Annotated in this window: 47 protein-coding genes and 3 pseudogenes (1 of these 50 running past the window's edge); 30 read left to right on the top strand and 20 right to left on the bottom strand. The window is 44.7% G+C overall.

Translation table 11 applies throughout. The features are described 5' to 3' along the window. Positions 1 to 582, top strand: partial view of a chorismate synthase gene (gene aroC / locus ACED46_RS11750; RefSeq protein WP_004734182.1) — the 3' portion only. Its footprint begins 504 nt before the window's first position; only the last 582 of its 1,086 coding nucleotides appear in the window; its start codon lies beyond the left edge, outside the window; its stop codon occupies positions 580 to 582. Between the two features lie 150 nt (positions 583 to 732). Here the strand turns inward: aroC and ACED46_RS11745 are convergent, their stop codons facing one another. Beyond that, positions 733 to 1,356, bottom strand: a complete 624-nt coding sequence (locus tag ACED46_RS11745; protein ID WP_371721496.1) for a trimeric intracellular cation channel family protein — start codon at positions 1,354 to 1,356, stop codon at positions 733 to 735. A 298-nt stretch (positions 1,357 to 1,654) separates the two neighbouring features. Between ACED46_RS11745 and ACED46_RS11740 the strand changes: the two genes are divergently transcribed. From ACED46_RS11740 to ACED46_RS11730, 3 genes are all read left to right on the top strand, one after another. Beyond that, positions 1,655 to 2,185, top strand: a complete 531-nt coding sequence (locus ACED46_RS11740; RefSeq protein ID WP_371721497.1) for an elongation factor P hydroxylase — start codon at positions 1,655 to 1,657, stop codon at positions 2,183 to 2,185. A 9-nt stretch (positions 2,186 to 2,194) separates the two neighbouring features. Then, positions 2,195 to 2,458, top strand: coding sequence for a YfcL family protein (locus tag ACED46_RS11735; RefSeq protein WP_017063425.1), 264 nt, complete (start codon positions 2,195 to 2,197; stop codon positions 2,456 to 2,458). Between the two features lie 176 nt (positions 2,459 to 2,634). Next, positions 2,635 to 3,156, top strand: a complete 522-nt coding sequence (locus tag ACED46_RS11730; protein WP_017062355.1) for an NADPH-dependent FMN reductase — start codon at positions 2,635 to 2,637, stop codon at positions 3,154 to 3,156. A 145-nt stretch (positions 3,157 to 3,301) separates the two neighbouring features. Here ACED46_RS11730 and mnmC read toward each other — a convergent pair whose 3' ends face one another. Beyond that, a complete protein-coding gene (mnmC, locus tag ACED46_RS11725; protein ID WP_371721495.1) occupies positions 3,302 to 5,380 on the bottom strand; it encodes a bifunctional tRNA (5-methylaminomethyl-2-thiouridine)(34)-methyltransferase MnmD/FAD-dependent 5-carboxymethylaminomethyl-2-thiouridine(34) oxidoreductase MnmC in 2,079 nt (692 codons plus the stop codon). Between the two features lie 128 nt (positions 5,381 to 5,508). On the opposite strand from mnmC, the gene fabB reads away from it, so the two are divergent. From fabB to purF, 10 genes are all read left to right on the top strand, one after another. Beyond that, the gene (gene fabB / locus ACED46_RS11720) at positions 5,509 to 6,720 is read left to right on the top strand and encodes a beta-ketoacyl-ACP synthase I (RefSeq protein WP_017062353.1); all 1,212 of its coding nucleotides are present in this window, start codon (positions 5,509 to 5,511) and stop codon (positions 6,718 to 6,720) included. Between the two features lie 483 nt (positions 6,721 to 7,203). Then, positions 7,204 to 8,337, top strand: a complete 1,134-nt coding sequence (locus tag ACED46_RS11715) for a 4-phosphoerythronate dehydrogenase (RefSeq protein WP_017062351.1) — start codon at positions 7,204 to 7,206, stop codon at positions 8,335 to 8,337. Positions 8,338 to 8,349: 12 nt separating this feature from the next. Continuing rightward, positions 8,350 to 9,363 (top strand): aspartate-semialdehyde dehydrogenase, encoded by a 1,014-nt coding sequence (locus tag ACED46_RS11710; RefSeq protein WP_017062350.1) that lies wholly within the window; start codon positions 8,350 to 8,352, stop codon positions 9,361 to 9,363. A 207-nt stretch (positions 9,364 to 9,570) separates the two neighbouring features. Next, positions 9,571 to 14,424, top strand: coding sequence for a FimV/HubP family polar landmark protein (locus tag ACED46_RS11705; protein ID WP_371721494.1), 4,854 nt, complete (start codon positions 9,571 to 9,573; stop codon positions 14,422 to 14,424). Between the two features lie 194 nt (positions 14,425 to 14,618). Further along, the gene (gene truA, locus ACED46_RS11700; protein WP_004734161.1) at positions 14,619 to 15,413 is read left to right on the top strand and encodes a tRNA pseudouridine(38-40) synthase TruA; all 795 of its coding nucleotides are present in this window, start codon (positions 14,619 to 14,621) and stop codon (positions 15,411 to 15,413) included. 176 nt (positions 15,414 to 15,589) lie between these two features. Further along, positions 15,590 to 16,516: an acetyl-CoA carboxylase, carboxyltransferase subunit beta gene (accD, locus tag ACED46_RS11695; RefSeq protein WP_004734162.1), complete on the top strand. Its 927-nt coding sequence runs from the start codon at positions 15,590 to 15,592 to the stop codon at positions 16,514 to 16,516. A 42-nt stretch (positions 16,517 to 16,558) separates the two neighbouring features. Then, positions 16,559 to 17,821, top strand: a complete 1,263-nt coding sequence (gene folC, locus ACED46_RS11690; RefSeq protein WP_371721493.1) for a bifunctional tetrahydrofolate synthase/dihydrofolate synthase — start codon at positions 16,559 to 16,561, stop codon at positions 17,819 to 17,821. After that, positions 17,822 to 18,394: an SPOR domain-containing protein gene (locus ACED46_RS11685; protein WP_017084069.1), complete on the top strand. Its 573-nt coding sequence runs from the start codon at positions 17,822 to 17,824 to the stop codon at positions 18,392 to 18,394. Positions 18,395 to 18,455: 61 nt separating this feature from the next. Beyond that, positions 18,456 to 18,947 carry a CvpA family protein gene (locus ACED46_RS11680; RefSeq protein WP_004734165.1) on the top strand — a complete coding sequence of 164 codons (492 nt, stop codon included), beginning with the start codon at positions 18,456 to 18,458 and terminating at the stop codon, positions 18,945 to 18,947. A gap of 33 nt (positions 18,948 to 18,980) precedes the next feature. Next, entirely contained in the window at positions 18,981 to 20,495 is a 1,515-nt protein-coding gene (gene purF, locus ACED46_RS11675; RefSeq protein ID WP_371721492.1) for an amidophosphoribosyltransferase, read from the top strand. Between the two features lie 100 nt (positions 20,496 to 20,595). On the opposite strand, the gene ACED46_RS11670 is transcribed toward purF, so the two are convergent. Then, on the bottom strand, positions 20,596 to 21,471 hold the full coding sequence (locus tag ACED46_RS11670; protein ID WP_017062344.1) for a LysR family transcriptional regulator: 876 nt from the start codon (positions 21,469 to 21,471) through the stop codon (positions 20,596 to 20,598). Between the two features lie 228 nt (positions 21,472 to 21,699). On the opposite strand from ACED46_RS11670, the gene ACED46_RS11665 reads away from it, so the two are divergent. The 7 genes from ACED46_RS11665 (at position 21,700) to recR (ending at position 27,649) form a co-directional block, all read left to right on the top strand. Next, complete coding sequence (locus tag ACED46_RS11665) at positions 21,700 to 22,803, top strand: response regulator (RefSeq protein ID WP_102332530.1); 1,104 nt, start codon at positions 21,700 to 21,702, stop codon at positions 22,801 to 22,803. Positions 22,804 to 22,951: 148 nt separating this feature from the next. Further along, complete coding sequence (locus tag ACED46_RS11660; protein WP_017067606.1) at positions 22,952 to 23,089, top strand: hypothetical protein; 138 nt, start codon at positions 22,952 to 22,954, stop codon at positions 23,087 to 23,089. Positions 23,090 to 23,163: 74 nt separating this feature from the next. Beyond that, complete coding sequence (locus tag ACED46_RS11655) at positions 23,164 to 23,535, top strand: YbaN family protein (protein WP_029225617.1); 372 nt, start codon at positions 23,164 to 23,166, stop codon at positions 23,533 to 23,535. A 161-nt stretch (positions 23,536 to 23,696) separates the two neighbouring features. After that, complete coding sequence (gene apt, locus ACED46_RS11650; protein WP_017062340.1) at positions 23,697 to 24,242, top strand: adenine phosphoribosyltransferase; 546 nt, start codon at positions 23,697 to 23,699, stop codon at positions 24,240 to 24,242. Positions 24,243 to 24,260: 18 nt separating this feature from the next. Beyond that, complete coding sequence (gene dnaX, locus ACED46_RS11645; RefSeq protein WP_371721491.1) at positions 24,261 to 26,489, top strand: DNA polymerase III subunit gamma/tau; 2,229 nt, start codon at positions 24,261 to 24,263, stop codon at positions 26,487 to 26,489. Between the two features lie 152 nt (positions 26,490 to 26,641). Next, the gene (locus ACED46_RS11640; RefSeq protein ID WP_017062338.1) at positions 26,642 to 26,971 is read left to right on the top strand and encodes a YbaB/EbfC family nucleoid-associated protein; all 330 of its coding nucleotides are present in this window, start codon (positions 26,642 to 26,644) and stop codon (positions 26,969 to 26,971) included. 78 nt (positions 26,972 to 27,049) lie between these two features. Continuing rightward, on the top strand, positions 27,050 to 27,649 hold the full coding sequence (gene recR, locus ACED46_RS11635) for a recombination mediator RecR (RefSeq protein ID WP_019823189.1): 600 nt from the start codon (positions 27,050 to 27,052) through the stop codon (positions 27,647 to 27,649). Positions 27,650 to 27,715: 66 nt separating this feature from the next. On the opposite strand, the gene aqpZ is transcribed toward recR, so the two are convergent. From aqpZ to ACED46_RS11610, 5 genes are all read right to left on the bottom strand, one after another. Next, positions 27,716 to 28,405, bottom strand: coding sequence for an aquaporin Z (gene aqpZ / locus ACED46_RS11630; protein WP_017070744.1), 690 nt, complete (start codon positions 28,403 to 28,405; stop codon positions 27,716 to 27,718). Positions 28,406 to 28,647: 242 nt separating this feature from the next. Then, positions 28,648 to 29,454, bottom strand: a complete 807-nt coding sequence (locus ACED46_RS11625) for an endonuclease/exonuclease/phosphatase family protein (protein WP_371721490.1) — start codon at positions 29,452 to 29,454, stop codon at positions 28,648 to 28,650. Positions 29,455 to 29,533: 79 nt separating this feature from the next. Further along, positions 29,534 to 31,162, bottom strand: a complete 1,629-nt coding sequence (locus ACED46_RS11620) for a PTS transporter subunit IIBC (RefSeq protein WP_102393277.1) — start codon at positions 31,160 to 31,162, stop codon at positions 29,534 to 29,536. Between the two features lie 59 nt (positions 31,163 to 31,221). Next, on the bottom strand, positions 31,222 to 32,955 hold the full coding sequence (locus ACED46_RS11615; protein ID WP_371721489.1) for an alpha-glucosidase: 1,734 nt from the start codon (positions 32,953 to 32,955) through the stop codon (positions 31,222 to 31,224). 68 nt (positions 32,956 to 33,023) lie between these two features. Beyond that, a complete protein-coding gene (locus ACED46_RS11610) occupies positions 33,024 to 33,989 on the bottom strand; it encodes a LacI family DNA-binding transcriptional regulator (protein WP_017070321.1) in 966 nt (321 codons plus the stop codon). A gap of 140 nt (positions 33,990 to 34,129) precedes the next feature. Between ACED46_RS11610 and ACED46_RS11605 the strand changes: the two are divergent. Then, positions 34,130 to 34,471: pseudogene (locus tag ACED46_RS11605) on the top strand (DDE-type integrase/transposase/recombinase); the annotation flags it as partial. Positions 34,472 to 34,491: 20 nt separating this feature from the next. Here the strand turns inward: ACED46_RS11605 and ACED46_RS11600 are convergent. Then, positions 34,492 to 34,740, bottom strand: a complete 249-nt coding sequence (locus ACED46_RS11600) for a YkgJ family cysteine cluster protein (RefSeq protein ID WP_017059389.1) — start codon at positions 34,738 to 34,740, stop codon at positions 34,492 to 34,494. 159 nt (positions 34,741 to 34,899) lie between these two features. Between ACED46_RS11600 and ACED46_RS11595 the strand changes: the two genes are divergently transcribed. Beyond that, positions 34,900 to 35,337 carry a YcgN family cysteine cluster protein gene (locus ACED46_RS11595; RefSeq protein WP_371721488.1) on the top strand — a complete coding sequence of 146 codons (438 nt, stop codon included), beginning with the start codon at positions 34,900 to 34,902 and terminating at the stop codon, positions 35,335 to 35,337. A 105-nt stretch (positions 35,338 to 35,442) separates the two neighbouring features. Here ACED46_RS11595 and ACED46_RS11590 read toward each other — a convergent pair whose 3' ends face one another. The 6 genes from ACED46_RS11590 to gap all read right to left on the bottom strand — a co-directional run bounded on the left by ACED46_RS11590 (position 35,443) and on the right by gap (position 42,160). Beyond that, complete coding sequence (locus ACED46_RS11590) at positions 35,443 to 37,329, bottom strand: BCCT family transporter (RefSeq protein WP_017063436.1); 1,887 nt, start codon at positions 37,327 to 37,329, stop codon at positions 35,443 to 35,445. 122 nt (positions 37,330 to 37,451) lie between these two features. Next, positions 37,452 to 37,805, bottom strand: a complete 354-nt coding sequence (locus ACED46_RS11585) for a hypothetical protein (protein WP_017059386.1) — start codon at positions 37,803 to 37,805, stop codon at positions 37,452 to 37,454. A gap of 276 nt (positions 37,806 to 38,081) precedes the next feature. Further along, on the bottom strand, positions 38,082 to 39,035 hold the full coding sequence (locus ACED46_RS11580) for a ChaN family lipoprotein (RefSeq protein ID WP_371721487.1): 954 nt from the start codon (positions 39,033 to 39,035) through the stop codon (positions 38,082 to 38,084). Positions 39,036 to 39,110: 75 nt separating this feature from the next. Further along, positions 39,111 to 39,926: a 23S rRNA (guanine(745)-N(1))-methyltransferase gene (gene rlmA / locus ACED46_RS11575; protein ID WP_017059384.1), complete on the bottom strand. Its 816-nt coding sequence runs from the start codon at positions 39,924 to 39,926 to the stop codon at positions 39,111 to 39,113. 111 nt (positions 39,927 to 40,037) lie between these two features. Then, entirely contained in the window at positions 40,038 to 40,922 is an 885-nt protein-coding gene (locus ACED46_RS11570; RefSeq protein ID WP_371721486.1) for a D-hexose-6-phosphate mutarotase, read from the bottom strand. Between the two features lie 242 nt (positions 40,923 to 41,164). After that, positions 41,165 to 42,160, bottom strand: a complete 996-nt coding sequence (gene gap, locus ACED46_RS11565; RefSeq protein ID WP_017059382.1) for a type I glyceraldehyde-3-phosphate dehydrogenase — start codon at positions 42,158 to 42,160, stop codon at positions 41,165 to 41,167. 319 nt (positions 42,161 to 42,479) lie between these two features. On the opposite strand from gap, the gene msrB reads away from it, so the two are divergent. After that, positions 42,480 to 42,917, top strand: a complete 438-nt coding sequence (msrB, locus tag ACED46_RS11560; RefSeq protein WP_080582205.1) for a peptide-methionine (R)-S-oxide reductase MsrB — start codon at positions 42,480 to 42,482, stop codon at positions 42,915 to 42,917. A gap of 175 nt (positions 42,918 to 43,092) precedes the next feature. On the opposite strand, the gene ACED46_RS11555 is transcribed toward msrB, so the two are convergent. After that, positions 43,093 to 43,899, bottom strand: a complete 807-nt coding sequence (locus ACED46_RS11555) for a DUF2989 domain-containing protein (RefSeq protein WP_017059380.1) — start codon at positions 43,897 to 43,899, stop codon at positions 43,093 to 43,095. Between the two features lie 113 nt (positions 43,900 to 44,012). Between ACED46_RS11555 and ACED46_RS11550 the strand changes: the two genes are divergently transcribed. Continuing rightward, positions 44,013 to 44,294 (top strand): YeaC family protein, encoded by a 282-nt coding sequence (locus ACED46_RS11550; RefSeq protein WP_010437067.1) that lies wholly within the window; start codon positions 44,013 to 44,015, stop codon positions 44,292 to 44,294. 143 nt (positions 44,295 to 44,437) lie between these two features. Here the strand turns inward: ACED46_RS11550 and ansA are convergent, their stop codons facing one another. Both ansA and sppA read right to left on the bottom strand, forming a co-directional pair. Continuing rightward, entirely contained in the window at positions 44,438 to 45,454 is a 1,017-nt protein-coding gene (gene ansA, locus ACED46_RS11545) for an asparaginase (protein ID WP_017063439.1), read from the bottom strand. 118 nt (positions 45,455 to 45,572) lie between these two features. Further along, positions 45,573 to 47,423 carry a signal peptide peptidase SppA gene (gene sppA / locus ACED46_RS11540; protein WP_371721485.1) on the bottom strand — a complete coding sequence of 617 codons (1,851 nt, stop codon included), beginning with the start codon at positions 47,421 to 47,423 and terminating at the stop codon, positions 45,573 to 45,575. 288 nt (positions 47,424 to 47,711) lie between these two features. Here sppA and ACED46_RS11535 point away from each other — a divergent pair, with 288 nt between their 5' ends. The 3 genes from ACED46_RS11535 (at position 47,712) to ACED46_RS11525 (ending at position 52,578) form a co-directional block, all read left to right on the top strand. Then, positions 47,712 to 49,712 (top strand): NADPH-dependent 2,4-dienoyl-CoA reductase, encoded by a 2,001-nt coding sequence (locus tag ACED46_RS11535; protein ID WP_102332553.1) that lies wholly within the window; start codon positions 47,712 to 47,714, stop codon positions 49,710 to 49,712. Positions 49,713 to 49,919: 207 nt separating this feature from the next. Next, positions 49,920 to 50,468 carry an NAD(P)H nitroreductase gene (locus ACED46_RS11530; RefSeq protein WP_017059376.1) on the top strand — a complete coding sequence of 183 codons (549 nt, stop codon included), beginning with the start codon at positions 49,920 to 49,922 and terminating at the stop codon, positions 50,466 to 50,468. A 115-nt stretch (positions 50,469 to 50,583) separates the two neighbouring features. After that, entirely contained in the window at positions 50,584 to 52,578 is a 1,995-nt protein-coding gene (locus tag ACED46_RS11525; RefSeq protein WP_371721484.1) for a DNA topoisomerase III, read from the top strand. An 18-nt stretch (positions 52,579 to 52,596) separates the two neighbouring features. On the opposite strand, the gene ACED46_RS11520 is transcribed toward ACED46_RS11525, so the two are convergent. Beyond that, on the bottom strand, positions 52,597 to 53,628 hold the full coding sequence (locus tag ACED46_RS11520) for a DUF3080 domain-containing protein (protein ID WP_017063445.1): 1,032 nt from the start codon (positions 53,626 to 53,628) through the stop codon (positions 52,597 to 52,599). Next, positions 53,606 to 54,113 (bottom strand): annotated as a pseudogene (locus tag ACED46_RS11515) (SDR family NAD(P)-dependent oxidoreductase). Before ACED46_RS11515 ends, ACED46_RS11520 begins: the two are co-directional and overlap by 23 nt. A gap of 262 nt (positions 54,114 to 54,375) precedes the next feature. On the opposite strand from ACED46_RS11515, the gene ACED46_RS11510 reads away from it, so the two are divergent. Further along, on the top strand, positions 54,376 to 55,296 hold the full coding sequence (locus ACED46_RS11510) for a histone deacetylase (protein WP_371721483.1): 921 nt from the start codon (positions 54,376 to 54,378) through the stop codon (positions 55,294 to 55,296). A gap of 193 nt (positions 55,297 to 55,489) precedes the next feature. Then, positions 55,490 to 57,605 (top strand): annotated as a pseudogene (locus ACED46_RS11505) (methyl-accepting chemotaxis protein). Positions 57,606 to 57,671: the final 66 nt, after the last annotated feature.

Below are 57,671 nucleotides of genomic sequence, written 5' to 3'. Positions count from 1 at the left end.
GATTGGAACGAGATTGAAAACAACGCTTTCTTCTGTCCAGATGCCGACAAAGTACCAGAATTTGATCAACTGATTCGTGACTTGCTAAAAGAAGGCAACTCGATCGGTGCGAAGATTCAAGTGGTTGCGACTAAAGTGCCAGTAGGCCTTGGTGAGCCAATCTTTGATCGTCTAGATGCTGACATCGCGCACGCTCTAATGAGCATTAACGCTGTGAAAGGTGTTGAGATTGGTGATGGCTTCGATGTTGTTAATCAACGCGGTAGTGAACACCGTGACCCATTAACTCCAGAAGGTTTCAGCAGCAATCATGCTGGCGGTATCTTAGGTGGTATCTCTACTGGTCAAGATATTGTGGCAAGCATTGCGCTTAAACCAACATCAAGCATCACTGTACCTGGTGACACAATCACGAAAGATGGTGAAGCAACGCAGCTAATCACGAAAGGTCGTCACGATCCATGTGTTGGCATCCGTGCGGTACCTATTGCAGAAGCAATGCTGGCTATCGTGCTGCTTGACCACTTGCTACGTCATCGTGGTCAAAACTTTGGTGTGACAACTGAAACGCCAAAAATCTAATTCTGCTTCTTTTTATTTAGAATAGAATTGATAGAAACAAAAAAGGGTTGCTTCGTAATGAAGCAACCCTTTTTCACATTAGCAGGATTATTCGTCCGGTTAGCGACTATCGTCATTAAAGACAGCTAGCAGCTAAAGGCTCTTAATCTATTAATGCACTGAGCTTTCAGGATCAAGCTGGAACGAAGGCAAACGCCATTTGAATCTTACAGCCGCCATGCGCAGCAAGTAACCAACTACAAGCGTCACAATTGTCGCCGTTACGTCGTTGATGCCAAGCTCAAGCAAACATAGGTACAAACCTGAAGCGACAAGTGCGACAGACGCGTATAGCTCTTCATGCAACACTAATGGTGTTTGACGACAGATAAGGTCGCGCAGCAAACCACCAAAGACACCGGTGACTAGCGCAGACACCATACAGATCATTGGGTGAAGACCCATGGTCATCGCTACCTTAGTACCAATGATACTGAACACGATAAGCCCTAGTGCATCCAAACGAATGAATAGCCCTTTGAGCTTGATAACCCATTTAGCCAGTCCGGTTGTAATAACACCTGCGATACAGGTGATTGCCAGATACTGCGGGTTTTCAACCCAACCTAAAGGGTAATGGCCAAGTAAGATATCTCGTACTGTACCGCCGCCAATTGCCGTTGCACTCGCAACCAACATTACACCAAACCAATCCATTTTTTGTTTGCCAGCACTGAGAGCGCCGGTCATGGCTTCTGCCGTGATGCCAATGATATACAAAACACTTAGTAGCATTGCTGTAGCTCTATAATATAGGTCTATAAACTCGAGTCTTATAGGCCTTAGGGATATAAAATGAAGCGCGAGTGTAGTAGTAAAAATGCTTGTTGACGAATGAATATTTGTACCGTGAATGGGCGTTTCAGATTAGCTAAACTAATCATTCACCTTAAAGTGGTGTAATCTGGGAATGGCAATCGATTGTCACTGCAAAGTATAATGGCGAACCCGATGTCATTACGCTTGATAGGGCTTTACCGAGCGCTGAAAAAAAAGCAAAATGCCCCAGTTATTTTTACTTAAATTTGATTTTATGACACACCAATACTCAGACATTATCGATATCTTCAATCAGACCTTTTTTGAAAGCTTTAATACCAAACTAGAGCTAGGGGCTGATGAGCCGATCTATTTGTCTGCTGATGATACTATCCCACACCATCGAATCGTGTTCGCACGTGGCTTTTACGCCTCTGCACTCCATGAGATCGCACACTGGTGCGTTGCTGGGCCTGAGCGTCGTTTACTGGAAGATTTTGGCTATTGGTATGAACCTGACGGTCGAACGGAATCGGTTCAAGCTGAGTTTGAAAAAGTAGAAATTCGCCCACAAGCGTATGAATGGATCATTGCGATGAGCGCAGGCTTTCCTTTTAATGTCAGCTGTGACAATCTACACGGCGATTTTGAGCCAGATCGTTTGGCCTTTATGAATAAAGTACATAGCGAAGTTATGGGTATCTTTGAAGTAGGCTTTCCGCCTCGCGTGAAAATGCTCTCTGAAGCATTACGCAGCTTCTACGATGTAGAACCTTTATGTGCTAGCCAATTTATTGTGAAATAAGAGAATATTATGATTATCGAATTTGAAGAAAAACTACTTGAAGTAATTGATGCTCGCATTGAAAACGCATCAGACGATGAACTGTTTGCTGGTGGTTACTTACGTGGTCATATTTCTCTTTCAGTGGCTTCATGTGAAGAAGAAGGCATTGAAGATGTGGCTGAAGTAAAAGCTCGTATTGAACAGAGCCTAGACGACGCTCGCTCTGAACTAACACCAGCAGACCGCACTATCGTTAATGACCTTTGGGTTGAGCTACAAAACCAAGCTTAATCTCGATGTATTAATACTATCCGCTCAGTCCCTTCCTTTCCCATTTTGCTGAGCGAACTGGTTTATTTGAGACTCGTTCGAAATTTTTGAATGAGTCCGTTCATTTCTTGTGATGGTTACATTTTCTTACTACGTTATTCTAATCCCACTTAACGGAATTACAGAAAGGTCACATCATGAAAGTTATCGCATTTGGCGCAAGCACAAGTTCTACCTCAATCAACAAAACACTAGCAACTTACGCAGCAAACTTGATTGAAGGTGCTGAAGTAAAAGTCCTAGACATCAACGATTACAATGTTCCTATGTTCAGTGAAGACACTGAAAAAGAGATTGGCCAAGCGGAAGGTGCTCAAGCATTCCTACGCGACCTAGCTGAAGCTGATGCGTTTGTTATCTCGTTCGCAGAACACAATGGTCACTACCCAGCAGCGTATAAAAACCTATTTGACTGGGCGACACGTATTGAGCGTTCAGTGTTTGGCGAGAAGCCGGCGGTTTACCTAGCGACTTCACCGGGCCCTGGTGGCGCACAAACGGTACTTGGTGCAGCGACAGGTTCTGCACCTTACTTCGGTGGCAACGTGCAAGCGTCAGTTTCAGTACCAAGCTTCTACGATAACTTTGATTTTGAATCTGGTTCTATCAGCAACGAAGAGATCGTTCTACAGATTAAAGACGCGGTTGCTAAGCTGTAAATACAGCTTCGTTTAGAACATCAGTTTAGAGCAACACGAATAACAAAAAGCCCGAGCGACACAATGAACTCGGGCTTTTTAGCTTTTAACTTATTAGTTTCAGATATTCAGAAATTTCAGATGTTCAAAATAGCTGAACTAGAAACTACGGCTTTGATTTAGAATGCTTGTCAGCAACCCATCCAGCCGTTAATGCCTTACCTTTACGCAGTCTGCGTACCCACATTCGACTTGGGTGAATCGCCTCAAGCACATCAACAGGCAAGGGCAGCGGATCGCCACAGATCTGTGATGCTAATACTTCAGCCAATAATGGTGCAGAGCTCAAACCACGTGAACCCAGTCCGATAAAGCAATAAAGGTTAGGGAAGCTTGTTACCGTTTCTACATCCTCAACCGAGTCACGCTGCGGGTTGAAGTTGTGGAGATCTTGGTACTGCTCCTTAATGGCTTCAAAGTCACCAACGTTTCCGACAAACGGAAGGTGGTCACGGCTTACGCTTCGGATACCTTGGCGCGCTAAGTTGTCACTGGTATCGACATCTTTTGTCCATGCTTGGTCTGGTAGTGACCCATGTAGGCGCTCGCCATTGTGCTGCTGAACCTCAATATTAAATTCTTGGTCGATATTGGTTTTGTCGTAGTTCGCACCAATACAGTGATGACCATTGTTGGGGTTCTGTGGCGTCAAATAGCCATCAAAGCACAACACGGTTTTTAGCTGGCTGAGATTTTCCGTGGTCGGAATATGGCTCACTTGGCCTTTAACCGGAGTCAGTGGTACTGGCTGAGTTTGTTCAAACTGAGTGAACTTGTGTCCGTTTGCGACAACTACTTGGTCGTGCTTGGTTTGAATCTCACCTTGAGGTGTATCCATCGTCAGTATCCATTGTTGTTCAGCTTCGAGCCACTCAAGTTGCGTTACTTGATGTTGATAGTGCGCGCTTACTTGGTTGTTCTCTTCTAACTTGCTAATCAAGCCTTGAGTCAGTTGCAGAGGGCTTAGCCAACCACCTAGCGGAAAGTAAACACTCTCTTTATCGACGGGTAAGCCAATCTTTTCGTTGGCTTGCTCTGGCGATAAACGCTGAATCAGGTCGGTGTGGAAGTTGCCTTCCAACATGCGGTTGAGCTTTTTAGTGGAGCCTTGATCCCACATCAAGATGTTCACGCCACACCAACTGTGATCAAATTGAATAGACTGAGTCGCTTGATTAATAAATTGACGAGCAAACAGTAATCCCGGGCCAAACACGCGAGACACGTTCGAGGTCGCTTCGCTTAATAGCGGGTAAATCGCACCTTGGTTGTTACCTGAGGCATTGCCCGCAGCTTGTGGATGTTCACAATAAAGGGTGATGTTTTTACCACGACGGCTTAGCGTTTTGGCTAATGCAGCACTGGCGACACCACCACCAATGATCGCAATGTCTTGGGATTCAGTGTGTTGAGCGAGGCCATACCAAGGTTTGATGTTGGTGTGAGCGTGCTTTTCGCCAAGTCGGCCGGCGATCATTTCTCGCTTAGTACCAAAGCCTTTGACCTTTTTCATTTCAAAGCCAGCTTCAATTAAGCCACGGCGAACAAAGCCAGCAGCGGTGAAGGTGGCGCAGCTACAATCTTGCTTAGCGAGCTTAGCCATGCCGTTGAATAGGTTTTGATTCCACATCTCTGGGTTCTTGCTCGGAGCAAAACCGTCTAAGAACCAAGCATCAACCAAACCTTCACGCGGGGTTGGTACGTTGGGCATGCAATCTTTAATATCGCCAAACCACAAATCAAGCGTGATAGCACCGTCGCCCAGCACAATGCGGTGACATTCAGGTAGAGCAATAGGGTAGTGTTCTTGGAGTTGCGTCGCATACTCGGCTAATTCTGGCCACGATTGGTGTGCTTTGATCAGATCCTCTTTATTTAAAGGATATTTTTCAAAACTGATGAAATGTAACTCTTTGGTCATCGCTTGTGGGTTATCTTTAAGAAAAGCATCGAACCATTGCCAAACTGCAAGAAAGTTCAAACCTGTGCCAAAGCCGGTTTCAGCAATCACAAAGCGGCGTTGTTCATGTTCAAGCCAACGCTCTGGAAGGTGGTTTTGCTTTAAAAAGACGTAGCGAGTTTCTTCTAAACCGTTAACATTGGAGAAGTAAACGTCGTCAAATTGGTCTGAAACTGGCGTGCCAGACTCATTCCATTCCAGTTCTGCATTAGTAATTGAAGTCATAAAATCTATCATTTTGTGATTTGAAGCGATATGTTGGTAGGGATTGTACGAATTTCTAGGAAAGCTGACCACTTTTGTTAGGCTTCTTAGTTATCATCTAGCTGAATTTAGAATTATAGGAATGTCACATGAAACGAGTCGTAATCACCGGTATGGGTATTGTTTCAAGTATCGGTAACAACGTCGAAGAAGTTTTAGCATCACTGAAAGAGGGTAAATCTGGTATTACCGCTTCAGAGCAGTTCAAGGAAAATGGCTTGCGCTCTCAAGTATGGGGTAACCTAAAAATGAACCCTGCTGACCATATCGATCGCAAAAAAATGCGCTTTATGGGTGATGCAGCGGCATTCGCTTATCTTTCAATGGAGCAAGCAATTGCTGATTCTGGCTTAACTGAAGATCAAGTATCTAATGACCGCACGGGTATCGTTGCGGGTTCAGGTGGTGCTTCATCTCTAAACCAAGTAAACGCGGTAGACATCATCCGTGAGAAAGGCGTGAAGCGCGTTGGTCCATACATGGTTCCACGTACAATGGCTTCTACGGTTTCTGCTTGTCTAGCAACTCCTTTCAAAATCCGTGGTGTGAACTACTCTATGAGCTCTGCATGTGCGACATCTGCACACTGTATTGGTCACGCAATGGAGCTTATCCAACTTGGTAAGCAAGACGTTGTATTCGCTGGTGGCGGTGAAGAACTGGATTGGTCTCTGACTATGATGTTCGACGCAATGGGCGCACTTTCTACTAAGTACAACGACACGCCAGAGCTGGCTTCTCGTACCTACGATGCAGACCGTGATGGTTTCGTTATCTCTGGTGGCGGCGGCATGTTAGTTATCGAAGAGCTTGAGCACGCTGTTGCTCGTGGCGCAAAAATCTACGGTGAAATCGTAGGCTACGGCGCAACTTCAGATGGCTACGACATGGTTGCTCCTTCTGGTGAAGGTGCGGTTCGTTGTATGAAGATGGCGATGCAAAACGTTGATGGCGTTGATTACGTGAACACTCACGGTACTTCAACTCCAGTTGGCGACGTTAAAGAGCTAGGCGCTATCCAAGAAGTATTTGGTGGCAACAGCCCAGCAATTTCTGCAACTAAAGCGATGACAGGTCACGCTCTAGGTGCTGCTGGCGTACACGAAGCTATTTACTCAACGCTAATGCTAGATAACGGCTTTATCGCTCCAAGCATTAACGTTTCGAACCTAGACGAAGCTGCTGCTGGCCTAGACATCGTAACTGAAGCTCGTGATCAAGAGCTAACTACAGTTATGTCTAACAGTTTTGGTTTCGGCGGTACGAACGCAACGCTAGTAATCAAAAAGTACCAAGCTTAACTTAAGCTTGAGTTACAGAGACAAGGTTAATCGTTAAAGGGTTGCGCTAGTGCCGATTCAACACGCACAGGTCACCCAGTAATAATGACCATCAGAACAAAGTTTTTAGACGCAGGTTGGTAAACGTGTTTTTTGAACATAGTTTTTAAATCTGGGTTTAGAGATTGAAAGGTTTCCAGAGCTTGACCAGTACTGACTTTGGTTAGTACTGGTTGAACAGACGCAAGACTCTGTCTCCTGGAGAGCGAGATAGGATCCTTTTGTTCTGGATGTTTGCCCGATTGTTTATTCAATCGGGCATTTTTCGTTTTAGCCGTTTGAGATTTGGGTATGGAATCTTATGCCTGTTGTTTGTGCAGACTCAGTGATTCAGCCCTTTATTTATAATGTATTCCAATTGCTACTCGACACCGTGTGTGGAATTTTGCACAATCATTTCAATTCACATTTAGGTCGATAGACCCCAACAAAAGTACTCGCCAAATGAAAATCTTAATCGACGAAAATATGCCTTACGCTGAAGCGCTTTTTAGCCAGCTAGGGGAAGTGACAATGAAGTCTGGTCGCACACTTACTGCTGACGACCTAGTTGACGTAGACGCATTGATGATTCGCTCTGTTACCAAGGTAAACGAATCATTGATCAGCAAAGCCAATAAGCTGAAGTTTGTCGGTACTGCGACGGCTGGTATGGACCATGTTGACCAAGAATTGATGAAAGAGCGTGGCATTTTCTTTACTGCGGCGCCTGGCTGTAACAAGGTGGGTGTTGCTGAGTACGCATTCAGTGCGATGATGGTGCTTGCGCAACAGCAAGGCTTCTCTGTTTTTGATAAAACGGTTGGTATTATCGGCTGTGGTCAGGTAGGTAGCTACTTAGCGAAGTGCCTTGAAGGTATTGGTATCAAAGTTCTGCTGAACGACCCTCTAAAACAGCAAGAGGGTGATACTCGCGAATTTACTGAGTTAGAGACTTTGCTTGAACAATCAGACGTTATTACATTACACACGCCAATCACTAAGACGGGTGAGTATCCAACGCATCACTTGATCAGTGAGCAAGTGCTGAACAACTTACGTGCTGATCAAATCCTGATTAATGCAGCTCGCGGTCCTGTGGTTGATAACCAAGCGCTAAAAGCTCGCCTGCAAAAAGCCGATGGTTTCACTGCAGTGCTTGATGTGTTTGAGTTTGAACCTGAAGTCGACTTTGAGCTTCTTCCGTTACTCGCTTTTGCAACGCCTCACGTAGCGGGCTACGGTTTAGAAGGTAAAGCGCGTGGTACCACGATGATCTTCAACAGTTATTGTGAATTTTTAGGTACTGAACAGCGTGCGTATGCAAGTGACTTATTGCCGACAGCGCCTGTACCTCAAATGAAATTAGATAGAGCTTGGGATGAAGCAACACTGCACAATTTGACTCAGTTGATCTATGATGTGCGCAAAGACGACGCCTTATTCCGTCGCAATATCGTTACGCCGGGTTCTTTTGACAAGATGCGTAAAGAATATTGGGACCGCAGAGAGTACAGTGCAGTCGAGTTAACGGGCGACGAATCTTGTAATTTAACGCCGTTATCTAAACTCGGTTTTATGGTAAAGCCAACTTTATAAAAGAGAGAAACAATGAGCCAAGAATTTAATATTGCTATTTTAGGTGCGACTGGTGCGGTTGGTGAAACCATTCTTGAAGTACTTAAAGAGCGTAAATTCCCTGTCGGTGAAATGCACTTACTAGCAAGTGAACGTAGTGAAGGCAAAACTTCCCGTTTTAACGGCAAAACAATACAAGTACAAAACGTAGAAGACTTCGATTGGTCTCAAGTACATATTGCGTTTTTCTCTGCAGGTAGCGAGCTTTCAGAGCGTTGGGCTCCAATTGCGGCTGATGAAGGTGTGGTTGTCATCGATAACACATCACGCTTCCGTTACGAATACGATGTTCCTCTGGTTGTGCCTGAAGTGAACCCTGAAGCGATTGCTGAGTTCCGTAACCGTAACATCATCGCGAACCCTAACTGCTCGACTATCCAAATGGTAGTAGCGCTAAAACCAATTCACGATGAAGTGGGCCTTGAGCGTATTAACGTTTCAACTTACCAATCTGTGTCTGGTGCAGGTAAGCCAGGTATCGATGAGCTAGCGGGTCAAACGGCTAAGCTTCTTAACGGTATGCCAGCTGAAAACTCAGCGTTCTCACAACAAATCGCTTTCAACTGTATTCCTCAAATCGATGAATTTACAGAGAACGGCTACACGCGTGAAGAGATGAAGATGGTTTGGGAAACTCAAAAAATCTTTGCTGACTCTTCAATCACAGTGAACCCGACTTGTGTCCGCGTACCAGTATTTTACGGTCACGCAGAATCTCTACACATTGAAACTCGCGCACCAATCGGTGCAGAGCAAGTGGTTCAGCTTCTAGAGAACACAGAAGGTGTTGAAGTATTCCAAGCGCTAGACTTCCCAACTCAAGTTCGTGATGCAGGTGGTAAAGACCACGTAATGGTTGGTCGTATTCGTAACGACATCAGCCATCACAGTGGCGTAAACATGTGGGTTGTCGCTGATAACGTTCGTAAAGGCGCAGCAACAAACGCAGTTCAAATCGCTGAAGTTCTGATTCGCGATTACTTCTAAGCTTTATTGCTTTGATAAAAAAGCCTCACTCTTTAGTGGGGCTTTTTTAATCGATTAAAAATATTGTTAGTCAAATTGTGTGAAATTGCTGCGAATATTGTTGCTGCAACACATTTTTTGTTTTCATCTCTATAGTTTTACGTCATTTATCCGATATATTTAATAGATCATCACTTTTCCGAATTTAAGCACCTAGCTGAGCCTTTTATGTTTCAAATTTTCAAGCCGTGGTTAATGCCTTTTGCCTTTATCATTGCGACTCAGATTTCCGTTGTTCGTGCAGATTCCATTCGAGTTGTAGGGCCTAATGGCCAGATACAATCAGCGCCTACGTTTTCAGAACCACTTCAAAGAGCGCAATCAAATAGCGCTGAGCCTTCACGTTTCTATGGTCCAACTCGCGGCTCAGAAACATTGTGGTCTATTGCCTCAAAGTTACGCCCTGATAACTCCGTTTCAGTCCAACAAACTCTGTTGGCTATTTATCGCTTAAACCCACAAGCGTTTGAAAACCAGAATATCCATAGCCTGCTGCCTGCGAGCAATCTACGCGTGCCTTCTTTAGAGCAAGCACGTGCAAGCTCGACGCAGCAAGCTATCAACATCATGAACTCACATCTTGCTAAGCTTGATGCTCCTGCAAGTAAGCCTGTCGCTTCAAAACCCAAAGCGCCGAGTTCTGATGCAAAAAATGTTACTCCTGCTAAGCAAGTAAGCACTACTGAAACTGCTAAAAAGCCATTGTCTCCAACTCAATCATCTCTAGCTCAATCTGCACCAACCCAAGAGATGAACAAGTTAGAGAAGCAGCTAGAGCTTTCAGAAACTGAACTGCTGTCACTTGAAGAGAAAAATCACCAACTTCGTTTGATGTTATCGAATGTTCAATCGGAAGTGGATGAGCTAAAAACAGAGCTCAGTGATGAAGACCGCATTCGTAGCGAAGTGGAAAAGCTGCTTGATGAAGAGCGCAGAAAGAACGCCGAAATTGAAAAGATGGCACCAAGTGTCATGGACGAACTGTTATCGAATGGTTGGTTAGTGGCGGCTCTTGCGATTATTCCAGGTCTGCTCATTGGTTTGATCGTTGTGATGCTGTTAGGCCGTCGTTCTAAAAATGATGAGCAACAGCAGACGACTCAAGAACAACCGCTCCAGCCAGAACCAAGTACCGTTGCACCTATTACATTGGGCGACGAGATGGACGACCTTAACGAGCTGTCTTTAGATGATGACTTGTTTGGTACGGAAGATGACGCCAACAAGCTGTTTGACGATCAAGCGCTAGCCGAAGAGGATGATGTCTTTGCTGGTTTAGATGAATCTGATCTCGATTTCAATCTAGATGGTGAAGACGATGACCCATTTGCTAGCATTGGCGAAAACGGTGATTTAGACACCAACTTCGACGATCTAGATTTAGACAGCAGCAACGGCATTAGTGTTAATGGCGAAGAGAAAGCGCTTGGCCTTGAAGAGATGGAACGTGCGCTAGACAAAACAGCGGAAAGCGCCGTCGATACTGATGATGTCGACTTTGATCTTTCTGATGATAACGCAATGTCTGCTGATGACATTGAAGCTTTACTATCTCAAGAGTCTGAAACTGAAGATCTCGGTTCCAACGAGCTAGACCAATCTTTATTAGATGATCTGTTTGCTCTTGATGACGAAGATGACGACAGCTTCGATATTGATGCTCTGATTTCGGAAGAGCAAAGTGATTCGCCTTCTAGCACTGAAACACCAGCAAGCGATGATTTTGACATCGATGCGCTTATCTCTGAGCAACAAAGTGAGACTAAGCCTGTTGATTTGAGCAATGACGATTTTGATATTGATGCTCTAATCTCTGAACAACAGTCCCCTGAGCCAGCTTCACCGACAGCGAATGATGATATTGATGACATCTTTGCCCAAGTTGCTGCTCAGAACGATCAAGCGAATGACCCTTTCAACCTCGATAGCGACGATGAGATTGCCACTAACCTAAACAGTGGTTTGGCGTCTGATGATGATATCGAAAACATTCTGTCTCAGTTCGATAAGCCCATCGTAAATGAAGAACCTCAAGACAGCGTTGATCTGCTTGATGAGCAACTGGCAGGCGATGACGTAGACCTAAGTAACTCGACAGACCTTCTTGATGAGATGCTAGGGGACGATTCGGATGATGAGTCTGAAAGCGAACCTCTTGGCTTTGATTCTCTGTCTGAGCTTGAAGAGCTTTCTGGTTTATCGACCGATGATGACCTCAACATCGCAGAAGACAGCACGGAAACCTTGGATGAATTAATAGGTGACTCTGACGACGATGATTTCGAACTCGACGCCGAAAGTACCGACTTATTGGATGATTTCCTTGATAGTGAATTGTCAGATGATGAGCTTTTAGCGGATGCATCAAAATCAGAATCTCTAGACCCATTTGATGACTTACTGACAAGTGGCATTGAAGACGAGCTTGAATCTGAAGATAAGACGTTTGATAAAGAGTTAGACGCAGCCTTTGGTTTGGACAACGCCAATGAGGAGCCTGAAAAGGACTCAGACGTTGAGCTTACTCCGTTAACCTCTGAAGGTGAGCCTGAGCAAGATCCGGACATTAGTGAAACACTACAACCTGAAGTCGTTACTGATGAATCGTTAGATTCGGAACTGATTCAAGACAGCGCTGACGTTAAGCCAGAAAATGATGAAGCCTTTAATCGTGATGGTTTTATCGATGATTTGTTCGGTGTTGCACCAGCAACGGATGCTTTGCTTGATGATTCGCTAGAAACAACAGACGAAGCGTTGATTGATGAGTTAATGACTTCTGATGACAATGATTTGTTGTCAGCAATAGAAGAGCCTGTTGAACCATCAATTGAAAATACGGTTGAATCAGAGCAAGCGCCTCTTTCAAACAGCAACGAAGTATCAGCGCAAGAAACCGCATCATCGGTGGAGGATGATAAATTGGATATCGACTCGCTGTTATCTGAGAATTCTGATTTTGATAAACCAGATTTTGAAGAGCGAGTTCAAGAAGAAAGCGCACAACAAGAATCTGAGCCGAAAGGAACCGACGTCCAAGAACAGCGTGAAGACATTGCTGCTAGCTCTGAAGAGCAAGCTTCGCCATCCTCTTTAAATGATATCTCTGAAGATGATGAAGAGACGGTTGAAGACTGGCTAGCTGAGGCTATCGACGATGTAGAGTCGCCAGCTAACGTTACCTCTGATTTTGACTTTGAACCGAAAATCCAAGGTAGCGATCAGCTTGAAGATGTCGTTGAATCCTTGCCAGAGCCAGAGCCAGAGCCAGAGCCAGAGCCAGAGCCAGAGCGTGCTGCAAACATGCCAGAGATCATTCCAAATGAATTTGGTGTGCCAGAAGACGATGATTGGCTGATTGAAGATGAGGCGTCTGAACCAGAAGCATTAGCGGAAACTGACGTAACACCAGAGCTAGTGACACCTGTCGCTGAACCGAAAGTTGAAGCTACACCACAAGCGGAAGTAGCAGAACAAGCTGAAGTTCTAGGACAAGAAGGCGAAGAAGAATTCTCGTTTGATGACTTCGAATTGCCAGAGTTTAATGAAGAAGATGCACTAGCGGAAGCTGATGCTGAATCAACACCAGAACCAGTAACGCCAGCTATTGATGCTCAACCAAGTGTTGAGCCTCAAACTGAAGCCCAAGTTATAGCTCAGGCGCAAGACGACGAAGAGTTTTCGTTTGATGATTTCGACTTACCAGAGTTTAGTGAAGAAGACGCACTAGCGGAAGCTGATGCTGAATCAACAACAGAGCCAGCAACGCCTGCTATAGACTCTCAATCAAGTGTTGAATCGCAACCTACCGCTGAGCCTCAGTTAGATGCTGCACCACAAGTTGAAACTGCGAAACCAGAAAGCGAAGAAGAATTCTCGCTTGATGACTTCGAACTACCAGAGTTTGGTGAAGACGATGCGTTAGCGGAAGTGGTGAGTGAACCAGATGAAGCACAGTTAGAGCAAGACTTAGCGCCTGACACAGAGAAGTTCGAGTTCGATGACCTTGATCTTCCGGAGTACGATGAAGAAAGCGCAAAAGCAGACTCTGTTTTAGATGATATTGAGCAAAGCAATGCCGAGCCGGTGGCGGAAGCCCAAGGCGTAGAGTTCGATGAGTTTGATTTACCGGAATATGGTGAAGATGAAGCCATCTCTGATGCGTTTGCTGAGAAGCCAACACCACTGACTTCTTTCAGCCCACAAGGCGAAGAGCAAGATGCGTTGCATGATCTGTTCTCAAATCCGCAGAGCTATAGTCAGGCTGATGATTTCTCGAATGCTGAAGACTCTGAACCGGCTGGTTTTGCACAGCCAGAACAATCACTGAGCGCGGCTTCAGAGCCAAACTCAACGCCTGCAGCGGTTCAAGACGAGCCACTAGAAGGCTTTGATGACTTTGATGAGACAGCATTAGCTGAGTTGCTTTCTGAAGATGTTCAAGACTCTGTCGACAACATGTTCGATAAGCCATTGGACGCAACTTCGATTGATAGCGCAGGGTTAGATATTGACGCCATGCTTGAAGTCGGCGGCGAAGACTGGAAAGGCTTTAACCTAGCGCCAGAACAACAATCGAGCATGCATAATGATGTGCCTGATGACCAACAAGAGATTTGGGCATCGGCTGAACAGCAAGCTGAACCGAAAATCAAAGAAGAGAATTGGGCTGAACAAGACAATCTAACCGAATCAGGCAACAGTCGTGATAAGCAGTACATGACGATTGATGAGCTAATGGCTCAAGTCGAGCAAGAAGGTGAAGAAGTCATTAATCCAGACGATGAAGAGCTTAAACTGGATGTGGGTCTTAACGAATTCCCTGATGTTATCGGTGATATTGGCAATTATGATGTCGACAGCAATGCAGAAGCTGCGGGTAAGCTTGATTTGGCCAAAATCTACATCGAGATGAGTGACTCGCAAGGGGCAATTAAGCTTCTAGAAGAGGCAATCGTTGACGGCAGCGATGATATTCGTCGAGAGGCAAAAAATCTTATCGATACGTTAAACGGTCAATAAATTTACAAATCAGAAAGGGTAGCGTTGGCTACCCTTTATTTTAAGGCGATACAGAGCGCTATCGTTTCATTTGGTTTTTCAACAGCATCGTCTCGGTCGATGCTGATTGTTTATTGAAGTTTTAGCCCCATCCTATTTGGGCTAGCACTGATTTCCGTATATACTTCTCGCCCATTTTCAAAGAGAACAAGAACATGAAAATTGCTTTAGGTATTGAATATAACGGTACCCACTACTTTGGTTGGCAGCGCCAACGAGACGTGAAAAGTGTCCAAGAAGAATTGGAAAAGGCTCTTTCAGTTGTCGCGAATCACCCTGTAGAAGTTATGTGCGCAGGTCGTACAGATGCCGGTGTTCACGGTACGGGACAAGTCGTTCACTTTGAAACTAATGTCGATCGTAAAATGGTGGCATGGACAATGGGCGCGAATGCCAACATGCCAAAAGATATTGCGGTTCGTTGGGCGACAGAAGTGAATGAGGATTTCCATGCTCGTTTCTCGGCTACTGCCCGCCGTTATCGCTACATTATCTTTAACCATGCACTACGCCCAGGCATTTTGAATTCAGGTGTGAGCCATTATCATGGTCATCTTGATGAGAAAAAAATGCATGAAGCGGGTCAGTACTTACTTGGTGAGAATGACTTCACTTCGTTCAGGGCAACACACTGTCAATCTCGTAGCCCATGGAGAAACATGATTCACTTGAACGTGACTCGTCATGGACACTACATTGTGATCGATATTAAAGCGAATGCGTTTGTTCACCACATGGTGAGGAATATTACGGGTAGCCTTATTGCCGTAGGTAAAGGTGAGCAGAAACCAGAGTGGATCCAGTGGCTTTTAGAAGCTAAAGATCGAAAAGTAGCCGGCGCAACTGCAAAAGCGGAAGGTTTGTATCTGGTGGATGTTGATTATCCTGAACATTTTGAGCTACCACGAGAGCCGATTGGTCCTCTATTTTTACCGGATAATTTGAACTAAATGTGAGACTTAGGTTCAAAAATTATTACGGTTTAGTGCGTAAGATAGTCCCAGAAAATAGGTACAACCAGTTTTTTATCTACAGTCGCTGTTTTATGTGCTTTAATTCCCACGCATAATTCCCAAATTTATTTCTTTCGCAATCAAGCGGAAGAATCGAAACAAAAAGGTCTTCCATGAGTTGGCTTGAAAAGATTTTAGAAAAAAGCAACATCGTAACATCTCGTAAAGCGTCTATCCCTGAGGGTGTTTGGACGAAATGTACTTCTTGTGAGCAGGTTCTGTACCATGCTGAACTAGAGCGTAACCTAGAAGTATGTCCAAAATGTGACCATCACATGCGCATGAAAGCACGTCGCCGTCTGGATACATTCCTAGACAAAGGTGAGCGCGTTGAACTAGGTGCTGATCTTGAGCCACAAGACAAACTGAAGTTTAAAGACTCTAAGCGTTACAAAGAACGTATCTCTACTGCTCAAAAGAACAGTGGTGAAACTGACGCTCTGATCGCAATGAAAGGTGAACTGCTAGGTTTACCAATCGTAGCGTGTGCTTTTGAATTCTCATTTATGGGTGGTTCAATGGGCTCTGTTGTTGGTGCTCGTTTTGTGAAAGCGGTAGATGCGGCTATTGAGAACAACTGTGGTTTAGTTTGTTTCTCTGCAAGTGGTGGTGCTCGTATGCAAGAGGCATTGATGTCTCTAATGCAAATGGCAAAAACCAGTGCTGCTCTAGAGCGTTTATCTGCGAAAGGCCTACCGTTTGTTTCAGTAATGACTGATCCAACAATGGGTGGTGTTTCTGCGAGTTTGGCAATGCTTGGTGATATCAACATCGGTGAGCCAAAAGCGCTTATCGGTTTTGCTGGACGTCGTGTAATCGAACAAACTGTACGTGAAGACCTTCCTGAAGGTTTCCAACGCAGTGAGTTCCTACTAGACCACGGCGCTATCGACATGATCGTTGACCGTCGTGAGATGCGTCAGCGAGTTGCAAGCCTTGTTGCTAAAATGACCAACCAGCCTTCACCATTAGTAGTTTCTGTGAACGATTCACCGAATGAAGCTACTTATGAAGTACCAGAAGCGCCAGAAAAAGGGTAAAGTACCTTCTAACAAACCTACTTAATCATGGTTATGAGTTAGATGAGTCAACAACCTATTCCTCAAGCCACATCCTCTTTGGAGATGTGGCTTGATTATTTATCAAACATCCACACAAGCGCTATTGATCTTGGATTAGACCGAGTTCAGGCCGTCGCCTCTAAGGCAAACCTCACCAAACCTGCTCAACACGTTATTACTGTTGCCGGAACTAATGGCAAAGGCTCAACGTGTGCACTAATGGAAGCTATTCTGTTGGATGCTGGTTACTCAGTTGGTGTCTACAGTTCTCCTCACTTAATTCGCTATAACGAACGTGTTCGTATTAACGGCCAAGATCTATCTGATGAAAAGATGGTTCAGTCTTTCAATTTCATTGAGAAAGAGCGCGGTGAGATCAGCCTTAGCTTTTTCGAATATGGGACTTTAGCGGCGTTACGTGCTTTTCAAACTGAAGCGGTTGATGTTGTGTTATTAGAAGTGGGTCTAGGTGGACGCCTAGATGCGACGAATATCGTTGAGCATGATGTTTCTGTGATTACCAGTTTGGCTGTCGACCATGTTGATTGGCTAGGTGATGACATCAATGTGATTGGTTTTGAGAAAGCCGGTATTTATCGTAGCGGTAAGCCAGCTATCTGTGGTCAACCTAAACCACCAGCTACGGTTGATGCTCATGCTGATGACATTAAGGCTGAGTTCTATCAGGTGGGTATTCAATACACTTATGATGTAGACGGCGATACGTGGAACTGGCGTAGTGGGGCATTCCAACTAGAATCACTGCCTATTCCAAGCCTGCCGCTACCTAACGCAGCAACAGCATTGATGGCATTAGGTACTTCAGAACTTAGCATTAGCGATGTGAACATCGTTAATGGCATGAAGAACGCACAGCTACCTGGGCGTATGCAGAAAATTAGCGAACAACCCGTGATTGTGCTTGATGTTGCGCACAACCCGCATTCGGCTGAATACTTTGCGCAGCAAGTAACAAAGAAGTATGCAGGCAAAAATTTACACGTTGTAGTCGCCATGCTTCATGACAAAGATATCCCTGCGACATTGGAAGTATTAGCACCAATCACAACACATTGGTACCCAGCTTCGCTGAACGGCCCACGAGCCGCAACAGCTGCTGAATTGTGTCAAAGCCTACCTCAAGGCGTAGAGCAGCATTCAAACCCTGTAGCAGCGTTTGAAGCGGCTTTAGCTTCTGTTAAAGGTGACGATGTTGTACTGGTGGTCGGTTCTTTCCATACTGTGGGTGAAGTATTGGAGCATTGGCAGAAAAAAGGAAACTAAATGGCAAGTAAATTCCAAAGCCGATTAGTCGGTACCATCATTTTAGTGGCCATTGGTGTGATTGTATTGCCCGATGTGCTGGATGGTAAGAAGCTCCACTATAAAGAAGAGTTTGCAAGCATTCCGATTAAGCCAGAGCTTGATAGTAATGTAGAAGTTTTTGAAGTACTCGACCCTGTTGAAGATCAGATTGCACTGCCGGATTCTCCGGTTGAGCGAGTGGTTGAAAGTGGTGTTGATAATTCAGATAAGCAAACTGCGTCGGCTTCCAGTAACAAAGAAGCGGATAAAGTGGCAGTGGTGGTTAAGCCAGTACCGGAAAAAAATGAATACCAAGACAGTGCTTGGATTATTCAATTGATGGCTTTGAAGAATGCTGACAACGCAAAAAACGTTGTTAAGGATTTACAAAAGCGTGGTTACCAGGCTCACACCAAGCAAGAAAAAACGTTTACGCGAGTAATTATTGGCCCGGATGTCTCTAAATCCAAACTTGAGCGACAAATTAAGGAATTAGAAAAAATTACGGGTTCAAAAGGCCAATTGCTCAAATTTAAACCGTTAAATCCATAAGAAAACGTTTGCGTCAGCATTTTTTCTGTTAAAATGCGCGCCAACTTAAGATGAAGAATTCATGAATTGGTTAGATTTTGTCATTTTAGGCGTGATCGGCTTCTCTGCCGTGATCAGTTTAGTTCGCGGTTTCGCTAAAGAAGCGTTATCACTTGTTATTTGGTTTGGAGCATTTTTTATTGCTAGCCAGTACTACGCTAAATTAGCCATGTACTTCACCAATATCGAAGATGAGATGTTTCGAAACGGAACTGCGATAGCAGCATTATTTGTTGCAACGTTAGTTGTCGGTGCCTTAGTTAACTATGTCATCGGTCAGCTAGTTCAGAAAACAGGCCTGTCGGGTACAGACAGAATCCTCGGTGTCGTCTTTGGCGGCTTACGTGGTGTTCTGATTGTCTCTGCAGTGTTGTTTTTCATGGATGCGTTTACTGCATTCCCAAGTTCTGAGTGGTGGGAGAATTCGCAGTTGGTTCCGGAGTTTAGCCGAATCATTGCGCCGTTCTTTGAGCATTTACAAGCAACATCTAGTTTCTTATCTGGCGCGCTTTAGCGCCAGTTAATGTCGAAAATCGAGGATTAGGACATGTGTGGTATTGTTGGAATCGTGGGTTCAACACCTGTAAACCAGTCTATTTATGACGCTTTAACGGTATTGCAGCATCGTGGCCAAGATGCCGCTGGTATTTGTACCATAGAAAGCAATCGTTTCCGTCTGCGTAAGGCGAACGGTTTAGTTAAAGATGTTTTTGAAGCAAAACACATGCAACGCCTCCAAGGTAACGTGGGTATTGGTCATGTTCGTTATCCTACAGCGGGAAGCTCGAGTGCTTCTGAAGCGCAGCCTTTCTACGTAAACTCTCCTTTTGGTATCACGTTGGCGCACAACGGCAACCTAACGAATGCAAGTGAAGTTCGTGAGAAGTTGTTCGAAAAAGACCGTCGTCATGTCAACACAACCTCTGATTCTGAAGTTCTACTGAACGTATTGGCTCATGAAATCGATACTGTTAAAGGTAATGTGACTTCAGAAGATGTGTTCCGCGCCGTTGCAAACGTGCACCGTATTATTCGTGGTGCTTACGCCGTAACGGCGATGATCATCGGCCACGGTATGATCGCATTCCGTGACCCACATGGTATTCGTCCATTGTGTCTTGGTAAGCGTGAAGTTCAAGGTAAAACAGAGTACATGGTTGCGTCTGAATCGGTAGCACTCGATGCTGTTGGTTTCGACTTCATGCGCGACGTAGCACCAGGTGAAGCTATCTACGCAACGTTTGACGGTGAGCTTTTCACTAAGCAATGTGCAGACAACCCACAACTAAACCCATGTATCTTTGAGTTTGTATACTTTGCACGCCCAGATTCATTCATCGACAAAATCTCGGTTTACAGCGCACGCGTTGAGATGGGTGAGATGCTTGGTATGCGTATTAAAGAAGAGTACGCAGACTTAGACATTGATGTAGTTATTCCAATCCCTGAAACATCAAACGATATTGCGCTACGAATCGCTCAAGCGATCAATAAGCCATACCGTCAAGGTTTCGTGAAAAACCGCTATGTTGGCCGCACATTCATCATGCCAGGTCAGCAACAACGTAAGAAGTCGGTTCGCCGTAAGCTCAACGCAATTCGCTCTGAGTTTAAAGGTAAGAACGTTCTTCTGGTTGACGATTCTATCGTTCGCGGCACAACATCAGAGCAGATCATTGAGATGGCTCGTGATTCTGGCGCAAATAAGGTCTTCATGGTTTCAGCTGCTCCAGAGGTTCGCTTCCCTAACGTTTACGGCATTGATATGCCGAGCGCGACAGAGTTGATTGCTCATGGTCGTGATAACGAAACGATTTGTAAGCAGATTGGCGCAGACGCCTTGATTTTCCAAACGCTACCAGATCTGATTTCTGCAGTGGGCATGGGCAATCAAGACATCTCTCGTTTTGATACTTCTGTATTTAACGGCGAGTATGTAACGGGCGATATCGACCAAGTGTACCTAGATTTCCTAGACTCTTTGCGTAATGACGACTCAAAGGTTCAGCGTGAGATTCAACAAGATCTTGCTAACTTAGAGTTACACAACGAAGGCGCTTAACTAGCGTTTCGTTAGTCATACAGAGTTTCGCTAGCGATACAGAAAATAAAAAACCAGAGCATCGGCTCTGGTTTTTTGTTTATAGAGAAGGGGATTGACCTTAATGAATGTGGTATGCGATCACAAAATCAATAAACAATCTCACTTTCTCTGGTAGATGGTCTTTGTGGTTATAAAGCATGTAAATATCACGAGGGTTAGCGCTCCAGTCTTCTAAGACTTGCACTAAGCTGCCATCTTCAATGTATTCACGAATCATCACGTCAGGCATCAGGGTGATACCTAGGCCTTCTGAGCACGCTTGTCTTACGACATTAAGCGCATTGGCGTTGAAACGGCCTTTCTCGCTATTCACCACCGTCTCTTCATTCGAATTACTCAGCTGCCACTTAATCAGCGGGTAGCCTTTGAGTAGCGAATGGTTCGCTAGCTCTTCAGCATGGCTTGGAGCTGGGTTCTTCGCTAAGTACTCAGGGCTCGCGATAAGAATATCTTTGACTTCACTGATTTTTCGAGCGATTAGGCTTGAATCACGCTGAGGGCCGACTCGGAAAATTACGTCCCACTCCGTTGGATCCAGCTGATCCGCTTGGTTGTTCATCATCAGCTCAATATTGATATCAGGGTATTGAATCATGAATTCACTGAACATTGGCATCATCATGCGCTTGGTCAGGTTTGAGGGTGCCGTAATACGAATCTTACCGGAAGCGCCTTTGCACACGTCAGTTAACTCTTCTGCAGTAGAAGAGAGACGTTGCAACAGCGGAGAGCATTCATTGAAGAAACGTTCGCCTGCCTCTGTTAAAGAAAGTTTACGCGCGTGTCTATTGAGAAGCCTAAGGTTCAAAGAATCTTCTAAGGCTTGGATGCGTCGTGTGATGGTCGCAACCGGAATCATAGTCTTGCGCGATGTTGCGGTGTAGCTCCCATTTTCAACGACGAGTCGAAAGAGGTTTAAATCATCTAATTTCATAAATCCAGACACATTTGTTTACAATCTCATCTAATTTATACGTAACAGTGAGATCAATGTTTGCGTTACGTCAACTCGTTGCACTATTTACAAGTATTCCAACCCTCGTCACGAATTACCAGTAAAGAGTGCAAATTTGTGTATTTAGCATTTTATTACTAAGTTTTATATTAGTTCTTAGAACAGATAACAATAATAATTCGACTTAGTTTTGTGAGGTTATAGATTATGTACAAAACTCACAGTCAGCCAGTAATGACCTCGGCTCAGGAAGTAATTAACCAAAAATGCGTGATGTTGGTTGATGATGATCCTATTTTTCGCCGTATAACCAGCGCGTACCTAGACAAGGTCGGTTATAAAGTGGTTGAGGCTGAAAATGGACTGGACGCTTTGCAGAAACTTAGAGACTCAGCGCCAGATTTAATTGTGTGTGACTTATCAATGCCAATACTTGATGGCATAGAGCTTGTGGAAGAGCTCAGTTTAGAGTACCCGTCACTGCCTATGATCGTTGTGTCTGGCACTGATGATATGTCTGACGTGGCGAAAGCCTTGCGATTTGGTATTAAAGACTTCTTGGCGAAGCCGTTAGAGGATCACCGTCACCTAGGAAGTGCGATTGCGAATACATTGACAGATTCGTTCGATAACATTTCAGACCAACGAGATTTTTCGAGCCAATGGTTCTGTGTGGATGATGGGGGAGAGATCCCTGAAGACCAAGAACTGCATTGGCACCTGAATTACCTTCAAGATAACCCAAGCGCAGCAAAAGACTTACTGCATGCGCTGCTTCCAGAGAAAGATACGCGACAAGGCTCATGGCGTTGCAGTTACCGGTTACTGCAATCAACAGAGATGATGCCACTTGTGTTTGACTATGCGTGGATGATGAACGGGCAGTTTGCTTTTTACCTCGTCGATTCATCGTCGTCTGATAATGGCGGCTCCGCGACAACATTGTTAGTGAGAGCGCTGTTCCACGATTACATAAGAAACAGAAAAGATTTTAATGTTGATCTCAAAGATATTGCTGAAATCTTAGAGAAGGGGATTCGTTGCTCTAAATGCTCCACCCCAGTGAATGCCTTGTTTGGTGTTGCTGACCTTGCCGAGGGAACCATCTCCATTTTGCCTGCGGGTCTAGACGGGCAATGGTCGAATGGTGAATTGAATCAATATATTGCAGCAGGTGAGCGCTTGGGTGAGAACTGCAAGAAGAACTTTATTACGCGGGACCTTCCGATCGAACAGGGCTGCCAACTGTCGTTGAGCCTACTTGGAGCGGCAAGTTTTAGTTTAGACATACACCAAGGGTCTACTGATTAACCCTATATTTCCTCGGTTTTTGTGAATAATTGATTAAGGTATAGTTGCGCAAATGGTGTGGCTATGCCTTTTTTGTTAAATGTCGATTTAGCAAAGCGGGTTTGGTTCGCCGGATACTTACCTTCACTAACAAAAACAAGAAGCAATCATGGCAGATAACAAAGACTTTCAAGACCCGTTTAATGTATTCTACTTTTTAGGATTTTTAGCCGCATTTTTAATGATTCCATTGCTACCAGCAACACTTACGTTGATCCGTGTATTCAATGGTTACGCAACATTCTAGTTAAGCTGTCGTCGCCGATTGGTGATAGCTAACTCAAGGAGGCCACAATTAGCGTTCGAGTTTTAAGCCTCAATATTGCTGGTGGCCTTTGTATATTTCTCGCAGTTCTAGGGATAGTTTTGCCCGTTCTGCCAACCACTCCTTTTCTCCTTCTTGCCAGCGCATGCTTCATGCGAAGCAATCCGAAAGTTCATAAATGGATGCATGAGCACAAAACGCTGGGTCCTTTGCTGAACAATTGGTATCAACACGGTGCCGTCACCAAACAAGTTAAAACGCGTGGCGTATTCTTTATCTTGTTGAGTTTTGCGTTATCCATCTACTTTGCCCCTATCATTTGGGTCAAGGCTTTCCTAATTTGTGTACTTGTTATTCTTCTCACATGGTTTATGCGACTTCCAACCCATGAGTTGGTTGCTGACAGCAAAGAAAATCACTACCATTAAGCCAGTGTGCCTGCTTGTATAGCGGGCGTTTATTATTTCAGCAATCAGAGTTATGACTCTCGTTGCAATGAATACCAATCGTACCTTTCCTTAATTCCGAGCGTTGATGTTTGATTCGTTAACGAGAGTTTGGAAAGCGGCCTAATGAAGTGCATAAGATTATGAACACAGAAAAAATCTCTCTGATCAAAGCAAGCATCAAAAGCATTCCTGATTACCCTAAAGCGGGTATTTTGTTCCGTGACGTAACAAGCTTGATGGAAGATCCAGTAGCTTACAAAGCGACTATCGACCTGCTAGCGGAAACATACAAGGACATGGGCTTTACTAAGATCGTTGGTACTGAAGCTCGTGGTTTCCTATTTGGTGCGCCTTTGGCACTTGAGCTAGGTGTTGGCTTCATTCCTGTTCGTAAGCCGGGCAAGCTGCCTCGTCAAACTGTGGCACAATCTTATGAGCTTGAGTACGGCACCGACACTCTAGAAATCCATACTGATGCTATCGTTGAAGGCGATAAAGTGTTGATGGTTGATGATTTGCTAGCAACGGGCGGTACGATTGAAGCAACAACAAAGTTGATTCGTCAGCTTGGTGGTGTGGTAGAACACGCTGCATTTGTTATTAACCTTCCAGAAATCGGTGGTGACAAGCGCTTACAAGGCTTAGGTCTAGAAGTGTTTAGCATCTGCGAATTCGACGGTCATTAATCCTTTTCGGAATTATTCATGAGCTATCTTGCGTTAGCGCGAAAATGGCGACCAACCAAATTCAAAGAAGTGGTTGGTCAAGCCCATGTTTTAACAGCATTAGAGAATGCCCTTAGCCAGAATAGGTTGCACCACGCATACCTGTTCAGCGGTACACGAGGTGTCGGTAAAACGACCATCGGCCGTTTGTTTGCGAAGGGACTCAACTGTGAAACAGGCATTACCTCAACACCTTGTGGTGAATGTGCAACCTGTAAAGAAATCGATGAAGGTCGCTTTGTTGACCTACTTGAGATTGATGCGGCATCACGTACTAAGGTAGAAGATACCCGCGAGCTTCTGGACAATGTTCAGTACAAGCCTGCACGTGGTCGCTTCAAGGTTTACCTAATCGATGAAGTACACATGCTTTCTAGGCACAGCTTTAACGCGCTTCTAAAGACCTTAGAAGAGCCGCCTGAGTATGTGAAATTCTTGCTCGCAACAACGGATCCACAGAAGCTTCCAGTAACGATTTTGTCGCGTTGTTTGCAGTTCCACCTTAAGCCGATCAGCGTTGATAATATTCACGAGCAGCTCGATCATATTCTTGAACAAGAAGATGTGACGTCTGAATCTCGTGCGCTTGGAATGATTGCTCATGCTGCTGATGGCAGTATGCGTGATGCGCTAAGCCTTACAGACCAAGCTATCGCATTGGGTAATGGCAATGTCGTAACAGATACTGTTGCTCACATGCTCGGAACACTGGATACCGACCAAGCTATCCACTTGCTTGAAGCGATCAGCAGTAAGCAGCCACAGCAAGCGATGGCGTGTGTCCAAAGCCTTGCTGAGAACGGTGTCGAGTGGGATGGTTTGCTGAATCAGCTTGCGACTCAACTGCATCGTCTTGCGATGTTCCAAGCTTTGCCATCCACACTAGATAAGGCACAGCCTGACGCTGAGAAGCTTGAACTACTGAGCAAAGCGCTTAGCCCACAAGACATTCAACTCTACTACCAGATCGTGTTGAAAGGTCGTGAAGACTTACCATTGTCGCCAACCGCTCGCGTTGGTATTGAGATGGTGGTTTTACGCATGTTGGCATTTAGACCAGCTGAACAAGCGGTTGCTACTGCAATCTCGACTCAGTCGGCAAACCCAGCGCCAGTTCCAGCAGCTCAAGCTCAGAACGTTGCTCAGTCAGTGAGTCAACCTGCGCCAATGGCAGCTCCGAGACAGCCTCAGATGCAACAACAGGCGCCTCAACAGCAAGCTATGCAGCAGCAACCGGTGCAACAGGCTCCGCAGCAGAATCCAGCACAGTATTCAGATTCGCAAGGTTACGCTGATCATTCAGGTAACCAAGGTTATCCAGAACAGGATTACCCGCATAGCCAGTATGACGCGCCTCCTGCTTATGATGAGCGTCCAAGCTACGGTGCAGATCAGCCTCAGCAGCAACAAACGAATTATCAAAACCAGAGCCCGGTTCAACAGCCAAGCGTTGCACCTTCTGCTCCGCAAGAGCAGCCAGCGCGTGCAACTTCGCCTATGAGTGGTTTACGCCACCAATTACGTTCTCAACGTAGAGGCAGTTCGGCAACAGAAAACAAAGGCTCGGCGCCAAAAAAGGCTAAAGCGACACCAGCTAAAACTTCAGTTCTTGATCGAGTTGCTCAGCAACACGGTGGTTCTGAGCGGGTGTCGCCAGCTTCTTTATCATCCTCTTCGACAGAAAATGTGACCAACGATAATGAACCTTATCGCTGGAAACCGTCTAAACCTGTAGTGAAAGAGGTGAGCAAAGAGCTTACACCTACTCAGATCAAGCGTGCGTTGGAGCATATTAAGACACCAGAAATGGTCGATAAATTGCTTCAAGAGTCGATTGCTCAAGATGAATGGTCAGCCACGATTCAAAAGCTAGAGACAGCCAAGCTTGTTGAACAGTTAGCATTGAACTCAGTGTTTGCTAAAAACGACACATCAATCACTTTAACGTTAAGAGCGAGCCAAGCTCATTTGAATACCGACCGTGCGCAGAGTGAGCTATTGCAGTCTCTCAATACTGTGCTTGGAGAAGAGTGTCATTTGAGTGTTGAAATCGGTGATGGTGGAGAAACGCCGCTAGAATTACGAGAACGACTGTATCAAGGTAAGTTGAAAGACGCGTTTACCGCTTTAGAAAACGATGCCAACGTACAGTTCATTGAAAGACGTTTTGCCGCTGAACTCGACAGAGACAGCGTTCGTCCTATCTAGAACGTTTTCTTGTTTAGTGACCGGCATATCATCCCAGATAAGCAAATCTGAGAACTGAACATCGAGGGGTTGAATCACACTGTTTTAACCCCCATTTAAGCTCGTATAGCTTAATTAATTTTAATAAACCAATTAGACCAGAGAGTATTAACATGTTTGGTAAAGGCGGTATGGGCAACATGATGAAGCAAGCCCAGCAAATGCAAGAGCGCATGCAAAAGCTTCAAGAAGAAATCGCAAATATGGAAGTTACAGGTGAGTCAGGTGCTGGCCTTGTAAAAGTAACGATCACTGGTAGCCACAGCGTTCGCCGTGTTGATATCGATGAAAGCCTAATGGAAGACGATAAAGAGATGCTTGAAGATCTTATCGCTGCTGCTTTCAACGATGCGGCTCGTCGCGTTGAAGAAACTCAAAAAGAGAAAATGGCTAGCGTAACTGGCGGAATGCAACTTCCACCAGGTATGAAGATGCCTTTCTAAGTAACTTATTCTTAAAGGTTAATTCAGGTGGTGGTTTGTGTTGAACAGGCTATTACTTGAACATTAGAACGGTTAAATATGCGTACCAGTCATATGCTGGAGCATTTGATGGAGGCCTTACGTTGTCTACCTGGGGTTGGCCCCAAGTCGGCGCAGCGTATGGCCTTTCATTTGTTACAGCGCGATAGAAAAGGCGGCCTACAGTTGGCTGAAGCTCTTAGCCAAGCAATGACCGAAATTGGTCACTGTAATGAGTGCCGTACTTTTACTGAAGAAGATACTTGCCACATTTGTACCAATCCTAAACGTCAGGAAAATGGTCAAATCTGTGTAGTAGAGAGCCCAGCAGACATTGCAGCAATAGAAGCGACAGGACAATATTCAGGCCGTTACTTTGTATTGATGGGTCACCTTTCACCACTTGATGGTATTGGTCCAAGTGACATCGGTCTCGATGTTTTGGACTACCGCCTGCGTCGTGGTGATATCTCGGAAGTAATCCTAGCGACTAACCCAACAGTTGAAGGGGAAGCCACAGCGCATTACATTGCTGAGCTATGTAATGCCCATGAAGTGAACGCAAGCCGTATCGCTCATGGTGTTCCTGTTGGTGGTGAGCTAGAGCTGGTGGATGGCACCACGCTTTCGCACTCCTTACTCGGTCGTCATAAGATCTAAAAAAGCCGCTTGGTGAAGCATCACTAAGCGGCTTTTTCTTTTATTGCTTTAGACGTTTTTCAGCGCTTAATCTGAACCTCTTACCGCTTTGTATATCATCGCGCCAATCACGGCACCAATAATCGGTGCAACCCAGAATAGCCACAATTGCGAAACGGCCCAATCACCGACAAATACAGCCACGCCGGTACTTCGAGCAGGGTTCACAGAGGTGTTGGTTACAGGAATACTGATAAGGTGAATCAAGGTCAAACAGAGACCAATCGCAATGGGTGCAAACCCAGCAGGCGCTTTTGAATCAGTTGCGCCCATGATCACGAATAGGAATACCATGGTCATGACCACTTCACAGACCAGTGCAGCGGTAAGTGAATAGCCGCCCGGTGAGTGTTCACCGTAACCATTTGAAGCAAAGCCAGATGCCGCAGCGTCAAAACCAGCTTGGCCTGAAGCAATCACGAATAACACACCACCCGCGATAATACCGCCAATGACCTGGGCAATAATGTAAGGTGCGACGTCTTTGGCATCAAAGCGGCCACCGCTCCAAAGACCAATTGTAACAGCAGGGTTGAGATGACAGCCGGATATATGGCCAATAGCAAAAGCCATGGTGAGTACGGTTAAACCAAACGCGAGGGAAACCCCGAGTAAGCCGATACCTACATCGGGAAAAGCAGCGGCTAAGACGGCACTACCACAACCACCTAACACCAACCAAAATGTACCGAATATTTCTGCGATATACCTATTCATAACGATCCTTATTAATCTGTACCAGTATCAACAAGATAGTTTAGATTTCGCAGAAGTGTGAAATCTTGTGTATATAGTTGAAAGAAAGAACAGAGAATCTTATGTAATCACTTCGAACTCGCACTAAAGATCGTTAAGGTCAGTCGTATTCTATCGCTATTTTAGCAAGTAAGAGTGACCTGATAATTAGCCGTATTTGTGTCAGTATTCTTTTTATTTAAACTACGATGAGTTGATAAAAATTAAGTAAGTTCTACTTCTACCAACACCCCAAAGTGATCTGATACAACCGGATAAAAATCGTGATTAAAAATCACCTTATGCTGCTTTACCACTACAGGCTGATTACTAAGTACTAAATCAATGCGTAACGCTTGGCTATTTTGCTCCCAACCATCAATGTTTTTAATGACAGTGGTTCCATCATCTTTGATTTCAGCAACTTCATAACAATCCATCAAACCGCGTTGTAATACGTAATCATAGCCTTCATTACGTATATGGCTTGGGTTGTTGAAATCGCCTAATAGAAAGCTCAACTCTGTTGGTAAAGTTGCCTTGATTCGGTCGAACTGATCCTCAAATGAGTTCTCTGAGTCATTCCACCAGCCACAATGACAATTATAAAGATTAAAATCACCCTGTTGAGAGGTCACTTTAATACGCACTGCTCGCCGATGTTTCCAAAAGCTCACATCATAGTTATCACTTAAATCAATGACCTCATGTTCGACAATCGGTAGTCGCGTTAAAAATGAGAGCCCCTCTTGATATACTTCATAACTTTGATGAACGAAATCCCACGTAAGTTGGTAGTGATGACCGTATTCCATGAGTTTTTTCTGTAATAAATAACCATAGTTATTCGCCAACACAGTGTGATTGGTTAATATATTGGCATCAACGGCCGGGCTATCTTGATGTTGATTCACTTCCTGTAATGCAACCACATCGCACCCTTGCTCGATAATGGCTTGCGCGACCACATCTAACTTTTCTAGCTGTTTTTCTTCTTGCCAACTGTGGGCATTTAGTGTCATTAACTTCATTATTATTCACTTATTTATTCTAGTGAGATAAAACGCAGCGCAAGGCTGCGTTTCTCGAGGTTATTTGATCTAAAAAGAATTACGCAGGTTGTGCTGAATATTTCTCTATTAACTTAGATTTAATAACATCCACCCCAGGGCCATAAATAACTTGTACACCCTGTTCTTTAATCACAGCACCAAGAGCCCCTGTCGGCTTCCATGACGCATATTCAGCAACCAACTTCGGATCATTAACTGTAATACGCAAGCGAGTCATACAAGCATCAATCTCAGCAATATTGGCACGGCCACCTAAATTCTGAATAATAATGTTCATCTTCTCATCTTCTGACATCGATTCTGAGCTTTCATCCAGGTAGTTACCCATACGACCCGGTGTTGGTAACTTCAATTTCACGATTAGGAAGCGGAACAATCCATAGTTAACCACAAAGAAAACAATAGAAACTAATGCAAAGCGAACCAGATCACCACCGATGCCCGCTGAAACCATCATAGGTATACGAGTGAGTAACTCAATCAAACCAAAGGCATGTACACGTAGGTCCATCACATCGACCAACGCAAATGCAACTCCTGTTAACACAGCATGTGCAACATACAAAACGGGAGCGATAAACATAAACATGAATTCAATAGGCTCAGTCACACCGGTTAATAACACAGCAAGACAGGCAGATAAGAACATTGGCTTATATTGTGCGCGCTTATCACTATCAACACAGTGATACATCGCAAGTCCAATACCAATCAATGAAGAGGCTGCGATAATAACTTGGCCTGCTTTAAAGCGTGCTGGGTGCACCGTATCTAACAGGTGTTGGTAAGTTGTCGGATCGCTTAATTTAAGATTATTTAAATCGCTGACCCAAGCAAGCCATAATGGATCTTGACCATAAACACTTGAGCCCGCATTCATCCCAGTCAAAAGCTCATAAGTACCACCCAACTCGGTGTAATTCATTGGAATAGTTAAAGTGTGGTGTAAACCAAATGGCAGTAATAAACGCTCTAACGTACCATACAAGAAAGGAGCAGTGATCGGCGCAGTGTCTTTAGAGGTAGCAATCCATTGACCAAAATCATTAAGCGTACCTTGAATTAAAGGCCATATTACAGATAAACCAAACGCAATAATCAGCGAATAGAAAATAACAACAAAAGGTACAAAACGCTTACCGTTGAAAAATGCTAATGCCTGAGGTAAGCGAGCGAAGTCATGATAGCGGTTAAATAAGTTGGCACCTAAATAGCCAGACATAATACCGATAAACACACCCATATTTAGGGCAGGAGCACCCAAAATATTCGTGAAGAATTGAGAGACAGGTAACTCAGAACCAAATAGGCTCATCACAACCGCTTCTGGGTCACTGAGCATAGCGTTATCCACGCCCAATATAACCCCAGTGATACGGTTGATTAAGATGAAGGCAATTAGCGCGGCAAATGCGCCACCTGCACGCTCTTTTGCCCACGAGCCACCAATCGCGACCGCAAATAATAGGTGAAGGTTAACAATGATCCCCCAACCTATGTTTTCCATTATAGCGCCTAGTGTTTCAATGGCACCAAACCCACCCGCATACATTGCGACCACTTTACCTAGTGATATCATGATACCAGCGGCAGGCATCACCGCGATAACAACGATAAGGGACTTCCCAAATCGTTGCCAAAAATCAAACGATAGTAACTTACTCATAAATAGTTCCTTGATTTAAATACAGGCTAACGTTATCAGCGCCTAGCCATAAATATAATTTAGTGCTTTCTTGCAAATATATACGCGGCATAAGCGGGGGCTATTTGCGTTGTTATAAAATCTGAGCGAACGTGTTCATTGTTAATATTCTGATTATCAAGCATTAACTCGCCTAATTGGGTGCAGTCGATATCAACAACGCTCTCTTGTGGACTTAAATTGGTAATAATGGTCCATGTCATATCTTGAGCAACACGTTGATAAACATAGATATTAGGATCGTTAGCTAGCAGTAATTGATAACGGCCAACCACTAAGCTTTCATGTGACTTACGCAAAGCAATCAACTGCTTATAGAAACCTAAGATCGAATTTGGATCTTGCTGTTGTTGCTCAACATTGATATCTGCATACTGTTGATTCACCGAGAACCAAGGTTGCACCTCAGAAAAACCGGCAAAATCCTGGTCATTCCATTGCATTGGCAAGCGACTGTGGTCGCGGGATACTTGATTTAACAAGGCTAAGATATCGGCATCGCTCTGACCTTGTTGCGATAGCTTTTGAATTAAATTTCTCGCAGACACATCGTTAAATTCGTCAAGAGAAGTAAACCGATGATTTACCATACCAATCTCTTGGCCCTGATAAATAAATGGAGTTCCTTTCATCAAGAAATAACAACTCGCTAACGCGGTAGCACTGGCATACCTAGAGTTAGGATCGGCAAAAGTATCAATACTACGAGCTTGATCGTGGTTTTCTAAATAAAACTCATTCCAGCCTTTACCTTCTAAGGCATCTTGCCAACGCGATAAAATGCGTTTGAACGCCACGAGATCGAAATTCTCGTTGCTTTGTTCTTCCGACCATAGCTTCATGTGTTCAAACTGAAAAATCATGTTAAAAACACCACCTTGATCGTGCTCGGTCGCTTCAGCAACCCAAGGCAATGCGTTGTCGGCCGTCACCCCATTGGCCTCACCAACGGTCACGATATCAAAAGGCGAAAACGCCTGCTCTTTTAACTCATACAGATGTTTTTCAATCCCTGCCACATTCATATGATAATCGAATGAAGAGACATAGTTTTCACCCTTTGGATTGGGTAAAGAGGGTAAACCAGCTTGTTTTTGAATATGGCTAATTGCATCGACACGGAAACCATCAATACCTCGTTCCAACCACCAATGAATCATTTTAAATAGTGCTTGTTTAACTTCAGGGTTTTCCCAATTAAGATCTGGCTGTTTTTTAGAAAATAGGTGCAAATAATATTGTGCAGTTTTGTCATCATATTCCCATGCACTACCATGAAAAATACTTTCCCAGTTATTTGGTTCGCAAGTCGGCTTTTCAGCTGTAGGCTCACAACCATCACGCCAAATATACCAATCACGCTTAGGGCTATCTTTGTTATCTCGCGATTCGATGAACCATGGATGCTCATCGCTAGTGTGGTTTATCACTAAATCCATAATAATGCGAATGCCACGTTCATGAGCAGCAGTGATTAATTTATCCACATCCTCAAGGGTTCCAAAGTCAGGATGAATCGCTTGATAGTCACTGATATCGTAACCGTTATCATCATTCGGTGATGCGTAGAATGGGCAGATCCATATTAAATCAATGCCCAAATCAGCAAGATAATCTAGCTTAGCAATGATCCCATTGATGTCACCAATACCGTCCTGGTTTGTATCATAAAAACTACGGGGATAAATTTGGTAGGCAGTTGCTTTCTTCCACCACGCGAGTGGTTTTGAGTGTAGATTATTAGCGAGTGTCATCGGTTATACTATGTGTGTTATCGTTAACACATAGTGTTAAATGGAACCTATTTGGACTCAATACAATTTCAGAGAAACTGTGAACTTTCTCTCATTCTTATGTCGAATGTGCCTTCAACGGAACTGAAATCGCGCTTGAGCAATTTTTTGACAGCTTGGTAGCCCACTTGATAGTAGTTAAAAGCGACAGTAGTCAGGCTTGGGACTAACAAATCGCTGTAGTCATAGTCACCCATGCCTACAATCCATAAGTTATGACCAATCTTGAGTTGCTGTTCTTTGGCGCGACGATATAAACGAATAGCAATATTATCGGTGGCACAAAAGTAGACATGATTAGGCTGTAATTGAATTGCCTGGTAGCCGGCTTTGTCCTCCGAGTTGGCTAGAGCTTGTAGTGAAAAATTCAACTCAGGGACGGTGTCAGTAATGGTGGCTTGCATCAACTTAGTACGGCTGGAAAGCATACGCTCATCATAAATATAATGTACGGCTGCCAGCGGTGCCTGCTGTTGTTTTAACTGAGTGATGGTTTGGGAAACGAGTGCTTTAATTGCAGCATGGTCGGGGTAATATAAACAGCAATGGTGGGGGGTGTTTTTACCAATAAATAACACATTGTCTAAGGTTTGATAAAACGTCTCTTCGACACTGTGCTTTGAAGCAATAATAATAGTGCCCAATGCATTTAAGCCATTAAACTCTCTCACAGCTTGGCATTCTGACTCATGGTTAAACCCTGAGGCATGAAAAAGCATTCGTACTTGTGATTCATTGGCAGCCGCCAGTGCCCCTTTAATTACTAAACTGGTTGTATATGACTCAATGCGAGGAGCAACGAAACCAATAATATTAGATTGGCTACGAATGGAACGAGCAAATATATTAGGGGTATAATGATTTTCTTTGACGATAGCATCAATTTTAAGGCGATTTTCAGCCGAGACATAACCGTCATTAAAGTAACGTGACACGGTCATTGTTGAAATTCCAAGCTGTCTTGAAATCTCCGCCATGGTCATTTTTTTACTCATCACATTTTCCTTCCATAATGTATTATTGCCATATTATCCAATATATTGGCTGACAACAAAGTAAATAAAAACGCTACCTGATGATATACACATAGTACTTCAAGTTTATAAGATATTGTCCACTTCTTGACCTGAACTGAATACCCGTAGTTACGGCCTTGCTCGCTCAGGTCTTCAGTGCAACGACTGCTAATTTAAAAATGGGCAGGAGATATCACCGACGTAGCTACAAACAAATATTGGCTATAATTAGTTGCCATTATTGACCTTTATTCAAGGCAAGTTATTGGTTGGTTTATGGGTACGAGAATAAAGGCCTCATTGATCTGTGATGTCTTATCGATGGCTTTATTTCGCCGAGAGTTTCCTGAAACGGTTATTACTCATAGCGAGGTAGTCAGTATTGTTTGAAAGACTATTGAGGCCTCATAAGCACCTATAACCTAAAGCAAAGTATGAGTAGGAAAAGAAATTGCTGGGATATAGAAAAGGGCTAATACGCTTAGGTAATAGCTTCTAACTCGATCAGGTTATCAAGGGCTTCTTGGTCGGTTTTACCACAAATGACAGGGCAAGCTTTGAATTGGTGACATACCTTCGGGCGTGAAGGTTGACCAAATAATTTGCAGAGATCTTGCTCATTTAATTGGATGCAGCGTACCCCAGCAGGCTTACCATTAGGCATTCCAGGAATAGCAGATGTAATACTTGGAGCGATACAGCATGCTCCACAACCTAGGCGACATTCCATCAAATTAAACTCACTAAATAACAGGGTGCGCGATAGTAGCAAAAAATGATGAGAGTGACAGCTGTTGATTGAATCAAAGAATGAACAATTATTATCCTTGAACTTTTTATGGGCTAGCGGTATAACACGCACCCCAGTAAAAGAGTAAGAAGTAATCCTATGACGAATCCATTTTGGCAAGAAAAGACACTAGAACAGATGACCGAGAATGAGTGGGAATCACTTTGCGACGGTTGTGGTAAGTGCTGCCTACATAAACTAATGGATGAAGATAGCGATGAAGTTTACTACACCAATGTGGCGTGTAGCTGGTTAAACGACAAAACATGTTCGTGTAAAGATTACCCGAACCGCTTCACTTCAGGTGAAGAGTGTTTGAAGCTGACTCGTGACAAGATCGATGAGTTTCACTGGCTACCAGACACTTGTGCTTACCGCCTTTTATCAGAATCTAAGCCGATTCCTGAATGGCACCCGTTGATCACCGGATCAAAAACAGAGATGCATGCAGCAGGTGAAAGCGTTCGTAACAAAGTGGTATACGAAATCGATGTTGTCGATTGGGAAGACCAGTTTTTGAACCACCCGAACCGCTAGTTAACGAAGACTAGTCAATCACCCGAATAAAAAAAGGCTCACATTTCTGTGAGCCTTTGTCGTATTTAGGAGGGTCCAAATCAATGGACTGTGTCATGGCTAATGTCAAGCAAGCGGTAAGTCTGCAACCACCTGATTGAACGTGATACGAGCATTCTGAGCTTGCTCAGATAACTCGATCTTTTTCGCTTGTGCGGCACTAAGATTACTCTCGGCCTGCTCAAGTGCTTGTTGTAGGTTCTCTGGTAACTCGTGAGTTTCCATTTGTGAACCTTGTTCTAACACATAAGCGCGAATTTCTTTCTTCACTGCGGCAAGTTCTGTGTAAGCAACACGCTCAAGTTCTGCGGCTTCTTGTGCTGCATCTCTTTCTTTCTCAAACTGAGCCAACGCCATACCTTCAGCAGACCAAGGGTCCATGTCTGGCAGTTCTTCGATGTTGATCGTTGGCTCGATATACGCATCTTGATGGCGTAGGTCGAGGTTAGTCGCACGAACCGCTGAAATCATCAGCATCACAGAGATAGCAAGCAGTGGTAAGCCACCAACAATCGCCGCCGTTTGTAGCGTACTTAGACCGCCTAAGAACATTAGAATCGTTGGTAAGAACGACAGAGTAAATGCCCAGAACATACGGTTCCAGCGCATTGGCTCTTCGGTCACGTTGTTTTGTACAACAGACGCTAGGATGTATGAGATAGAGTCAAATGTTGTTGCCGTGAAAATGATACACAGCATTGTAAATACAGCGATAACCAGCGTGCTCATTGGCAATTGTGCAAGCATCGAGAAGATAGCTTTGGTTGCGCCTTCCGCATTCAAAATGGCAACGACATCTAGCTCACCAGAAAGCTGCAGTGATAGGCCGTAGTTACCTAAGATCATGAAGAACAGGAAACAACCTAGAGAACCAAAGAAGATCGACCCTGACACCATTTGTTTGATGGTTCTGCCGCGAGAGATACGCGCAACAAACAGACCCATACTCGGTGCAAATACTAGCCACCATGCCCAGTAGAAAATCGTCCAGTCTTGTGGGAAGTGAGTGTTTTCGAATGTACCGTAACCACCAAATGGTTCAGCCCACGTTGCCATCACGAAGAAGTTAGACAGTAGACGACCAATTGAGTCTAAGCCTGTTTCTAACATGAAGATTGTTGGACCCGCGATCAGAACGAAAGCCAGTAGACCCATCGCACCCCAGAAGTTGATGTTACTTAGGATCTTGATGCCTTTTTCCAATCCAGCATAAGATGAGTAAGCAAAAATCGCAGTACACACTAAAAGCACCATCACTTGCGTTAGGTTATTTTTAGGTAGACCAAATAGGTGATTTAGACCTTCAGTGATCAGAGGAGCGGCTAAACCTAATGTTGTTGCAGCGCCGCCTAATAGACCGAAAATGAATAGGATATCAACGATCTTTCCTGGTACGCCTTTACTACGGTGTTCACCAAGAACAGGCATTAATGCGCTTGAAATCTTTAGAACAGGTTGTTTACGTACGTAGAAGAAGTAAGCGATAGGAATTGCCGGGATTAGGTAGATAGACCATGCGATTGGTCCCCAGTGGAATAGGCCGTAGGTCGCAGCCCAGCGTACTGCTTCTTCACTGCCAGGTTCTAGTTGGAAAGGCGGTGATTGGTAGTAGTAAGCCCACTCAATACAGCCCCAATACAAGATACTTGCACCGATACCGCCACAAAATAGCATGGCAGCCCATGATGCAGTTTTAAACTCAGGCTCTTCATCAGCTTCGCCCAGTTTAATTTGTCCCATATCACTGAATACTACGTACACCATAAATGCACAGGCTGCGAGACCTAGAGCAAGATACAGGAATCCGAGTTGATCAGTCATGAATGTTTTCGCAACCGCAATCCAGTCTGCGCCCTGTGCAGGGAACAAAATGAGCGGGAAAACTATCGTGAGTAGGAGTGCTATAGCACCAAAAAAGGTTGGCTTATCGATAAGCTCAAAAGTGTTTTTCACGAGTATTATTCCATTAAAATGAGAGCGGAATTATGGAATGAACTCGTTTTTTAGACCTAATCGGGTCTATTGTCGTAACGATAAATCGCTTTTATTCTAGAGAATGCGATAGGTTGGCAAGGCTAAATGAGTGCGAGAAGAATACCGCCTACGGTTGCCGCTGCGGACAGGTATTGCCCCGCTGAATAAGAACCATCATCTTCTTCTTCAATCTTATCTGGGTGATCCATACCCAAGGCACCATGAGCGAATGACTCAACTTTATCGGTAACTGTCGCGTTTTCTGCTTCGACTTTCTTCGCTTCTTTATCAATTTCTTTTAGGGCAGATAAGAGTGCTTTGCCTTCATCAGAAAGCCTAACCGTATTTTGCTCAACCTTAAGCGGTGTAGGCTTTTCAGCTTCGTTAGCTGAACTCTTAGCGTTCATCTGCGAAGGCGAATACAGCTGAGTATTACTCGTTCCTACTGGCGTCATATAGCTCTCCTTACCTATCCTTAAATATAGTATCGGCAGAGGTGTGAAAAACTTGTGCAATTAATCATCGATAGTGCTGTTTTTTTATTCGCACATTACATTTTCGTCTGCTTGGTTAAATCGTCTATTTACTAAGCAAGTCTTGTGCCGATAAGAATGTTTGATTTTAGATAGAGTTAGGATGAATGACGGGAACGTGATCAAGTTGTGACGATGGGCTAATTATCTAGGATTAGCCCATCGACTCTTTAGCTTAGAAGAGTGGATCAACAGATCCTACTCACACTCTAGGCTAGCGCTACGTTTTGACAGATGCTTGTATGCCTTCATTCGGTTCTCTTTCTTTACAAAGCGAGCCGGCGGCGAAAGCACTTCAAGCTGATAATCACCGTTATCCGATGAGATCGCTTCAACCGGGCTGATGATGGCGATTTTTAAATCAGGGTTACGACGTAGAATTGATGCCGCCGTCCCTAAACCACCCTCGGTGTGGAACTTGCCAGCCACGTGAATCACTTGTTTATCAGGGTTTGATGCTAGGTAATCCACAATCGACTCAGCCATGGTTTCGTCCCAGGTAACCTGAGCGGCAAACTGCTTTTCTGTTTGCTCTGGCGTACCGTGATGCATAGAAGCCATGAACTTTTCTTTGTAAGGGCTATCGCCAGTATCCACTTCGGCAGCAATCCATTGGCGTTGCTCGGTCGATAATTGGTCTAGGTAAGGCAATCCTTTACGGCCAATACACTGCACGAATGGCTTTGGTGCATTTGCCGCAATAACATCGACGTCGTTGGCTTTTGCGAACTCAACTAACGCGCGGTAATCACTTTCGTAATTTGGCCAAGCTGCCGCTTGAGACATGAGAATTTGTTCGCCAATTTCGCCGTTTAAGTATTGGTCAAGTGTGGCTTGGTGCTCTCGAGTGAACTGTTCCATTGAAAGCGCAATGTTTGATGTTGCGTTGCGGCGCGCTTTTAAGAAGTCGGTTTGGAAGCGGTGAATGGCAGAATGCGTGTGCCATTCGCCAATTAGAACCACATCAGCGTCAATCAGCTGCTCGGGTAATGCATCGAGAGAAAGTGTTTCGCCTTGTGGAGAAGCGAACTGGTAGTCATAGAATGTGGAAACGGATTCCGTTTGAGCCACTTTTTGAGAAGTGTCTTTTGCAGGTTGACTAGCACAAGCCGTGAGAAGAGTAGCTAATCCGATAAGAATAATACGTTGCATGAAATGCCTCCTTGAAGAACACGCATACTAAAGGAGGCAAGATAAGATTTCAATGCAAACGATAATCAATATCAATTAAATTTGTTTGCGGTACACTCGCAGCATAAAGTCAGCTTCACAGTTGAATTGCTCTGCCTCGGTGAGTTGTAGTTTAAACTCTTCACTCGCCTTCCAAGCAAACGGCGTCATCTGTAGCAGGTCGAATGCATCTGACCCCGATAGTTCCATCATATAGTTTAGTTGCTCTTGATGCTCAAGCGTAAAACCTTCGATCACTTCTGGATCTTCGTCGTGCAAGCGAACGCCATCATAAATTGCATCACGCAGTTGATACAGGTGTCGGCTAGCTGGTGTCACGGTGATCACCACACCATTATCTTTGATGGTGCGTTGTAACTCTTCAGCCTTGCAAGGCGCGTAAATGCGTAGAATTCCGTCTAAGCTGTTTTCAGCAAAGGGTAGGCGATGGCTTGATGCAACTGAGAAGTCGACAGCAGGGTAGCGTTTAGCGGCGTATTTGATAGCAATCTTAGAAATGTCTAGGCCAAAAGTAGCCCCTTTCTTTTCTTGAAGATTCACAGCAATTTCGTTGGTGTAATAACCTTCGCCACAACCAATATCCAATAGGCTAGGCGTCTCTTCTGGTAGATAGCGAGAACACAACGTCACCACCGCTTGGCGCATTGGGTCATAGTGGTTACCTTCAAGGAAGCGCCGACGTGCCTGCATCATCTCTTTGTTGTCACCTGGATCTTTTGAGCGTTTGTGGTGCGCAGGCATCAAATTGACGTAGCCTTCTTTCGCTAGGTCGAACTGATGGTTCTTTTCACACTTAAACGTACGATCGTTTTGAGATAAAGGTTGGTGACACAAAGGGCATTGGTAAGTCATGGAGACCTCTAAAGGAGAATAGACAGCGCAAGTGTAACGAGCTAAAACCAAAAAGTAAAAGAGCGACATAAAGCCGCTCAAAAATCGTTTTTTATAACTGTATTTATACGGTTATTGGGCACTAATCACAGTGATCAGTTGGTGGTTTTCACCCGGCCGGAGCGTTTTACCGGCTTCTAGGCTTGGTGCGTGCAGTGTTGATTCAACACATAGCATGGTTAGGTAACCGTCGTCTTGCATGTCGCCCATACTTGCAGCGCCTTCTGCCCACGGGTTCCACAGTACTGCAGAGTTATGACCGTGGTTTTCAACTGTTAGCGTGCGATCCAGCTTCTTGTCAGCAACAAAGATTTGCGCTTCTGGTTGCGTGTAAACGCGGTCAATCGTGTCGGTCAGTACCAGTTCAGATCCACCTTGGCAGATCTTGCCACCTTGCAGGCTATCAATGTACTCAGCACCCATACCAGTGGTGGTTGTGTTGTGGATATCGCCAACGTTTAGGTAAGTGTGTAGTGCACCAGAGAAAGTCCATGGCTGAGAATCAGTGTTCTTCACGTCCAGCGTTACTTTTAGTTGTTCGCCGATCTCAACATTCAAGCGAGCATCAAACTGATGAGGCCATACTGCTAGCGTCTCTTCGCTTGGCTTCAGACCTAAGCTAACAATCACGCCAGCTTCGCTTTCACGGTGTTCAACCAATTGCCATTCACTTGAACGGGCAAAACCATGTGCTGGTGCTGCAATGCGACCAAACCAAGGCCAACATACTGGAATACCACCACGCAGAGCCGTTTTACCATCGAACTTAGCTTGTTGGCTCATCCAAATTAGGTCTTCTTGACCTTGCGGTTGGAATGACACCACATGGCCGCCAAACAGTGAAATCGCTGCGTTTGCTTTATCGTGGATAACGCGAACCAGTTTTACACCTTTGTGTTCAACGATAGTGACGTTGTCAGAAAGTACCGCCAGTGCAGGTAGAGTAGATAAATCCATTACATGATCCTTCTAAGGAAATTGAATTCAAATGCTGACTAGAGTGATGCTTGTGTTTTCATGAGTAACAAGCAGAGTCAGTATTAGAATTGAATTTTGCGTTTGGGCTATCTTGATGAGCTTAGACAGACGCGGTTTAAAAGATAGCAGGCATTAAAAAGGCGACACTAAGGTCGCCTTTTTCAAAGTCTGCTCAAAACAGTCTTCGCTAATGCTTATCTAAAGCGATTTCTAAAAAGAAATTACTTAGAGATGTGAGCGATTAGGTCTAGAACTTTGTTTGAGTAACCGATTTCGTTGTCGTACCAAGATACAACTTTAACGAATTTGTCAGTTAGAGCAACACCAGCTTTAGCATCGAATACTGAAGTTTGAACTTCACCGATGAAATCTTGTGATACTACTTGGTCTTCAGTGTAACCAAGAACGCCAGCCATTTCGCCTTCAGAAGCTTCTTTCATTGCAGCACAAATTTCTTCGTAAGATGCAGCTTCTTTTAGGTTAACTGTTAGGTCAACTACAGATACGTTAGCAGTTGGTACACGGAAAGCCATACCAGTTAGAAGGCCGTTTAGTTCTGGAAGAACAACGCCTACAGCTTTAGCAGCACCAGTTGAAGATGGGATGATGTTTTGAGAAGCACCACGGCCACCGCGCCAGTCTTTAGCAGAAGGGCCATCTACAGTTTTTTGAGTTGCTGTAGTAGCGTGAACTGTAGTCATAAGACCAGACTCAATGCCCCACTTATCGTTAAGTACTTTAGCGATAGGTGCAAGACAGTTAGTAGTACAAGAAGCGTTAGAAACGATGTCTTGACCAGCGTAAGATGCTTGGTTAACGCCCATTACGAACATTGGAGTTGCATCTTTAGAAGGACCAGTAAGAACTACTTTCTTAGCGCCAGCAGTGATGTGCTTACGTGCAGTCTCGTCAGTTAGGAAAAGACCAGTTGCTTCAGCAACTACGTCTACGTCGATAGCATCCCACTTAAGGTCTTCTGGGTTACGCTCAGCTGTAACACGTACAGTTTTACCGTTAACGATTAGGTTACCGCCTTCAACTTCAACAGTACCGTTGAAACGGCCGTGAGTTGAGTCGTACTTAAGCATGTATGCCATGTACTCTACGTCGATTAGATCGTTAATACCTACTACTTCGATGTCTGCACGCTCTTGAGCTGCGCGGAATACGAAACGGCCGATACGGCCAAAACCGTTAATACCTACTTTGATAGTCATTGTAGTTGCTCCACAACTTAATTTCTGATTAAAGATAACTGGTAGTAAAATTACAGAATCCAGTATACATCTGCAATAGATAATCCGACTTAACTTGTTTAATGTCAAAAAAAAGCGACGCTTTTCTTAACAATTGGGTGTAAGTGATTGAAAATTGACCATTGCAAGTGGCTCTGTACCCTTCCAGTTGGGTAAAATACCCCTAAATGATGATTCACTTATGAGTGTATATGTACAATGTTTCCTGGTGAGAAAGTATGTGCTACAAAACGACTCATATGCAAGCCTTTATAGAAAAAAGTAAATATAATAACTGAGAATGTGGAGAGATATTAACGTGATTCAAAAGGGAGGAAATATGATAAAGCCTGATGAATACTGGCGTGAGCGCCTAACGGACGACGAATTTTCAGTGTGTCGTGAGCGTGGTACTGAAGCCCCATATAGCGGCAAGTTACTGCACAACCATAAGACTGGCGTCTATAGCTGCACATGCTGTGAAAGCCCTTTGTTTCTGTCGGATAACAAATATGACTCTGGGTGTGGTTGGCCAAGCTTTGATGCCCCAGTGAATGATGAAGCAGTACGCTATATAGAAGATCTAAGTCACGGAATGAAGCGTGTAGAGATCCGTTGTACCGCCTGTGATAGCCATTTAGGTCACGTTTTTCCAGATGGCCCGAAGACCACAGGTGAACGGTTCTGTGTTAATTCAGTGTCGTTAATTTTCAACAAAAATGACGAAAGTACGAAATAACTTGTAACTATTGTCTAATCCTTACAGGTCGCATTTGTCGATTTAGGAAGGCTGAAACGCCCAAGGTTTCAGATTTAACTCTAGTACAAATAAAAACAGCTACCAAAAAGGTAGCTGTTTTTATTTGAAAGCAGGTGAATAAGAAGCTTAAGTAAGAACACTATAAATGAAGCGATCAGTAACTCGGGACGATTGAAGGGCTGTAAATTCCATCCTCAATCGCTTCGACGATGTTATCTGCGTCTTTATTTAGCTTCTTATAGGTTGCCTTGTCGAAATGGTACAACACCGTGAGCTCGGCTTCAGAAGCAATCGGCACGTCAAAGTCTTTGGCAACCATTGCCCAAACGTACGCTTTTTCCATATGTCCCAGGCTGTGGTTGATACTGGCCATCGACTTGAAGATTTCAGTGTTGGCTACCGAGCCATTAGAAAGCGTTAGCGCATTATTGAGTAGCTTAAGTGTCTTTATATGATTGCGGGTGGTATAGAAGGTTGCCAAGGCATATTGCATCTCAGCTGTGTTTAACGCTTCAGAGCCTTCTAGTTGTAGGAAACTGCGTCTGGCATTGGTGTCCCCAGTTTGCGACCACAAGAAGTAAAGCGTTTCCGGTGTATCAGATTTCGATAGCTCATCAACAATGCGCTCAGACTCTTCGATACTGTGCATTAAAGAGGTAAAGCGACGCTCTTGCAGCTTAGATTGATCGATCGTTTCGATCTGTGCCGCGAGCTCTAGGCACTTTTTGTAGGCAGTGACTAATTCGAATTCTTTAATTTTGTTGATTTCGGTGGGTTGCTTCTGAACTTCAAATCGATGCCAGATGAGGTCGGTACGTGCGACACGACATTGCCCATCGTTCATGTTCAATTGTTCACACTGAAGACCCGGATTGCTTTGGCACAGTTGATCGGTATTTTTGTTCCCTTCAAGACACCCAACCAGAGTGAAAGGCAATAGGCTAATCGCCAACCATTTCATAATTTTCATATTCCTTCACTTGTGATCAGATGCACTTATTATCGGTCAGGTTCTTGACTCAATTCTGTTACGGGTTATTTTCTGGTGAAAATTGTTAAAACTAAGGCTTTACCATGGATGCAGAACAACTTCTTAGCGCAATGACACCCGAGGTCTACGAACGTTTAACCTACGCAGTTGAAACGGGTAAATGGCCAGAAGGTACGGCGCTCTCAAAAGAACAGCGCGACTCGTGTATGCAAGCGGTTATGTTATACCAATCTAAACATAACTCTGAAGCTCAACATATGACAATTGCAGCTGGTGGTGAGATTAGCTTTAAATCTAAGTCTGAACTAAAGAAACAGTTTAAGTCAGATCAAGAAGACATTGTTAGGGTTAACCCGAATCATTAAGCTTAAATTACAACAAAGGGGTGGCAATGTGCCACCCCTTTTAGTTTAACTCGTTTATTTATAAGCAATAAAACGATTTAGTTCACGTTAAGCCGCCGTTACTTTCATAGAATAACTGGCTTTAACGTGAATCCTTGAACAGGTTATAAGCTCATCTCACCGCGCAATACTTGTTGCATCTGAGCCTTCACTTCTTCGTAGCCTAGGTTTTGGCTTAATAGATAATGCAACTTCGCCAGTGCCGCTTCTGGTGTCATATCGTAACCACTCACCACGCCCGCTTCTGCTAGTGCACAACCTGTCGCGTAACCACCCATGTTGACTTTACCAGCCAAACATTGAGTTAGGTTCACCACAATAACACCGCGCTCTGAGGCATCTTTCAGGTGCTGAAGCAGTTCTGGGTTTTGTGGTGCGTTACCCACACCGAAAGTAAGCAGAATCATCGCGTTAACAGGTTGTAATAGCGTGTTACGGATAACTTCGTGTGAGATGCCTGGGTACATTGTGATTACGCCGATAGGTTGCGGAGTAATGTTATGAACCTTGAAAGCACCTTTAGGTTGTTCGTTTACCTTTACGTTATTGCTAAGTTGGATATTGATACCCGCTTCTAGCAATGGATTCAGGTTTGGAGACGTAAACGCATTGAAGCCATCTGCGTGTGATTTTGTGCTGCGGTTACCACGCATCAACTTGTTGTTGAAGAACAGTGTCACTTCGTTGATAGGGTAGTTTGCGGCAATGTGTAGCGCATTCAGCAGGTTTGCTTGTCCGTCTGAACGAAGCTCTGCTAGTGGGATCTGAGAGCCCGTAACAATCACAGGTTTGCCGAGGTTTTCAAGCATGAAAGACAGTGCAGAGGCAGTGTAAGCCATAGTGTCTGTGCCATGCAGGATAACGAAACCATCGTACTTATCGTAGTTCGCGCGAATGTCATCAGCGATAGTCTGCCAATCAAGTGGCGTCATATCTGAAGAGTCCATTAATGGAGAGTATTCGTGAATGGTGTACTTAGGCATCTCTGGGCGATGGAATTCAGGCATGCCAGCGAGCTGCTTATCCATGAAACCTGCGACTGGAACATAGCCGTGGTCAATAGACTTCTGCATGCCAATTGTGCCGCCGGTGTACGCGATATAGATGTGTTTTCTTTCCATGGCGATTAATACTTAGTGTGATGTAGGGAACAGGGGGGCGATTATAGCGAATTATCATGCAATAAAAAGAGGCACCTCACACAGAGGTACCCCTTAGTCATTGAGTTATTGGCTCAACTTATTGAACTTGGCAATTTAAGCAGAAAGCGTATCGGCCTTGTGGGTCGTTAAAGCTGCCTAACAGCTGGCTATCTTGAGCTAACTGCTGAGTAACAGGCTGTAAACTGCTTGGTATCATCGATTGAATATCTAGGCCTATCGACATCTGAACTTGGTTCATAAATTCTTGAATAAATTGTTCAGTGGCCGAAAGTGGCTCTTCTACCCAGTAGATGTTGTAGCTTTCAAGCTCTGCAAGTGAAGCCGCAGCTGCAACCGCATCATCGAAATCACCAATCTCATCGACTAAGCCTTTCTGAATCGCATCTTGACCTGTCCAAACTCGACCTTGAGCAATCTTGTCGACAGCATCGACTTCCAGACCGCGATTTTCTCCAACTAGGCTGATGAATCGGCGGTATCCGTTTTCAATGCCCATTTGGAACGCGTCTTTCGCGCCATCGCTAAGTCCAGTTGTAATACCAAGACCTGAGAAAGGTGAGGTGCCAACGCCATCAGTGTAAACACCAATATCGTTCAACCCTTTTTCGAAGGTGGTGATAACACTGAAGATACCAATTGAACCCGTTAGTGTGGTTGGCTGAGCTAGGATCTTATCCGCACCCATCGAGATCCAGTAACCACCCGAAGCAGCAAGGCTCGACATCGACACAACAACTGGTTTACCCGCTTGCTTGATCGCTTCTATTTCATTACGGATAACTTCAGAAGCAAAGGCACTGCCACCTGGGCTATCGACACGAAGTACAACCGCTTTCACTTTATCGTCGTTACGTGCTTGGCGCAGTAGGGCTGATGTGGTATCGCCGCCAACGGTGCCACGTGGTTGCTTGCCATCCATAATTGCGCCGCTCGCTACAATCACGGCAACGTCGTGTGATTCACTAGTCATGTTTGGAAGCATGGTTGTACGGTATTCGTAGTAACCAAACGCGTTGTAGCTGTCTTGGCCGTCACTGCCGAAAGCATCGGCAAGCTCTAGTCGAACTTGCTGGCGTGTCGCTAGCTCATCCACTAAGCCAAGTTTCTCGGCCAGTTTTGCAATGTCACCGTCCACAGACTCAAGTTCTTTCAAGAAGGTGTCCATGCTTGGGTTCAGTGTCTTAGCGTCTATTTGACGGTTATTGCTGACATCATCAACGTACGCACCCCATAGTTGGCTTAACCAACGAGAAGCGGACTCTTTCGCTGCGTCTGACATGTCATCACGAATGAAAGGCTCAATAGCTGACTTATAAGTGCCTACACGGAACACGTGCGTGTTGACGTCTAGTTTCTCTAACAACGTTTTGTAGTAAAGCGAGTAAGCGCTATAGCCTTTAAGAAGAACCCCACCATCTGGTGATAGGAAGACCTTAGTTGCGTAGCTGGCTAGGTAGTATTGGCTTTGGTTGTAAAAGTCACCCACCGCATAAATCGGTTTGCCTGATGCTTTGAACTCATTCAATGCTTTAGCAATGTAGCGCAGCTTGGTCAGGTTGGTTTCTGGCAGCTCTTTGAGTGCTAAAACGATACCAGTAACCTTGTCATCGTCTTTTGCGTAGCGAATCGTTTCAACGATATCAAACAGGATGTTCTCTTTTGGAAGGTCTTTGCCAAGCAGTGAACCTGTGACCGAATCCATCGGATTGATATAGCGGCTTTGTTCCACAATAGGGCCAGACAGGTTAAGCACTAAAGCCGAATCCTGTGGAACCGTCGGTTGAGCCGTATCTGAGTGGAAGTACACAAAGTAGATGATGGCGATACTGAGTAAAAAGACTAGGTTAACCAGCGCAAGACGTACAAACGTAATGAGCTTCCAAATCCCTTTAAAGATCATGCCTATAAATTTGAATATTTTTTTCATTCTGTCTCCGCAGTGAGATCACGTCGCTTTAACAAGCCGTAGTACCATTAATCTCAATAATATTAACTGCTTAGTATCCTACGATAATTCCCAAGCTCAAACTACACCAAGAATTGTTAATCGATATATATTCTCATTAAGTGTAGTCAAATTAAGGGCTTCTGAACGATTAATACGTGCAGCATTATGATCGGTGTTACAAAAATGTAAACGGTTGTTTGAACTTTTGGTAATTGAACTATACTGTGGTCAGACCACAAGGATAAAATAATAGAAGTGACGTCTGCCATGTACCCACATTTACTTGAACCACTCGATCTTGGATTTACCCAGTTACGTAACCGTGTATTGATGGGATCAATGCATACAGGTTTAGAAGAAAATAAAGAAGGTCTCCACAAACTCGCCGCGTTTTATGAAGAGCGAGCAAAAGGAGGCGTTGGCCTTATTGTTACCGGTGGTTTCTCTCCTAATTTACGTGGCAGATTAACCCCATTTAGTGCTGAATTCAGTAAAGTGAAGCATGCAAAAGCTCACCAAGTTGTTACCGAGGCCGTGCACAAGCATGGCGGTAAGATTGCCCTTCAGTTGCTGCATGCTGGCCGCTATGCCATGCACCCATTCGCGCAAAGTGCTTCGGGTATTAAAGCGCCAATCGCTAAGTTCGCACCGAGTGAGATGAGCCCTCGTCAGATCAAAAAGACCATTGGTGCCTTTGCCAACAGTGCCGAACTCGCCCAAGTCGCGGGTTACGACGGCATTGAGATTATGGGATCTGAAGGTTACTTGATTAACCAATTCATCTGTAAACGTACCAATATGCGTTACGACGAATGGGGCGGTTCTTATGAGAAGCGCATGCGTTTCCCGCTGGAGATTGTTAAATCGATTCGCGAAGCAGTGGGTGACGACTTCATTATTATTTTCCGACTGTCGATGCTGGATTTGGTTGAGCAAGGCAGCACCTTTGAAGATGTTGTTCTATTGGCTCAAAAGCTGGAAGAAGCAGGCGTGACTATTATCAATACCGGCATCGGTTGGCATGAAGCGCGTGTTCCGACTATCGCGACACAAGTACCGCGTGGTGCATTCTCTTGGGTGACGGAAAAAGTGAAACCATACGTGTCGATCCCAGTGGTGACATGTAACCGAATTAATACGCCAGAAGAGGCCGAACGTATTCTTAGCTCTGGGCAGGCTGATATGGTGTCTATGGCGCGTCCATTCTTGGCAGACCCGGATTTTGTTAATAAAGCAGCTCAAGACCAAGCTCAGTTCATCAATACCTGTATCGGTTGTAACCAAGCTTGCCTTGATAACGTGTTTAAAGGTAAACGTGCGAGCTGTTTGGTGAACCCACGCGCTTGTTACGAGACTGAAATTGTTGTTCAGCCAGCGCAAGCGACTAAGACCATTGCGGTTGTCGGCGCAGGCCCAGCCGGTTTAGCCTGTGCAACGACTTTAGCTCAGCGTGGGCATAAGGTTGACTTGATTGAGAAAAATGACCGTATCGGCGGTCAGTTTAGATTGGCAATGCAGATTCCGGGTAAAGAAGAATTCAGAGAAACGATTCGCTACTTTGCTAACCAAATCGACGCATCAGGCGTGAACCTGAAACTGGATACTGAGGCAACGTTTGAGATGTTGTTGAAGTACGATGAAGTCGTGATGGCGGCTGGCGTAGAGCCAAGAAAGCTCGATATTGAGGGCATTGACCAAGAAAACGTGGTCGATTACCAAACCTTGATTCGTGAAAAGACACCAGTAGGCGAAAAGGTCGCGATTGTTGGTGCTGGTGGTATTGGTGTCGATGTGGCAACCATGCTGACAGAACCGACTTCACACAGCCTAGACGATTGGCTGCATGAGTGGGGCATCGATAAGAATATGGAACACCCAGGCGGACTTTACCCTTACCCTGATTCATTCAGCGATAAAACGGTGTGGGTGATGCAGCGTAAAGCGGGTCGTGTTGGTAAAGGTCCGGGCAAAACTACAGGCTGGATTCACAAACGCACACTAGAAAAACGCGGTGTTAATCTACTGGGTGGCGTGAGCTACAACAAGATTGATGACCAAGGTCTGCATATCAGCGTTGGTAAGAAAGAGCAGGTGCTGGATGCTGACTCGGTTATCGTATGTGCAGGTCAGGTGTCAGTTCGTCCATTCGAAGACATGTGGCAAGAGTTTGGTGGCAAACTGCATGTGATAGGCGGCGCCGATTACGCGGGTGAATTGGATGCAGTACGCGCAATTCGTCAAGGTGTTGAGCTAGCGATTAAGTTATAGAATCAGCTATCAAACTGTAATCTTATCAGTAGATATTGTTACTTAATTTGCTGAGTTAGATTTTGAACAAGGCTCCTAAGTCATAGATTTAGGAGCCTTTATTGTTTCTAATCTAGCCTAAATGGACAGCCGTTGAGATTTATTATCGTTTGTATTCTGTGCTAAAGTTCAAGTATACAAATAATAAAGAAATAGTAAGGACTTCAAATGGATGCTTTGGATCTATTGCTCAACAGACGCTCAATCGCAAAACTCTCTGATCCGGCACCTGAAGGTGTGGCGTTAGAAAACATCATCAAAGCAGGGCTGCGTGCTCCAGACCACGGTGCACTAACACCATGGCGCTTTGTTATCGCGCAAGGTTCAGGCCTACAAAAGCTTTCAGACATCTTGGTGCGCGCCGCTGAAGCGGATGACAGCGAAGAAGCGGTTATCGAGAAAGTAAAAAAAGCGCCGTTCCGAGCTCCGATGGTGATTACTGTGATTGCCAAAGTAACTGAGCACGAGAAAGTGCCTGCTATCGAACAACATCTGTCTGCGGGTTGTGCTGCACAGGCGATGCAAATGGCCGCAGTCGCACAAGGTTTCCAAGGCTTTTGGCGCTCAGGTAAATGGATGTTCCACCCAGAAGTACACCAAGCATTTGGCCTAGAAGGCGACGATGAAATTGTTGGCTTCCTATACCTAGGCACTCCAGGCTGTACACCAATGAAAGTGCCAGAGCGCGACTTCTCTAAGTTCGTTGAGTTTTTATAAAGAAAGCTGAAGCTTGAATAGTGGAATGCTAACTGTATAAACAACCAGTTTTTCTTGATTTATTAGAGCCACATTAGATAATGTGGCTCTAATTGTTTGTAGCATCTGGAAAAACATGTCTCGCCTTATTATTGCTGAAAAACCAAGCCTCGGCCGCGCGATCGCCGCTGCACTACCTAATCCACAAAAGAAAGACCAAGGGTTTATCAAATGTGGCAATGGGGATGTGGTGACTTGGTGTATTGGACACTTATTGGAGCAGGTTGAGCCGGATGCTTATGACGACCGTTATAAGAAGTGGAATTTAGCCGATCTTCCTATCGTGCCGGAGCAATGGCAGCTAAGACCGCGTAAGACTTCAAGCAAACAGCTCACGGTGATCCGAAAGCTATTGAAGGACGCCACTCAAATTGTTCACGCCGGAGACCCGGATAGAGAAGGGCAGTTGCTGGTTGATGAAGTGATTGATTACTGCAAAGTCTCTAAGGCTAAGAAAGAGTCGATGGACAGGCTACTGATCAGCGACTTGAACTTACCTGCCGTAAAACGTGCACTTTCTCAAATGCGCAGCAACCGTGACTTTATTCCGCTTTCTATTTCCGCATTAGCGCGCTCTAGAGCCGATTGGCTGTATGGCATGAACATGACTCGTGCTTATACCTTACTCGGTCAAAAGGCTGGCTACCAAGGTGTGTTGTCGGTCGGGCGAGTACAAACGCCTGTACTTGGTTTGGTGGTAAGGCGCGATGAAGAGATCGAAAACTTTATTCCGAAAGATTACTTCACTTTGCACGCTTTGATCCCTTATCAAAATCACGGCCAGAGCTTTGATATTCGTGCGCGTTGGAAGCCAAGCGAAGCATGTAAACCATGGCAAGATGAAGAAGGGCGCGTGCTCAATCGAAAGCTGGTTGAGAATGTGGCTAACCGAATTGCGAATCAACCCGCGACGGTGACGGAATCAGAGCAAAAGCAAAGTAAACAAGCTGCGCCACTGCCTTACTCGCTGTCAGCTTTGCAGATTGATGCGTCTAAGCGTTTTGGTATGAGTGCTCAGCAGGTGTTAGACACGTGTCAGTCATTGTACGAGAAACACAAACTCATCACTTACCCACGTTCTGATAGCCGCTATTTGCCTAAAGAGCACTACTCACAGCGAGAGTCGATCGTAGACGCTATCGCTAACAATGCCAAAGAGCTGCAAAGTGGTGCTCAAGGTGCGGATCTTTCTCTTAAATCCAAAGCATGGAACGACAGTAAGGTCGATGCTCACCACGCAATAATTCCAACACCGAAGAAATCATCGGTGAACGGCTTGTCTGCCAACGAGATGAAAATCTATCAGCAAATCGCTCGCCAGTATCTAATGCAGTTCTACCCACCTGCCGTTTTTGCCGATGCTAAGCTGGTCTTTGATATCGCTGGTGGCGTGTTCATTGCGAAAGGACGTCAGCTTATCAACCCCGGCTGGAAGGTGTTGATGGGCAAAACAGACACCGAAGAAAAAGGGGATGGCACGGATACGGTTCCTCCATTGGATAAAGGTACGGTGTTGACGTGCCGTGAAGGCGTGATTGGTGATAAGAAAACTGAGCCACCAAAACACTTCACGGAAGCGACATTGCTTCAAGCGATGACAGGTATCGCGCGTTTTGTTGCGAACAAAGATCTCAAAGCCATTTTGAAAGAAACCGATGGCCTTGGCACAGAAGCAACCCGTGCGGGTATTCTAGATACTCTATTCAAAAGGCAGCTGCTAACGCGCCAAGGTAAGAGTCTTCACAGTAGCCCTGCGGGCAGAGGCTTGATTCATGCCTTACCTGAGGATTCTACCTTCCCAGACATGACGGCACATTGGGAGCACCAGCTGCAAGGCATGGCAGAACGAAATCAAGCGTATCAGCCTTTCATGCAAGCGTTAGAAAGCAAGATTGATGGTTTAATGGGTAAAGTAAAAACGGGAGAAGTTCCTGAATCACTCCGCCACCTTCCTAAAGTCGAGAGACCTGCCTTCAAACGCCGTAAAGGCGGTGGGGCGAAGAAGTCTTACGCCAAGACAGGTACGTATGCTAAGAAAGGTACTTCCGCTAAAAAGAGCACTAAAAGCTAAGACTTATTGAGGTTAGGATTAGCGACCGACTTTACGGCCACAACGTTTAAACAGTTGCTGCCAATAGTCAACATGGCGACGAGTGGATGATCGAAAGGCTTGATGTGCATCTTGGATGGGAAAGTAATAACTGTGCAGTTCAGGTTGCGCGTCAAACATTCCTAGTTGCGGGGCTATGTGCTGATAGTAGCCATCCAGTTGCGCCATGTAAGGCTGAACCTTACCTATGTATTGTTGCTCGAACACATTGTTGAGATAGCGGAACTTAGTGGTGTCTCGTTGTTTACCACAGATGATCTTGTCATCAAAAGTTGTCAGCTGTTTGGTGATGGTATCAAGCTCAACTGACGCCCGAGCGAGCGAGTAGTATAAATCCCCAAGGGTCGAACTCTTCTCTAATACTTCTTGAACCTCAGTGGTTTTGCCGGAAACGAGCGATGTGTTTAACGCTTGATTGATGTGTTCTAACGCATCACTGGTTTGTCGTACCTGATCGCCTATATCAGCGCGTAACCACTGACTACCCCGCATTTGTGACTGCATAGCATCGCTGGCATAGATGAGATTCCATTGATGCAGTGGAAACTGTGCGAGTTTCTGTTGCTCAATTTCTCTTAGTAATTCTACGATCTCTGGGTCTAATTCATTACTGGATAAACATTTGCCCACGCCTTCAAGTAGCGCGACTTGATAATCGTAATTACGAAACTCATCCGCGACCTTGCCCAGAACCGAATTTCTTTCTGCAATTAGGTTGAATAATCCACACTGACGAAGCTGGTAGCTGTCGATGAGGCCGATAGAGAGTGAGGGCACGTCAAGCAGCAGTTCTCGTTTTCTCGGTAGGCTTTCAAATTCCCATTCCTCTATTATCTCGTCAGCATCTTGTACTCTGGCTATCTTTGTTTGATAGTCGTCGAACAAGTCGCCGGGGCCATCACTGAAACAGCCAGCTAGCATCACTGTTAGACAAAACAGCGTTGAGTGCTTAACTAGGTTTGAGAGATGCCCTGCATTCATCTGTGGATTACCAGTCAATTTCGCTGCCATCGAAATTGAAGAAGTGACCACTCACTTCGGTATTCGCTGACTCGATGACTTCAATCAGGCCGGAAGCTGAAGTGTCGGTGTCGATCAGAGCATTAGGGCCACCCATTTCAGTCTGCACCCAACCTGGATGCAGTGCTAACACCGTAAAGCCATCATCGGTTAAGTCGTTGCTTAGGCTCTTCACCACGCCACTCTTCAACATCGGTATTACCCAGCCCGTAGCCTTTAGGGCCATAGTAGCCAGCGTTGTTGATCAAGATATCAATCGACTCTATTTGCGAAGGGAGTTGGCTTACTGCTTGGTAATCGGTTATCTCTAATTGAATACAGGTAAGGTTGGTGTTGTGGTCTGCGAGTGAGAGCAGTTCTTTTGCTGAATTGTCATCACGATAAGTCGCGTATACCTTGTGATTACTTTCCAAGTATTGTCGAGTCAGGCTTAAGCCAATGCCGCGGTTCGCTCCAGTAATAAAAATAACGCTCATGGTGATTCCTTTTCAGTTCAATTAGTTAAGTTTGATGGCTTAACACGAGAAAATCAACGCTCCACCAACTGGCCATTAGCATTCCTACAAAAATCATTACTGCTGCCGCTGAGCCGCAGATCACCCCAAAGATGAGTATTACGTTTTTCATTATGGTCTCTACTTTATAATTAATAACAATGATAACCATTATCATTAATTAAGGTTGTCGCCAAGTTTGAGGCTGTTATGATTTTGAGAAAGATACGCAATTAGCCTGATTATGATTCCTTTAATTTACCACCCAATCTATTCACAGTTACCTTTACCAGAAGGTCATCGCTACCCAATCAACAAATATCAGTTGTTGCATAGTGCTGTTGAGGCGCTGATGAATAGCGAACCTCGATGGAAGTGCAAGTTTGAAGTGTGCCAACCAACGCCGGTTTCGGTTGAGCAAGTAAAACAGGTACATGATAGCGAATATGTTGATTTGCTCGTGTCTGGTAAGTTACCTGCAGCAAAGATGAGACGTATCGGTTTCCCGTGGAGCGAGCAACTTATCGAAAGAACACTCTACTCAAGTGGTGGAACCTGCTTGGCCGCTGAAATGGCAATAGAGACTGGTTTAGCGATTCATTTGAGTGGTGGTTATCATCATGCGCATCATGATTTTGGAAGTGGCTTTTGTTTGTTGAACGATTTGGTTTTAGCGGCAAAACACGCGCTGACCTTTGAACATATCGATAAAGTGCTGATCGTTGATAGCGACGTTCATCATGGTGATGGCACAGCAACTCTTTGCCAAGACAACGACGACATCATTACTCTGTCGTTCCACTGCGATAAAAACTTCCCTGCACGAAAGCCGCTATCCGATTTAGATGTGCCATTAAGTCGTGAAACAGAAGATGAAGAGTTCCTACGTTGTTTTGAACAAGTCACTAAGTTAGCGATTGCTCACCATCAACCTGATCTGATTATTTATGATGCGGGGATCGATATCCATCAAGACGATGAACTGGGTTATTTGAATGTTTCGACAAAAGGGATATTTGAACGCGACTGTTTCATGATTGAATTAGCGAGATCAGAGTCTATTCCGATGGCCAGCGTAGTCGGTGGCGGATACCGCACTCAACACCAAGATCTGGTGCCGATTCACATGCAACTGTTAAAAGCGGCTTATCATGTTTACAGTTAGCCTCTCAAATTGGCGCCTGATAGCTCATTGAAATGATGGTGTGAAATAAGCGCATATTGCACCATAAAAGACACAGCTGCACCATTATGGATCATTTAAAGTTCTTTTTTATTAATTAGTTACGTATTTGTGTGATTAATTGTGGTCTGTAAATTGCTTTACCCATGTGTCTATAAAAACACAAGGGATAAAAATGAACCTGACGGACAAGGAACGTAGTTGGCTTAATTGGTTTGGCGCAACAGGAAAACTGGCTATGCGCAGAGCTTGTTTCCTCAATAGAAGTAGGACGGAAGAGCTTGAACAAGCTTTTGAAAGTATTGCTCACACGCGAGTTCAACTTCTGCATAATTGGGTCAAGAATCAATGGGATTTTTTAGAAGACTCTGCGGTTTATTTAGCAAGTCGAACGGAAGAACAAGCTCAGGGGACGTTAGCTAGTCTTCTTAAACGCAGTACGGATTTTTCTGAGTTGGCGATCGTCGATGCCAAGGGGATCGCACAAGCATCGAGTTATCATGAACATATAGGGGTTACTCTTGGAGACAAGAAGGCTTTAGTTGAAGGGGCTTCAAAGCGTTATCTTCATAGGCCGTATATGGATCCACGCACGTTGAACGTAGGGGCCTCGAGTTCATCGTTTCATTACCAAGTGACGTTGATGTTTTATGTCCCATTTTCTCGGGATGAAGGGCCACAACAATTCTTATGTGGTCGTGTTCCAAATGATGTTATTGGTGACATTATTCAAAGAGAAGCGGGGCATATTTATAGCGAGTCGGGTGATAACTATATCTTTATGGTCGACTCCATTCATGATCCTCATACTCAGCCGGGTGTTGCGCTCTCTCGTTCTCGCTTTGAAGATAATACCTTTTCACACGGCGAGAACTTAAAGCAAGGGGTTCATACTGATTGGGGAACGGTTAAGATCCAGCACCACACCGAATTTGAGATTCGCTTTACAGACCCAGCCACTAATCAGCTTCACCCAGGCGTAAGAGAAACCATTAAAAATGGCAATAACTTGTTTATTGGTTATCCGGGGTATTCTGACTATCGCCACATACCCGTTATTGGCAAAGGTATCACTTTTCAATTGGATGGTTCACCAGATACCTTTGGCATGATGTGTGAGTCCGATTTAGAAGAGGTCTACAGAGACCGAAGTCTAAGTTATACCTTATCTAAGCACTTTATCAGCTGCATGCTACTGCCTCTATTTGTTCCATTACTGTTTGCCAACCTTTATACACTCACACCTTTTATGCAGAGTGGCATTATGTTCGCTTGCGCGTTGCTTTCATTGGGCTTATTCCGTTTAGTTAGCGCCAAACCACTAGCGAAGAAGATTCATGAAATGACCGGGGTAATGCAGACCTTAGCTGAAGGTGATGGCAACTTAAGTCGGAGACTTGATCCCACCACATTCAGTCATAATGAACTTGGCAACTTAGGGCGCTGGACTAACAGTTTTATCGACAATTTAGATAACACGGTGAGTGAGTTGATCCATGCGAGTCACGAAGTTAGAGAGGTTTCGGAATCGATGTTTCGTCGCAGTGTCGTGATGAAGCAAACCAGTGATGATGCATCACAAGCGTTAAGCAATATGCTTCAGTTGAGTCAGTATCAACAGAGCGAAATTACTCATGCGAGTGTCTCAGCAACGCAAATGGACACGGTGATGAAACAAGCCGTCCTGAGCGCAGAGAAGGAGTACAATCAGTCCGTCGAAGGCATGGAGATTGTTCGCAATATCGTAGAAAGCTCGGCGCATAGCGTGAATGAGGTGAATAATGAAATGACTAAGGTGTCTGACATTATAGATATCATTACTGACATTACCGCGCAGACTAACCTTTTGGCCTTGAATGCGGCCATTGAGTCGGCAAGAGCAGGTGAACACGGGAGAGGGTTCTCTGTCGTCGCTTCTGAAGTAAGAACTCTGGCTGACCGAACTTCACAAGCTGCTAACCATATTAGTGACCTAATGAAAGAGCTGCATAGTAAGTCTCGCAGTGCTGTTGAGTCCATGGAGCGAGGTGTCGAGAATGTGAGTAAAGGAAACTTAACAGTCGACTCAAATGCTCGCAGTGAGCAAATTCAATCAGCGGTGAGTGACCTCTTTACCACGATGTCTAACTTAGATGAAAACAGTCAGAAAAATGGACAAACGGCAGATAAAGCCCAACGTTCTACAACTGTCTACTAAGCAACTCGCACGTCGAGTGTCCTTGATGGGCAATGCATTGAGCCGTTTAGACCAATTGATTGGGCGTTTTGAAGTGAGCCGAAAGGTGGCGTAGTGGAAAATACGTAATACCAATTAAAGTAAAAATGTGATCTAATTAAGATTGATGAATTATTGTGAA

This window comes from Vibrio sp. 1S139 (assembly GCF_041439475.1).
Lineage (GTDB): Bacteria > Pseudomonadota > Gammaproteobacteria > Enterobacterales > Vibrionaceae > Vibrio > Vibrio crassostreae_C.
This window is presented reverse-complemented; position numbering and strand designations above follow the sequence as displayed.

What these genes read in the sequence shown, in the direction of transcription:
- ACED46_RS11745 (WP_371721496.1), bottom strand. Translation starts at nt 1,356, where the DNA reads ATGCTACTAAGTGTTTTGTATATCATTGGCATCACGGCAGAAGCCATG.
- ACED46_RS11740 (WP_371721497.1), top strand. Translation starts at nt 1,655, where the DNA reads ATGACACACCAATACTCAGACATTATCGATATCTTCAATCAGACCTTT.
- ACED46_RS11735 (WP_017063425.1), top strand. Translation starts at nt 2,195, where the DNA reads ATGATTATCGAATTTGAAGAAAAACTACTTGAAGTAATTGATGCTCGC.
- ACED46_RS11730 (WP_017062355.1), top strand. Translation starts at nt 2,635, where the DNA reads ATGAAAGTTATCGCATTTGGCGCAAGCACAAGTTCTACCTCAATCAAC.
- mnmC (WP_371721495.1), bottom strand. Translation starts at nt 5,380, where the DNA reads ATGACTTCAATTACTAATGCAGAACTGGAATGGAATGAGTCTGGCACG.
- fabB (WP_017062353.1), top strand. Translation starts at nt 5,509, where the DNA reads ATGAAACGAGTCGTAATCACCGGTATGGGTATTGTTTCAAGTATCGGT.
- ACED46_RS11715 (WP_017062351.1), top strand. Translation starts at nt 7,204, where the DNA reads ATGAAAATCTTAATCGACGAAAATATGCCTTACGCTGAAGCGCTTTTT.
- ACED46_RS11710 (WP_017062350.1), top strand. Translation starts at nt 8,350, where the DNA reads ATGAGCCAAGAATTTAATATTGCTATTTTAGGTGCGACTGGTGCGGTT.
- ACED46_RS11705 (WP_371721494.1), top strand. Translation starts at nt 9,571, where the DNA reads ATGTTTCAAATTTTCAAGCCGTGGTTAATGCCTTTTGCCTTTATCATT.
- truA (WP_004734161.1), top strand. Translation starts at nt 14,619, where the DNA reads ATGAAAATTGCTTTAGGTATTGAATATAACGGTACCCACTACTTTGGT.
- accD (WP_004734162.1), top strand. Translation starts at nt 15,590, where the DNA reads ATGAGTTGGCTTGAAAAGATTTTAGAAAAAAGCAACATCGTAACATCT.
- folC (WP_371721493.1), top strand. Translation starts at nt 16,559, where the DNA reads ATGAGTCAACAACCTATTCCTCAAGCCACATCCTCTTTGGAGATGTGG.
- ACED46_RS11685 (WP_017084069.1), top strand. Translation starts at nt 17,822, where the DNA reads ATGGCAAGTAAATTCCAAAGCCGATTAGTCGGTACCATCATTTTAGTG.
- ACED46_RS11680 (WP_004734165.1), top strand. Translation starts at nt 18,456, where the DNA reads ATGAATTGGTTAGATTTTGTCATTTTAGGCGTGATCGGCTTCTCTGCC.
- purF (WP_371721492.1), top strand. Translation starts at nt 18,981, where the DNA reads ATGTGTGGTATTGTTGGAATCGTGGGTTCAACACCTGTAAACCAGTCT.
- ACED46_RS11670 (WP_017062344.1), bottom strand. Translation starts at nt 21,471, where the DNA reads ATGAAATTAGATGATTTAAACCTCTTTCGACTCGTCGTTGAAAATGGG.
- ACED46_RS11665 (WP_102332530.1), top strand. Translation starts at nt 21,700, where the DNA reads ATGTACAAAACTCACAGTCAGCCAGTAATGACCTCGGCTCAGGAAGTA.
- ACED46_RS11660 (WP_017067606.1), top strand. Translation starts at nt 22,952, where the DNA reads ATGGCAGATAACAAAGACTTTCAAGACCCGTTTAATGTATTCTACTTT.
- apt (WP_017062340.1), top strand. Translation starts at nt 23,697, where the DNA reads ATGAACACAGAAAAAATCTCTCTGATCAAAGCAAGCATCAAAAGCATT.
- dnaX (WP_371721491.1), top strand. Translation starts at nt 24,261, where the DNA reads ATGAGCTATCTTGCGTTAGCGCGAAAATGGCGACCAACCAAATTCAAA.
- ACED46_RS11640 (WP_017062338.1), top strand. Translation starts at nt 26,642, where the DNA reads ATGTTTGGTAAAGGCGGTATGGGCAACATGATGAAGCAAGCCCAGCAA.
- recR (WP_019823189.1), top strand. Translation starts at nt 27,050, where the DNA reads ATGCGTACCAGTCATATGCTGGAGCATTTGATGGAGGCCTTACGTTGT.
- aqpZ (WP_017070744.1), bottom strand. Translation starts at nt 28,405, where the DNA reads ATGAATAGGTATATCGCAGAAATATTCGGTACATTTTGGTTGGTGTTA.
- ACED46_RS11625 (WP_371721490.1), bottom strand. Translation starts at nt 29,454, where the DNA reads ATGAAGTTAATGACACTAAATGCCCACAGTTGGCAAGAAGAAAAACAG.
- ACED46_RS11620 (WP_102393277.1), bottom strand. Translation starts at nt 31,162, where the DNA reads ATGAGTAAGTTACTATCGTTTGATTTTTGGCAACGATTTGGGAAGTCC.
- ACED46_RS11615 (WP_371721489.1), bottom strand. Translation starts at nt 32,955, where the DNA reads ATGACACTCGCTAATAATCTACACTCAAAACCACTCGCGTGGTGGAAG.
- ACED46_RS11610 (WP_017070321.1), bottom strand. Translation starts at nt 33,989, where the DNA reads ATGAGTAAAAAAATGACCATGGCGGAGATTTCAAGACAGCTTGGAATT.
- ACED46_RS11600 (WP_017059389.1), bottom strand. Translation starts at nt 34,740, where the DNA reads ATGGAATGTCGCCTAGGTTGTGGAGCATGCTGTATCGCTCCAAGTATT.
- ACED46_RS11595 (WP_371721488.1), top strand. Translation starts at nt 34,900, where the DNA reads ATGACGAATCCATTTTGGCAAGAAAAGACACTAGAACAGATGACCGAG.
- ACED46_RS11585 (WP_017059386.1), bottom strand. Translation starts at nt 37,805, where the DNA reads ATGACGCCAGTAGGAACGAGTAATACTCAGCTGTATTCGCCTTCGCAG.
- ACED46_RS11580 (WP_371721487.1), bottom strand. Translation starts at nt 39,035, where the DNA reads ATGCAACGTATTATTCTTATCGGATTAGCTACTCTTCTCACGGCTTGT.
- rlmA (WP_017059384.1), bottom strand. Translation starts at nt 39,926, where the DNA reads ATGACTTACCAATGCCCTTTGTGTCACCAACCTTTATCTCAAAACGAT.
- ACED46_RS11570 (WP_371721486.1), bottom strand. Translation starts at nt 40,922, where the DNA reads ATGGATTTATCTACTCTACCTGCACTGGCGGTACTTTCTGACAACGTC.
- gap (WP_017059382.1), bottom strand. Translation starts at nt 42,160, where the DNA reads ATGACTATCAAAGTAGGTATTAACGGTTTTGGCCGTATCGGCCGTTTC.
- msrB (WP_080582205.1), top strand. Translation starts at nt 42,480, where the DNA reads ATGTGGAGAGATATTAACGTGATTCAAAAGGGAGGAAATATGATAAAG.
- ACED46_RS11555 (WP_017059380.1), bottom strand. Translation starts at nt 43,899, where the DNA reads ATGAAATGGTTGGCGATTAGCCTATTGCCTTTCACTCTGGTTGGGTGT.
- ACED46_RS11550 (WP_010437067.1), top strand. Translation starts at nt 44,013, where the DNA reads ATGGATGCAGAACAACTTCTTAGCGCAATGACACCCGAGGTCTACGAA.
- ansA (WP_017063439.1), bottom strand. Translation starts at nt 45,454, where the DNA reads ATGGAAAGAAAACACATCTATATCGCGTACACCGGCGGCACAATTGGC.
- sppA (WP_371721485.1), bottom strand. Translation starts at nt 47,423, where the DNA reads ATGAAAAAAATATTCAAATTTATAGGCATGATCTTTAAAGGGATTTGG.
- ACED46_RS11535 (WP_102332553.1), top strand. Translation starts at nt 47,712, where the DNA reads ATGTACCCACATTTACTTGAACCACTCGATCTTGGATTTACCCAGTTA.
- ACED46_RS11530 (WP_017059376.1), top strand. Translation starts at nt 49,920, where the DNA reads ATGGATGCTTTGGATCTATTGCTCAACAGACGCTCAATCGCAAAACTC.
- ACED46_RS11525 (WP_371721484.1), top strand. Translation starts at nt 50,584, where the DNA reads ATGTCTCGCCTTATTATTGCTGAAAAACCAAGCCTCGGCCGCGCGATC.
- ACED46_RS11520 (WP_017063445.1), bottom strand. Translation starts at nt 53,628, where the DNA reads ATGGCAGCGAAATTGACTGGTAATCCACAGATGAATGCAGGGCATCTC.
- ACED46_RS11510 (WP_371721483.1), top strand. Translation starts at nt 54,376, where the DNA reads ATGATTCCTTTAATTTACCACCCAATCTATTCACAGTTACCTTTACCA.